Consider the following 57671-nt stretch of genomic DNA (forward strand, 5'->3'; position numbering starts at 1 on the left):
GGCACAATGGCGTGTGAATTTTTGGCACAATATGAGTGAAATGGGTGGCACAACGGCGAACGGTGTATCCACCACCTGTCTTTTTTTGATTGTAGAGGAATTACAATGCCTCACCTGTACTTTGTGATGTTTTGATTTTCTTCTTTTCAAAAACTTTATTCAATTCTCCATTGACCCAATACCCAACAACCACCGTATCAGCAGTAGTCAGTATACCCTTTCCATTTCGAAGGTCTTTTTTGAAGGAGCCATTAAATACATCACCATTGACATAGTGTATGGTACCTAATCCTCTTTTCTTACCTTTTTTGAATTCTCCAGTGTAGATATCTCCATTCTTATAGGTATAAACACCGTTTCCTTCTGCTTTACCATCGTTAAACTCACCTTGATAGTGGTCACCGTTGGTATAGTCAAATTGTCCTTTACCTAGAATAGCATCTTGATGAAAATGACCTTCATAGCGGTTGCCATTAGCCCATAACATCACACCTTCACCATGTAAAGCATTGGATTGGAAGTCGCCAAAATAAATTGTTCCGTCAGCCCAAGTTAGTTTTCCTTTTCCGTCAAAATTGCCTTGTAGAAACTCACCGTTATATACATTTTTGGCAAAAGTAAAAGTTCCTTTACCGTTAGGATAGCCATTGGTCCAATGACCTTCGTAAGTATCTTGATTTTTGTAAATCATTTTTCCATCTCCATTTTCACAGTCACCTGTGATACATTGGGCATTTAGATTTAACGAGATGGAAAGCAGTGCATTTATAACGAATAATGTTCGTAAGTATATCATCATAACCTATTTATAATGCACAATTATAACCATATTTTACAATATCTCTATATAATAATTGTAATTAATGAATATAATGTAATGATTTTCAAAGAATTACTGAAAAAGGAGGATATATTGAGAAATTCCAGCACAACCACCCAAAAGGGCACCAACAACAATCAGAATCCATTCATCTTCCTGAAAGGCAGGGCGTAAAAGTCCTTCAAAATCATCATAAGGAAGTTCTTCAATTTTTTTCTGAATATTGTTTTTAAGGTCAAAAACACGGTCTGCATAGGGGAATGCATCTCTCAGGCAAATATGAAATTCTGCCATAAAAGTAAAATGAGCGATGTTTTTAATGATGTTAAGGTGTTTGTCAGTGATCTCTTTATCAGCAAATTTGGAAACAAACTCATGCACTTCTTCATAAGCTTCATCTACCACTTGTCCGATTCTGTTTTTGAAAATGTCAGAAAGAATTTTCTTACCTGTATTTTGAAGTGCATACCTGAACAGTCTTTCGGTGGTTAAGATTTCAGAAGTGATCAATGTAGCATATTCTTCAGCCACAGTGACTTGTCTTTTTAGGAAAAGTCCTTGGAATCGCATGCCTAGAAAATAAATAGGCTCTTTGGGTTCAAAAATTAATTTAAGTGCAAGCCAGTTTGTAGCATAACCAACTAGAAGTCCAAAACAAGGGAGTAGCCACCAAGGGTTATAAAAGTAAGCCACAACCATCTGTACCAAACCAAATAGAAATCCGAAGTAAAGGCCTGATCTTTCAATAAACTTGAATTCATCTTTACCACACTTCATAAAAATGGTATTCAACAAAGCAGGGCGAGAAGCAACCGTGTCCAATGTTAGTTTTTTGAGATCAAGCATCTCTCTGATGTTGGCTCCCATATCAATAAGCACATTTTCAGTAGCTTTAGGAATTCTTTGTTCAATATTTTCATAGATTTTTCCTTTGATCACATCAGGTACTTTTTCCCATATATAAGGAATCTCTGACTGCATCACCAAATCAACCGTTTTCTTTGAAACCGCATTAATTGAATCTTTCATTTCAATGTTTACCACATCAGGATCCAGCATTGCAAACTGTTCCTCAATTTTAATCAATTTTGCGGTCAATAGATCCACTGATTTAGAAGCAATTTTGGTGGATTTGGCAGGGATAATACCTTGCCACCCAAAAGGTTTGACTCCCATAAACTTAATGGGGTAGAACATCATTTTGATTGCCGCCCAGTTTGTAAACCAACCTACAAAGCCACTAATAAAAGGGATGGAGATATATAGAAAAAAGTCGTTTAGTGTTAGATCCATATCACAAAAATAAAAAAAACTTTGAAAGATAGATTTTTATAAAGTCGGATTTCTATAAGTGAACAAAATTAAATATATTCAATAATTCAAATGAAGAATTATTCAGTCATTAATGATTAAAATCCAATTCTGACTGTAAAATTGAATAAACAAAGTAGAAAACAAACAGTTTATCAGATAGTTACTTTGAATTATTCTAAGAGACCAAACACATAAAAGTACCAATAAAACACTATGGAAAATAAAATATATGATTATATAGTAATAGGTTCCGGCTTCGGGGGAAGTGTCTCAGCCATGCGTTTGGCAGAGAAGGGATATAGTGTATTAGTGATTGAAAAAGGGAAGAGGCTTGAAGTAAAGAAGTTACCCAAAACTGATTGGAATATCAGACGTTTTTTGTGGGCACCAATTCTAAAGTGTTTTGGACCTCAAAGCCTTACTTTCTTTAAAGAAGTTTTTATTCTTGGAGGAGTTGGTGTTGGTGGAGGAAGCAATGTTTATGGTAACACCCATATGTATCCTCAAGATCACTTTTTTCAAAATAAAGCGTGGAGTCATTTGGATAAGGATTGGAAAGCAACATTGAAACCCTTTTATGATAAAGCAAAATTTATGTTGGGGACTATTCCTTTTAAGGACCTGCATGAAGAAGATTTTATTTTGAAAGAAATCGCCCAAGATATGGGGCAAGAAGCTTCATTTGGAGGAGTGAATGTTGGGGTATATTATGAAGGAGAAAATGGAGTAGATCCATATTTTAAAGGGTTGGGGCCAAAGCGTGATGCTTGTCAGAAATGTGCCGGTTGTATGCTGGGCTGTCAATTCAATTCTAAAAACACATTAGAGAAAAATTATTTATTCTTTGCAGAGAAATTTGGAGCTGAAATACTTCCAGAAACAAAAGTAACGGGTATTGAGAAAATCAATGAAGAGTATTTCGTAAGCGTTGAAAATAGTACGTCCATTTTTACAAAAAACAAAAGGACGCTCAAAGCAAAAGGAGTTGTGGTAAGTGCGGGGGTGATTGGTACTATGAAATTACTTTTGAAAGAAAAATACGAAACCGGCAAACTCAAAAAGATCTCTAATCGATTAGGTTTTAATATAAGAACAAACTCAGAGATGCTTTGTGGTATTTCCAATGCGGATAGAAAACTGAATAACAGTATCGCCATTAGTTCTTACTTTAATCCTGATGAGAACACACATATCGAAGTAGTGAAATACAATACGGATTCAGGTGCAATGGGCCGTATGTCCGCTTTAGCAACAGGCCCTGCCAGAACAGGTGTAAGGTTTGCGAAGTTGATCGGTAATATTGCCACAAAACCCATTCAGTTTTTGAAAAGTACTTTTAAGATCAGAAAATGGGGACGAAGCTCTTTGATTTTACTTGTGATGCAGTCTTTGGAAGAAAGTATGACCTTGAAATGGTCGAAAGGGCTGTTTGGAGGAAAACTAAAATTTGACCCCAAAAACAGTTTTGCCGTTCCTGCCTATATTGATGTTGGACAAAAAGTGATGCATCGTTATGCGGAAAAGGTAAGCGGTATACCATTAAATGCAGGTTCTGAAATTCTATTAAACACCCCCATGACTGCTCATATATTAGGTGGTTGTAATATGGGAAAAGATGCGGAAGAAGGAGTAGTCAATGAAAAATTTGAGGTACACAATTACCCCAATCTCTATGTTCTTGATGGCTCTATTATTCCTTGTAATTTGGGAGTGAACCCAAGTTTGACGATTACTTCTTTAAGCGAGTATGCAATGTCACATATTCCGGAGAAAGAAGGGAATAGAAATGTTTCTTTGGAGGAGCAGATGAGAGCTATTGTGAGTGCTAAAACACAGGATAGTACACAGATATTAAAATAAGCACCTCATTTTTGTTGAAATTATTATTACTCGTTAGCTATTAAATAACTTATATTTACATCAGCAAGGTAGTGTGTTTTTTAGTATCACTACCATTCGTAAACTATTGTTATTTGTAGACTTTATGCGTAATTTTTTACTTTTCACTGTTGTCATTTTTTTAGGCAATATAATTTCATCATTTGCTCAAGTTGAAGTTGGTTACGGTGTAGATGATCAAGGCTTTCCGCTTGACGGGTACTCTAACCCATTTAAACCTATCCATTCTAATACATTGAATTTGCCCAAACCAAAGAAATATCTTAAGGGTATACCAAGTGAATATATAAGAGGAAGTATTACTTCATTAGAAGGGAAACGTTACGAAGGCCATTTAATGATTGGAAAGAAAGAAGTACATTACAGAGATAAACCTAGTGTAGAGTTTTCAATTTTTTCCAGTAAAGAGATAAAACATATCAATGTTGCTCTAGATTCATTTATTGTGGTGGATAAAAAGATTGTGAATCATATCATAAAATACGATTCATTGGAGTTTGCAGAGTATCATCAAGTAGCTCAAAATGGGCATGTTATTCAAAAAATTTATGTGAAGACACCAACAAAAGATTGGGAAGAAATAGACTTGGAGAATGTAAACAGCAGAGAAAAAATATTAAATGCTTCTAGCTTCAGTGAGAATGAATTTAAAGATGTTATAAAAAGTAAAACCTGTAACGATTTCAGAATAGGAAAAGTAGTTTACCTTGATAATACAAAAGAAAACATCTATTACAAATACAATGAAGTATTGATGTATTCAAATAATTTGAAGAAATATCCATCACAACTAAAACCGAATAAGGTAAAGTATTTTGTGAGTGATACTGATTCTGTTATAAGTATTCATGGATATATCGAGGACCAAAAGAAGCTTTCTAAAAAGGTACTTGCCAAAATAAAATTCATCAATTCCGATGGAACAATAATAGCAGAGACAGTCTCTAAAAAAAATCCAGATTTGCTAGTTCTGCAGAAAGGTGAAAAGGATTGGAAGAAAATTTCAGAAAAGACATTTGAAAGAGAATATCTAAAAAATGATACAAAGAAATACTTCAGAACAGATAATGATAATTTAAATGTTTTGAGTGAAGTTTCAACCATTGATGAATTCTTCAATTATTTAGAATTAAGAAAAATCACAGATTCTAAGTTATCTGGTGAAAAACTTTATTTCAATAAATCATGGCTAAGGGTAGATCATGAAACAGCTTATATCGGAAAGGTGACAGATCTTACGAGTACAACTTATTCCATATCTTATTATGATCATGGAGATAAAGTTGCAGACGTGACTTATGAAAGAAATGCAACTCTTTTCGGTGTAAAAACAGGTCAATTAAAGTTGTATCAAAAAGGTCATCTTTTTTATGAGTCAACTTTTTCAAAGGAAAACAAACTGATAGATGTGAAGGTTTATTATCCAAATTCTCATCAAGAATTTTATTCATACACTATCACAAAAGAGGAAAATAAAGATGATGAGGAAGGTGATAAAAAAGTATATTTTCAGACTTTTTATAGAGAAGATGGAACGGAAGAGAAGTTGGTCAATAATACTATCAGTTTCAAAGACCCTCAGTCCGATGCGAATTATACTTTTTCGTTTATGGGGAAAACCTTTAAACAAGTAATAAGAAGCTCAAGTAATGAAGATGTTACCTATCTGTTTTCATCTAAGTTTAATGAATTGGAAAGCAATACTGCTAAAGAAAAATTAAAGAAAGCTTTAAAGAAAAAATTTTCTTTCGAAGGGCTAGAAGAATCATTACTTAAGCAGATTTCAGGATCACTTTATTTAACCTTTTCAGTCTCAGAAAAAGGAAAATTGGAAGACGTTAAATATAAAGGGAATGTCAATGAGGATTTTGATGAGGTATTTGAAAATAATTTGTCTTTATTATTGAAAATGAAATTGCCAGCCATATCAGAAGATGGTATAAAGAGACTGAAGACCGAATATCATTTTACATTAATATTTGAAGCTTGTCAATTGAACAGAAGTAAGACTTATCGACAGGTGCATATGGATAAAGGTCATGACGATTACTTATTATTCAATCATCAAATGATGAATAAAGAACGGACACGCCTGAAGAATCAAAGTATGATGAATCAAATGTATATGATGAATTCAACTTTCTAATATTGAAGTTCAAAATAAAAAAAAGAGGTAAAAGCCATTCAACTTTTACCTCTTTTTAGTTTTATAAAAAACGCTTCTTATAAACCATCAATTGCAGTTTCTAAAGCGATCTCCATCATATCTGTGAATGTATTTTGGCGATCTTCAGAACTTAATTCTTCACCTGTCACTAAGCTATCACTTACAGTAAGGATAGTTAAAGCATGAGCGTTGAATTGAGCGGCGATAGTGTAAAGTGCAGTTGTTTCCATTTCAACAGCTAAAACACCGTATTTAGCCCATTTTTTCCACTCATCAGCATCATCACCATAGAAAGTGTCTGATGATAAAACGTTTCCGTTGAATGGAGTGATGCCTTTTTCTTTTGCGATTTGATTGGCTTTTGCAATCATATCAAAGTCAGCGGCAGGAGAGTAGTCTTTACCACCGAAACGGTTTTGGTTGAAAGAAGAATCAGTAGAGGCAGACATCGCAAATACTAAATCTCTTGGCTTGATGTGCGGTTGCATTGAACCACAGCTACCTACACGGATTAATTTTCTAACACCAAATTCAGTCACTAATTCGTGAGCGTAGATACCGATAGAAGGGATACCCATACCTGAACCTTGAACTGAAATCTTATGACCTTTGTAAGTACCTGTGTAACCCAACATTCCACGAACGTTGTTGTATTGAACAGGGTTTTCTAAGTAGTTTTCAGCGATGAATTTTGCACGAAGCGGATCGCCAGGCATTAAAACTACTTCTGCTATATCTCCGGGTTTTGCACCAATATGAATACTCATTTTTTTCTAATTTTTTCGATTATAAAATCATTGAAGCGAAACTACCGTTTGCTGTAGTTTCTCCTAGTAAAACATCCTCAATTGTAGTTCCGATATCTGCGAAAGTAGAGCGGAAACCAATATTGACAGGTTTTACTTTTTTACCATAGATAAGAATTGGAATATGTTCTCTCGTATGATCTGTTCCTTTGAAAATAGGATCGTTACCATGATCTGCAGTGATGATCAATAAGTCGTTATCATTCATTGCTGCAGTGATTTCAGGTAATCGCTGATCAAAGTATTCCAAGGCGTCTCTATAGCCAATCAGATCTCTTCTGTGCCCGAAAAGCATATCAAAATCCACAAGGTTAGTGAAGATTAAACCTTCATTGTCTTGCTTAAGGAACTCGATTGTTTTATCAATTCCTTCTGCATTACTTTTTGTGTAAGTGTGTTCTGTAAAACCTTTACCTGCATAGATATCAAAGATTTTACCTACACCAATACTGTCTTTTCCGGCCGCTTTAATTCTTGTAAGCATGTTATCAGCAGGCTCCAAAGAATAATCATGACGGTTTGAAGTACGTTGGTAATCTCCATTGCTTCCTACAAAAGGTCTAGCAATAACACGTCCTACGCCCAATTGCTCACGAGCAATCTCACAGTATTTATAAAGGTCTTCCAAAGGAACAACCTCTTCATGTGCGGCAATTTGGAATACAGAATCTGCTGATGTATAAATAATCAGTTTTCCTGTAGCTACATGCTCATCACCCAATTCATTGATGATGGCAGTTCCTGAAGCCACTTTATTTCCGATAGTCCCTTTACCCGTTGCTTTTTCAAATGCTTCCATGATATCAGCAGGGAAACCATTGGGATAAGTAGGGAAAGGCTCTGTTAAAATCTGTCCTGCAATTTCCCAGTGACCTGTAGTGGTATCTTTTCCATGAGAAACTTCCTTGGCTTTTCCATAAGCAGCAGAAGTTGTTCCCATTGGAGGAAGACCATACAAAGGAGCAATGTTACCAAGTCCCATTTCATGCATATTTGGAATATCCAAACCAGCACTGTCAGCAATGTGACCTAACGTGTTTGCTCCTCTATCACCGTATTCGTCGGCATCGGCACTGAAACCAATACCTACACTATCTAAAACGATTAAGGCAACTCTTTTTACCATAGTAATAGTAGTTATTTTCTAGTAGCTGCCTTCGTCGGCAGTACCACCTGAGATAATTTTAATTCCGCTAGATGTACCCAAACGAGTTACACCCATGTCGATATATTTTTGAGCAGTTTCATAATCACGAACACCACCAGAAGCTTTCAATTGAGCTTTACCAGCTACAGCGTCTTTCATGATTTGAATGTCTTCGTAAGTTGCTCCACCTGTTCCAAAACCAGTAGAAGTTTTCACGAAGTCAGCGTTAGCATTGATAGAAAGTTTAGAAGCTTCAGCAATTTGCTCTTTTGATAAGTAACAAGTCTCAATGATTACTTTAAGAACTCTATCACCAACTACTTTCTTTAATTCGCTAATTTCATTTTGAACATACTCATGATCACCGTCCAACATTCTACCAACGTTGATGACCATATCTATTTCGTCAGCACCGTTTTCGATGGCTGTTTTTGTTTCAAAAATTTTAGATGCAGTATCCATTTGACCTAATGGAAAACCGACAACAGAACATACCGCCACATCAGAACCCTCAGTTTCTTTTTTAGCTAACGGTACATAACCAGAATTAACACAAACAGAGAAAAAGTTATGTTCCTTTGCTTCTTTACAAAGTTGAACAATTTGGGCATTAGTAGCGTTTGCCGCTAGCAATGTATGATCAATATATTTTGCAATACTCATAGGATTTTTTTTAGTGTTTATATGCAATTCAAGTACTAGGACAGTAGTAAACAGTAAATTCTATAAAATCATTTTTGTTCTAGTACCCAAACTTCGCAAGTTAATAATATGGTTCTATTATTTATGGTAGTTGAATTTATAATTCTGATTGTTTTATACTTATTAAGAATCTTAATTAATATAATCCAATAAGATGTATTCAAAAGTCAAAATTAAGTAGTTATACAATTAAAATCGAAAATTTTAATTGTATAACTACTTATTGAATATCAAGAATGATATTAGGCTTTTGAATTGATTCTGAAGAGAACTTATAAGCGCTTTCCAGCAACTCATTAGCCTCAGATAGTTTTTGATTCTCTTCTCTATAATAAAGTGTAGCTAGAGTATCTCCTTCGAAGACTTGATCACCAATTTTCTTATTTAAAACAATGCCTACAGCATGATCAATTTTGTCTTCTTTGGTTTCCCTTCCTGCTCCTAACATCATAGCGGCAATACCTACTTTCTCAGCCATAAGTTCAGAAATACATCCTGTCTCTTTCGCTTTTAATTCCAATTGATGAGGAGCTGAAAGGAATTTTTCTGGATTTTCAATATAAGAAGCATCGCCACCGCAGTCAGCCACAAAATCTCTTAATACATTGACTGCCTCGCCTGTTTTCAATTTAGCTTCAGCAAGTGCAATTCCTTCTTCTACTGTCTTTACATCACCTTTTTGAACTAATGCAATACCTGTAATAGTAGTGATTAATACTTCAAAATCTTTTGGCCCTTCACCTTTTAGAGATTGAACGGCTTCATAGATTTCAAGGCCATTTCCAACAGCATTTCCCAGAGGTTGTTCCATGCCACTAAGTACCACTTTCACAGTTCTGCCAAACATTTCGCCAATATTTTTCATAATATTAGCTAATTTTTGAGCGTCCTCAAGCGTTTTCATAAAAGCACCGTCACCGACTTTCACATCAAGGATAATACCGTCACTTCTCACTGCTAATTTTTTACTCATAATACTAGAAGCGATCAAAGGAAAACTGCTCACAGTACCAGTTACATCACGCAATGCATACAGTTTTTTATCCAAAGGCACAATGTTATCAGTTTGTCCCATAATACCGACACCTGTGTGTTCAATCGTCTTTACCATCGCTTCTTCGGAGTCAGGAAAGGTAAAACCAGGGATAGAATCAAATTTATCCAACGTACCTCCTGTGTGTCCCAAACCTTTACCAGACATTTTTGCAGTACCAATGCCGAAAGTAGCTAAAAGAGGAGCTAATGCAATAGAAGTTTTATCTCCAACACCACCTGTACTGTGTTTGTCGATAAGGAATTTTGTAACACCCTCTAAATCTATAAGTTGACCAGAGTCTCTCATAGTTTTGGTTAGGGTTTTAAGTTCTCCCTCAGAAAGGCCATTCAAATACACCGCCATCAAGAATGCGGACATTTGGTAATCAGTTACTTTCCCTTCCAAATAGTTAGATAGAAAATCCTGTAGTTCTTGATCAGATAAGAGAATTCCATCTCTTTTTTTAATGATGATATCTACTGCTCTCATGTAAATCTTATTTTGATATCAAACTTTATTTTGGTTAATTTTATAGTAATAAATTGATTCAACGTATATGACAAAGCCAATATTACTTTTTCACTTAATTGTATTTAATCTTACAATTTTAAGTTGTACACAAAATGAGAACCTTCAGGAAGAAAAAATAATTCACTTTGATAATAAGTTTGAAGATAAGCAAATTAGGGCAATTTATGATTTGAGAGATCAAAGAAATGCCGGTGAATTGATAAAATTACTTCCTCAAGCAGATAATTCATATAAAATAGAAATTCTAACAGCATTAGGCTCTGTTCAGGATACTTTAGCACTGGAGTCTTGCAAAGAGATTATTTTAGGTGAATATCCTTTGGAAGTGAAATTAGCGGCTGATTTTGCAATTGGACAAATCGGAGATCCAAGGTTAAATGATTTGCTGATTGATTTGATTATCAACTATCAAGATAAGAGTAGAGGACTGGAAATTCTCTTTGAAACACTGGGGGAATGTGCCGATGAAAGAGCGGTGATAGTGATGTCCCACTTCAATACCAACGATGATCAGGTAAAGAGGGGAATCGTGAAGGGCTTGTATAGAGCCTTGACAAGAAAAGGAATTCAGTCTTATGATGCGGCAGAGCAGGTGATGCGAATTTTTACTTCTACAAAAGATGTTGAAACCAGAGAGTGGTGCAGTGCATTTTTTACAAGAATGGACTCTAAACAAATGGTGGAGACTTTCAATTCTAATATTTTCAATCAGGCAAGAAGAGATTCTTCCGCTTTGGTAAGGGCTAATTTTACGCAAGCTATTGGTGTATTCTCTAAAGGAAACGGAAGTGCGACCGCTTTAAAGAAAATTTTACAACATGAAAAAGATCCAACTGTTTTAGTCAATGCAATTCTTGCCACTAAAAAAGTGAAATATAATGGAGTAGTGGAAGAAACAATTCCTTTTTTAAAACATGAAAATGCACGAGTATCATCATGTGCAGCAAAGGTGTTGTATGGGAAATTAGGATGGAAAAATTCTGCTGAGGTATATAAAATGATACCTAATATTGAAAATAAAAACACAAGGGCTTTGACACTTAAAGCGGTGTTGAATGAGAGAAATAAGCAGAAAAATATTTTTGAGTATACCAAAGGACTTTTCGAAAATAGTAATTCAGTATATGAAAGGTGCCTATTGTTAGATGCCATGAGCGAATCTTCTTTAGGAGAGAAACTGGTATATGAGACTTGGGTGAATGCTAAAGAAAAACCTTTGCAGACGAAGGCTATCGAATTACTTATGGGTAATTATGAAGGGAAAAAGCATCTCAAAAAAGCAGAGTCAGCTCAACTGAAGGAAGTTCTGACGGATGCTTTAAGAACAAAAGATGTCGGACAGCTGTATGCTATAAGTTTATTTATGCAACAAAATGTAGATAAGCTCAGTGCTTCTTTTCCTCCTGTAGCTCTCATCGATAGTGTGAAAAAGAGTTTACAGCTTCCATTACAAGTGGAAGGATATATTGAGCTAGAAAAAACGATTGCCAAAATTCAGGGTTATGAATACAAAGCATCAAGTATTCCAAAAAATAATGTTGGTGTTAACTGGAATGCTATTCAAAATATCAGACAAGATCAGGAAGCAGTTATTACAACCTCTAAAGGTGAAATTACTATTCAATTGAAAGTGGAAGAAGCACCGGCCACAGTAGCCATGTTTGTAGATTTGATTGAAAAGAAATTTTATGATAGTCTTTATTTCCATCGTGTTGTTCCAAATTTTGTTGTTCAAGGCGGTGATCCAAGAGGAGACGGTTTTGGTGGGTTGGAAACTACCATTCCATCAGAATTTACATTTTTAAAGTACAAAGTAGGTTCGTTGGGTATTGCATCAGCAGGTAAAGACACCGAATCATGTCAGTTTTTTATGACAGAAATGGCTACGCATCATTTGGATGGCAGATATACAATTTTTGCTGAAATTAAAAATGGCATAAATGTGATGAAAGCCTTAGAGTATGGAGATCAGATTGTTAAGGTAGAGTTGAAAAAAGATAATCTCGCAGAGGTACAATAAATTCCGTGAAAAATGATAAATTTACATAACGTGTATATATTCTATTAGATAATTTACAAGCAGATGATATTTAGGTTTACAAATTTTTTAATTCTACTAGCATGCAGTTTTATTTTTTTCAGCTGTAGTGTAGAGCAATTTGATGAGGAAAAACCCTTCTCTATCAAAATCTCTTCCTTCAGAGAATATGACGACGCTGAAAGAGCCTTTGAGAGAATTGAAGATCTTGGCATTAAACCGTATATGATCTCACATGTTAGTGGAGAGAACGGAAAGTGGTACCATATTATGGCAGGAGCAGAAAGATCGTTAGAAGATGTTCTGTCCTTGAAAATGACGATAGAAGATGACTTAAGGTTAACAGGCCTTGAAATTCAGAATTATAATAAAATCTCTAAACAGCTGTACCCTGTTGATGATGATGATGATTTGGAAAATTATCCTGTTACATGGCCTAGCTTGGATTTGATCTCGCAGTTGCCTTTTTCATCAAATCATATTCTTACAGATGTAAAATCTTTACATTACTATAAAGATATTAGCCACAGACAAAACAAAATAAGCAAGAATATTTCCTTTGATTTTCCTCGTGGCCTTTCGGTAAGAATGTTCAGTAAAAATGTGGAGGAAATTGCAGAAGCACGTTATTTTGATCCTGTATACAAAGAAGAAGTGGTCGTACACATTATCAAGCTTCATGAGAAAAATAACTTGGGTGAGGATGTCTCTAAAATGATTGCGGAGAAAATCATGAATTCCAAAAAATACAACGTAAAGAAAATGGATTTTCATGAAAGCAATAATAACTGGGGAATGAAAGGGTATGCCGTTACGATTGACCCTAAAGGCCTTAAATCTTACTTAGTGCAGGAAAGTGCATCAGGTCTATTGATCGCTTTATTTCAATCCACCAATAATGATATCAACCTTTTAAAAAGCTTAGCTTCCAGAATCGGTGATGATAAATCGATTGAAGATTATCATTCAATTGGAAGGATTTTAGGAGCATTACCTGATAATGTAGGTTCAACAGAACGTTTGGTAGCTTTTAATTTTGAAACCAAGAAAAGCTTGAGAGGTAAAACGGCTCTTTTAGAGGTAAAAGAAACGAATGCTGATTTCCTCTTTAATGATTCTGCAAAAGGAACAATTGTTTATCAATTTGAAAACTTTAATGATCAAGCGGTAACCGATCGAATTTTCAAAAAGAGATATTCCACTTATATCAATGATAGTAAGGTGGAAAAACTCTTAGTAGGAAGTCGTGATGCTTTTATTTATAAAATCAGAAGACGTAATCCTGAAACTAGACGTATTGCCTACATGGCAGAATCTATCATTTTCCAAAATGACCGTTTAATCGGCAAAGTTTCAAACTACCGAGATGGATTGTATTCTGATGCGGAATTAATCCATAAGCTTTCATCATTACGTTTGGGTGATGATTTTCAATTGAGTGAACCTAATAATGTTCTTTAAGAATGTTGAGATTTGAATATACCAAAAGGGAATTAAGATTTAATTTTCCTGCAAAAACATCAAGAGGATCTATTGCTACAAAGGATTGTTTCTTGGTGAAAGTCTTTCATAAAGAACAGCCTGAAGTAATCGGGTGGGGAGAGTGTAATATCCTGAAAGGATTAAGTATTGATGCTTTTGACGATTATGAAGAGCGTTTGCAATCGGTCTTAAACTTATGTAATACTTCATTGGTAACGCTTGAAAACCTCAGCGAATTTGTAGACCTAGAAAAATACCCAAGTATTTATTTTGGATTAGAGACTGCTTTGCTAGATCTTCAGAATGGAGGAAATAAAGTGATTTATCAAAATAGTTTTATTGAAGGTACTCCAATTCCTATCAACGGTTTAGTTTGGATGGGAGACAAGGCTTTTATGAAAGAGCAAATTGATAAAAAACTTCAGTTGGGTTTTGATTGTATCAAGATTAAAGTCGGAGCACTAAATTTCCAAGATGAATTGGACCTCCTAACCTACATAAGAAAGGAGTTTTCAGCTGATAAAATTACCTTGAGAGTTGATGCAAATGGAGCCTTCAAAGTAGAGGAGGCTTTAGAGAAATTAAAGCGTTTATCTGAGTTTGATTTACATTCCATTGAACAGCCAATTTGGGCAGGGCAAGTGGAAGAGATGAAAGCACTTTGTGAGAAGACACCAATCCCAATAGCCTTGGATGAAGAATTGATTGGTGTTAAAAAAGAGGCTCAGTTTGAGTTATTAAAAACCATACAGCCTCAGTATATTATTTTAAAACCAGCATTGGTTGGTGGATTAGAAGCGTCTAAGCAATGGATCAGCTACGCTGAACAGTTGGGTATTCCTTGGTGGATGACATCAGCTTTAGAAGCGAATATTGGACTGAATGCCATCGCACAGTTTACAGCAAATTATATCATAGATAAACCTCACGGCCTTGGAACAGGTCAGCTTTACCATAATAATTACCCATCACCGCTTACAGTGAGTGACGGAACTCTCTTTTATGATCATGAAAAAGAGTGGGAATTAGATTAAAAGAGTGACAGTCAGTTAAAAATCAATATATAGAATGACATTTTATTACATCAATAAGTAGTTCAACCGGTTTCTTCCTCCGGTTCTTTACCTTGCATTTATAAAAAATTATTTGCTTGCTCACTGCTATTCATAAATCTCTTTTACTCAGACTAGCAGTTACTTAACCATGTATTGAAATGTTTTATTCGAAATTGTTCCTGATGGTCTTATTGATTTTAGGAACGAAACCACTCATTGCACAAAGCTTTTCATCAGCAAAAGAACTTAAAAGGTATTATAAAGAAAACTGTAATCAGTTTCATAATCCAGAAGAGGGCTGGAATGACGCTTGGATTATATTGCCTGATGAAAGAGAATTTGTTACTGATCTGGAAGGCGAAGTAGTTGAGGCTAAGGTCTTTGTTGATCATGGTGAAATAAAGCATGTTTTTTATCAAGGAAACAGTTATCATGAGGGTGTTTATTCTACAGGTCCCATAAAAAAAGGGAAAGGAGCCTTTCAAAAAGTAATCCTCGATATTAATGATGATCTTACAGAAGTATTTACAGCCTACACACATGACGTTATTTTTAAAGTTGATAATTCCTCTACAGCATCTCCTCTAAAAATTGTCGATACAATAGGTGAAGCCACTTTTTTCTCTTCAGAAAATAAAATTGAAAAACATGGCTTTTATGTTTTTGTTGAAAATCATGAGACACAACATTATGATTTTATAGGATACCTCAACGATAGGTGTGATAACGCCAGCGCTTGTACTTCTGATAACAGCTTGAACTTTTTAATGAAAGAAGGTAATTATGAAATAATAGCAGTGAAAGACAAAATACAGGTAAACCGTCAGATGCCTATTCAGAAAATTTCTATAACTATTGATAGGGAATATTCTAAAATTGTGGAGTTATCTACCATAAAAAATAATTAGAGGGTGTAGAGCCTGTTAAGAGAAGGATGTTATTTGTATTGTGATTGTCATAATTCGAATAACATCCTTTCTTTTTTTGAAAAAGTCAAAATTTCAACAACTTCTTACAAGCGTAATATACCTACGAAACTTGATTCTTTGATTTATCTTGAAATAGTGACATTTGTAGAAACCTAATTTTACTCAAAATGTATTACTCAAGAATTTCACTACTCATAGCCCTTATCATAGGGGCCGTGCAATTAAATGCTCAAGATTTCACTTCAAAAAAAGAACTGAAAAAATACTACAAAGAAAATAGTGCAAACTTGCCAAGCCCAGAACAGGGATGGCATGAGGCGTGGGTCATTATGCCTTCAGAATCTGAGTTTGAAACAGATTTAGAAGGTGAGGTGGTCAATGCAAGTATCTTTATGAAAGATGGAGAAATTTTGAAAGTCTTTTATAAAGATTACCACTATGCACAAACCGTATATGCCAATGGTTCAGTGAAAAATGGCAAAGCTGTTTATCAGAAAGTTATTTTGGATATTAATAATAATGTGACAGAGGTATTTACGGCTTATAATCACACTGTAATTTTCAAGAAAAATAACAACAAAAAGACACCTTTAGTAGACAACGAAGAAGTGGGAAAAGTCTCATTTTACAGTTCGGCTAAGAAAGTTGAAAAGCAAGGCTTTTTCGTTTTTGTGAGAAATGAGAAAACAAGAACGTATGATTTTATGGGCTACTTAAATAAAAAATGTAGTGAGGTCAAAGAATGTAATGAAGAAAATGGATTACATTTCTACATCAAGTCTGGAAATTATGAGATGCTAGCCGTTCAGAATAAAATACAATTTAATCGTCATATGCCAATCAATACTTATAATGTGATGATAGAGGATGAAGGACAGAAAATGCAGGAGATTGTAGCGAAGAAATAATAAAATCAGAAGATAAAAAAAAGGAGCTATTTTTTATTTTGGAAATAGCTCCTTTTCTATTTTAGATGGAATGATTATTTGATTCCATGCATCATTTTTTCGATTTGCTTATGTAAAACAAACAGTAATGCACTTGTAGCACCTGTAATGATTACAAACAACATAAAGAAAGAATATAAAGTATCGATCTCATAGATACCCAAGAATGTTTTTGTTACACCTGGTTCAGGGATATATCTTGTGAAGAAGCCTGCCGCGTAGTTACCACCTACTGATGAAAGGAAGAATACCGCCATCATGATAGAAGCAAACTTAGCAGGAGCCAATTTGTTTACTACTGATAAACCTACTGGAGATAATGCTAACTCACCACAAGTATGTAAGAAATACATACCGATCAACCAGAACATAGAAACTTTTTCGTCTGCTGCTACACCATCAACACCCATAGCGATCACTAAGTAGCCAATTGCAACTAAACCTAGACCAAATACCATTTTCAAAGGAGAAGATGGTTCCATTTTCTTACTGCTTAAGAATTCCCAGATTTTAGCGAAAACCGGAGCGAAAATTACAATGAAGATAGGGTTGACAGATTGGAAATAAGAAGCTGGCATTAAGTAGCCAAAAATTTCTCTGTTAGTGTTTTTATCTGCAAAGATAGTTAAAGAAGCACCTGCTTGTTCGAAAGCAGCCCAGAATGCAATTACGAATGTTGTAATGATAAAGATAACTGCGATTCTATCTTTTTCAACTTTTGTTAAAGGCTCATCTTGACTTTTGATATCATTAGAAGAAGATGAATGACCTTTTACAGGCATACCAATTGGATTGCCTTCAGGGTCCACAATGTACTTGTCTTTTAAGAAATAAAAGATGATAGTACCGACTACCATACCAATACCTGCCGCTAAGAAACCGTATTTGAAATCAGCAGCAATACCCGTGTCACCTAAATAACCACAAACCAATGGAGCGATCAATGCACCAAGGTTGATACCCATATAGAAAATGGTAAAAGCGGAGTCAATTCTTTGGTCACCTTTTGGATAAAGTGAACCTACCATTGAGGAAATATTCGGTTTGAAGAAACCGTTACCAAAAATTAATAGCGCAAGTGCTGAGTACATGATTGGAATGGCAGTAGCTGTATTTTCATAGCTTGCAGCACTGAAGTACATCAAAAATTGAGCGATTGCCATCATAGTACCACCTACAATGATAGATCTTCTGTTACCCCAGAATCTATCAGCAATATAACCACCTAAAAGTGGAGTAGCATATACCAATGAAGTGTAAATACCATAAATGTTACCAGCATTCTCAGCTGATAATAGTAACGCTTTCGTCATGTAGAGGACGAAAATAGCTCTCATTCCATAGTAACTAAACCTTTCCCACATCTCAACTGTGAAAAGTAGATAAAGTCCTTTAGGGTGGCCTGTCGAAGTTGCCTTATTCACTATTATAAATTTTGGTTAGTAATAAAATTAAATTAGACGTAAAAAAATCTTCAATGGAAGTCGAAGTTTTAAAAACATATTAATCATTAAGTCTATTTTTTACGTTTAAATGTTTAATCCACAAATATGCAAAATATTCTAGAAAGAAAAAGTTGATATTTAGCATTAAAACACTCATTTTTTTGTGTTATCTTTCCAATAAGTATTAATTTTTTCATTTATAATAACATTATATAAATTAATGAGCTTAACTATTATCGTCGGATTTTTGGTTTTAGGGATTGCAGGATTTTTTACATTAATGTATTTTGTACCTGTAAACCTTTGGATCACAGCCATTTTCTCTGGAGTTAGAATTAGCTTAATCAGCTTGGTGACTATGAGAATTAGAAAAGTGCCTCCAAAGGTGATTGTAAATTCCCTAATTACTGCAACTAAAGCTGGTTTAGAATTAAGTACTGCAGATTTAGAAACACACTATTTAGCAGGTGGACACGTTCCTTCAGTGATCAAAGCATTAATTTCAGCCGACAAAGCCAATATCCCTTTATCATTCAAACAAGCTGCCGCTGTAGATTTAGCGGGTAGAGATGTATTTGAAGCGGTTCAGATTTCAGTGAACCCACAAGTGATCAATACACCAAATGTATCAGCCGTAGCACAAGACGGTATTCAATTGGTGGCTAAAGCCAGAGTTACTGTTCGTGCCAATATTTCTCAGTTGGTAGGTGGTGCAGGTGAAGAAACTATCTTAGCCAGAGTTGGTGAGGGTATTGTAACTTCAATCGGTTCATCATTATCACACAAAGAGGTATTAGAAAACCCTGACAAAATTTCAAGATTAGTATTGGAAAAAGGTCTGGATTCAGGTACTGCATTTGAAATTCTTTCCATTGATATTGCTGATGTTGACGTTGGAGATAACATCGGTGCGAAACTACAAATTGACCAAGCGGATGCTGACTTAAAAGTAGCAGAAGCGAAGGCGGAAGAAAGAAGAGCAATGGCCGTTGCGATTGAGCAAGAAATGAAAGCGAAAACACAACAGTCAAGAGCGAAGGTGATTGAAGCAGAAGCAGAGGTGCCATTGGCAATTGCTGAAGCATTTAGAAGTGGTAACCTTGGTATCATGGATTACTACAAGCTGAAAAATCTTCAAGCTGATACGACAATGAGAGACTCTATTGCTGAAGCAAGTAGAGACGATCAGATGCCTGAGAAAAAATCAGATGATGATGAGGAGGATGAATATTAATCTTTAATCCATCATTAATAAAATAATTAGGGCACAGAACTGAAATGGTTTTGTGCCTTTTTTGTATGCTTAAGTACAAATTCAAAATTATCTCATACTAATTCTATTTATTTTTGACTTTGTACTTAATTCCTCGAATTGTGGGGAGATTTATCATCAAGAAAAAATATTTAACACAGTTCCAACCGAACTACCTTAAGTAAGAACTACTTTCAAAACAACGTTTCCTTCATTCTTAAATCTACATCCATCATCCAAAAAAATATTGCTGTAAAAGAAAACCCCACAGCACTATATGTACTGTGAGGTTTCCTGTAAAAACTTATCAAACAACCTATATTTATTTCAATGGAATAAGGATAGGGTTTGAATAACAACCTGAAGGGTAATTCATATTTAAGAACGAACAGATTGTTGGTGCAATTTCAGTGATTGTATGAGGTGCGTGTGTCTCACCTGCTTTGATATCCCATCCGTAAAATAAAATAGGGACGTGCGTATCATATTTGTAAGGAGAGAAGTGTGTTGTACCTGTCGGGCCATAATCCACATAGTGTGATCTTAATACGCCAAATACATCTGGAGAAAATCTTGGGTTGAAGGCATTGTAGATTAAACCTTTGTACCCTTGAGAATATTCATTACGTTCCAAATCTTTACCTAGTAAAGCGTGAGCATACTGAGGCATTTCCATGAATGCTTCTGCAGTTGCTTTTTGTACTTCCTCTAAGTCAAGCCCTTTCTCTTTGATTAATTCTCTATTTAAGTAAAGCTGACCTGAGTAATTTGAAGCCACATACTTACCTTCTCCAAAACGAGCATTTAATGCTGCTTCAATGTGTTCTGTATCTTCTTTACTTTTGATATTTTTAGCCTCGAAATTCATTCTGTCACGCATAAATGCCGCATTTTGAGCACCAGCGTGATCAGCAGTAAGGAAAATTACATATTGACCTTTACCCACTTTTTCATCTAAATGCTTAATCAGATTTGCAATTTCTTGATCTAATTTGATATACATATCTTCTACTTCAATAGACTGAGGACCATAAGCATGACCAGCATAATCTGTAGAAGAATAACTTACTGCTAATAAATCAGTGAACTTATCCTGACCAATATTTTCATTGTCAATGATATTGATAGCCATCTCCGTCACGATGGTATTACCATAAGGTGTGCCTTTGATAATGTCGAATTTCTTACCCGATTTTGCTCTTACTCTGTCCGCTACAACTGCTTTTTTGATGCTGTATGGGAATGTAGGAGTACTTTTTCCAGGGAATAATGATTCATAAGGAGTGTCATCTTCTGTAGAAGCAGTATATTTTTCGATTGGTAATGAAAGCGTCCAATCTGATTTCATGTATTCATCAATAGGTCTCTTCTTTGCTTCATTCACAGCAGTAACCCATTCTGGCAATTGCTCTCTGTAAAAAGAAGAAGTGATCCAGTTACCGTTCTTTTCATCCAACCAGTAAGCAGCATCAGCTTTATGACCAGCAGGAAGAACCGCAGATCTATCTTTAATAGAAACAGCTACAACTTTAGATCTAAAATTACTTGCCCATTTCAATTCATCAGAAAGGTTAGTAACCGCTAATCGATAAGGAGATTTCTGACCATTCTTACTATCTGAACCTACAGTTTGGTATCTTTTATCGTCAACACAATACACTGTTTTACCCATTTCTCTATCCCAGAAATGATTGTTGACAATAGAGTGATAAGCAGGAGAAGTACCTGCATATACAGAAGCGTGTCCTGGGCCAGTAACAGTTGGAGCATAGTTGTATTGTCCATTTCTGACCGTATAACCATCATTGACTAATTTTTTGAAACCGTCTTCACCGAAATTATCCCAGTACCTTGAGATATAATCGTATTTCATCTGGTCTACAATAATTCCAATGACAGCTTTGGGTTTGTCCTCTGTAAATTGTGCGAATGTACTCAACGCACTCCCAACAGAAAGGACAGTAGTGACAAGTAATTTTTTAATGTTCATTTAATAGAATTCTTTAGAAATTATATTGGATTGTAGTCAACATGTCAGGTAGTATCAACATGTCATGTTAAATTCGTCTCAAAAAAGAGTACTATTTAAGGAATATAAAAATCTCAATTGTGAATTATCTTTAATTTATCCTTTGTTCAATTTCATTTATCAAATCCTTAACATTAATCTCTTTGATAGACTTAGAAATTTCTAATATTTTTTTAAGAAACTTCTGATGTGGTGTACTGTGAGAATTAAAAGGTTTATGATTCAAACCGCGGATCACTTTTTCCAGCTTTTGTCGAGTACTGTTGGTTTTTTCATCAATCAATGCATCATCAAAATAAGACCAAATGTAATCTTGAGCAAGGGTGGAGGGGTGAACAAGGTCATTGGTATAGAAACGATAATCTCTTAATTCGTCTAACATTATTTCATAGGCAGGGAAATAGAAACAGTTTTTGTATTGGGATGTAACCAAATGTGTGAAATACCTTAAGATGGATTTACTAAGACTATTATCCACTAACCCATTTCTGAAATGTCTTATCGGGGAGACTGTAAAAATGACTTTGCAGTTTTCTGGAAGTAAAGAATGAAGTGATTGGAAACTTTCCATCATTTGATTTACTTCCAGTAATTCTTGAGTAAATTGTGTGGAAGGAATTTTATGACAATTGGCTACTAATTGCTGACTTTCATTATACCTAAACACAAAAGAGGTCCCCAAAGTGATGATCAAAAAATCAACTTTCTTTAAAGTCTGAAAAGTGGATTGCTGAATACTTTGGATCTGATCCATAAGTTCTGCTTTGCTTGAAGCAGAAATATCTGAGTGAAAATTAAAATGTTTAAAGATTTCTTCATTTTCAATAATCAGGCTTTCATCAACACGGTTACCTTCAAAAGCATGGGTCAAATTCTCAAAAATACTGATAGGGTTGTAAAGTACTCCGTAAGGATTTATAGTAATATTGAACCTGTTTTCGAGCAGTCGCTTCCCAATATTTTGGGCGAAGCAAGAGCCGATACTTAAAATAGTACTATCAAAATTGATCTTTTCCTCAAAAATTAGAGGATTAATAGGGGTTCTGAACGTCTCATTATGCAACATTTTCACAATATACGCTTTTGTATCCGAAATAATTTTGTCTGATTAAAGACAAACCTTAGCTTTGTACTCGAATTTATTTGAAAGAATCATAAATCGCTTCAAACATTAAAATGAAGAAGTATACATACACAGAGAAAAAAGATACGCGCTCAGGATTTGGTGCGGGCTTACATGAGCTAGGAAAAACGAATGAGGATGTAGTAGCATTATGTGCTGACTTAACAGGTTCTCTAAAAATGGATGCATTCAAAAATGATTTCCCTGAGAGATTCTTTCAAATGGGTATCGCTGAGGCAAACATGATCAACGTAGCAGCAGGTATGACAATTGGTGGTAAAATTCCTTTCACAGGTACTTTCGCCAACTTCTCAACAAGCCGTGTTTACGATCAGATCCGTCAATCAATTGCTTACTCTGGAAAGAACGTAAAAATTGCCGCTTCTCACTCAGGTCTTACTTTAGGAGAAGATGGAGCAACTCACCAAGTTTTAGAAGACATTGGTATGATGAAAATGTTGCCTAACATGACTGTGATCAACACTTGTGATTACAATCAAACAAAAGCGGCAACAATCGCAGCAGCTAAACATGATGGTCCGGTTTACTTACGTTTCGGTCGTCCGTCTATCCCTGTTTTCATGCCGGAAGGTGAATTTGAAATCGGTAAAGCTGTTATGCTAAATGAAGGTACTGACGTTACAATCGTAGCAACAGGTCACTTAGTATGGGAAGCGATTCAAGCAGGTGAAAAATTAGCGGAAGAAGGTATTTCTGCTGAAATCATCAATATCCACACAATTAAGCCATTGGATGAAGAGGCAATCTTGAAGTCAGTAGGTAAAACAGGTTGTGTAGTAACTGCTGAAGAGCACCAAATTGCTGGTGGTTTAGGAGAAAGCGTTTCAGCTTGTCTTACTAGAAACCTATTAGCTCCACAAGAGTTTGTAGCAGTAAATGATACATTTGGTGAATCAGGTACTCCTGCACAGTTAATGGAAAAATATGGATTGACTGCTAATGATGTAGTTGCTGCCGCTAAGAAAGCAATTGCTAGAAAAGGTTAATCTTTTAAAAGAATAAAGGCAGATAGTTGGAGTTTCGCTCTATTCTATCTCTTCAAAGCCCAATATTAGTACTAATATTGGGCTTTTGTTTTGGAGTACTGTTATTTTATTTATTTTTAAGTACTCAATCAAAATCATTAGAATTTGATTGAGTAAATGATAAAGGTTGAACTACTTTTGTAGCACCTTGTCACTTTTATATATTTTAATTTTTTGATACTATCACTCTACATTCGAAAGTGTTGTGTCTTTAGGCTATACTAAATGAAAACTTTCTTTACTGTATTTTTATTTTTTACTTCAATATTATCGTTTTCATATCCCCAGACAGTGGACAAGATTCCTAAATTCGACAGTTTGCTAACTGTATTTGAAAGTAAGGAAACTTCGGACTCTGTGAGAATTGGGACTGCATTACAGTTGGCGTGGTTGTATCGTAATGTCTCGCCCGACAATGCTTATTTGTATGCGAAAATAGCAGAAGATCTTAGCAAACAGAATCAATTTGAAAAATTTGAAATCAGAGCAATCAGTTATGGAGGTATTGCTTTGAGAAATAGAGGCGAATATCAAAACGCGATGAACCTCTTTATGCAGGCACTTGAAAAATCCACTACAATTCAGTCGCTGGAAGATGAAGGGTACGCTCATATTAATATCGCGAGTGTCAATATCTATCAGAATAATTATAACGAAGCAATCATACACCTTGAATTAGCGGAAGTAATCAGTAAGCAGCTTAAGGATAAAAGAATGCTTGGGTATGTGCTGACTAATTATGGTAGGGTTTATTTCTCTACTGAGTTATTCAAAAAAGCAGTTGATAGTTTTAATGAGGCATTAGATTTAAGAAAAAGAGAAAATGACCTTTATGGTCAAATTGTGACTTACTCAGATATGGGTACTGTTTATGCCGAAACAGGACAGTACGAAGAAGCATTAAGGTATTTACAGCTTTCATTGGAACTCAATGAGAAAAATAATGAGGACGCTGATACAATGGTAGGGACTTTGATTGACATGGCCCGCATTTACAGAAATCAGGGCAATTATAATAAAGCAAAAGAACTGGCAGAAAAAGCGGCGAATATCTCTGTGAGAATAAGAGCGAAGCATATGGCTTTGAATGCTTTTTTAGAATTGAAAACTGTTGAAAGAGCCAAGGGTAGATATAAAAAAGCTTTGGAATACGATGATCTGATTGAAGCGTATAAAGATTCCATTTTTAATGAAGAGATACGTCTGAAATTGGCTGAGATCAATGTAAGATATTTGGTCGCACAAAGGGAGAAGGAAAACGAAATTTTAAAGAAAGACCAGAAAATCAATGAGATTATTATCGAGAGGCATACCATCATATTGTTTGGCTCTTTTGTATTGATTTTTGTGCTGTGTCTTTTTGTGTATTACTTATATAGAGAAAATAAGAACAAAAGAGTCATTAATCATACTTTGCATATTCAGAAATCTGAGTTGGAACTGCAATCTAAAGAGATCCACCGTATCAATGATTTACTTCAGGCAAAATCACAGGATATTATGGACAGTATTAATTATGCGAAGGGTATTCAGAAAGCTATTTTACCAAGCTGGGCTCATGTAAAAACATTCTTGCCGAACTCGTTTGTGTATTTCGAACCAAGGGATATTGTGTCTGGCGATTTCTATTGGTTTAAAAATATAGATAACTCAAAAGGAATTCTGATTGCAGCAGACTGTACTGGTCATGGCGTACCTGGAGGTTTTATGAGTATGGTAGGTGAGACTGCATTGGAATATATTGTAGATTCACAAAAAATATACTATCCCTCTCAGATCCTTGAAGAATTGCATGCACGCTTGTCTAGTATTTTAAGACAGAAAAAATCGGGGAATATGGATGGTATGGATGTGTCTGTTTGTTTGATAGACAACACAAACAATACTGTTCAGTACGCAGGTGCAGGGATGTCTATGACGATTGTAGATAATAATAAGCATCAAATTATAAAAGGAGCCTCAAGAGGTGTTGGCGGAGTATCTACATTCTCTACGTGCGAGACACATACGTTTGATTATACTCCTCAAAAAATGTTCTTTATTTACTCTGATGGATATGCTGATCAATTTGGAGGTCCAAAGGGTAAAAAACTGAAAAGCCCGAACTTCAGAAAAATATTAGAAGCTTGTTCAAGACTTCCAATAAAAGATCAGAAACAGTTTATGAAGACACAGTTCGAAAGCTGGAAACAGGATGAAGAACAAGTGGATGATGTGATGATCATTGGCTTTACAAAATAGATGAAGTCTATTGATTTGTAAACGATAGGCAATGTATGTCAATAATGATTAATACTGTAAAATGTTAAGAACAAAGGGTAGCGGATTACGTTTTTTTATTATGTAATATCACTTTACGAAAAGATAAATTAGACTCCTGCTACCATGAACATTCTTATCAAAAAAACAGTCCTATCAAAATTAAAAGATACATGTAGAATCTCTTTTGAATTTTTCATGCTGAAAGATGAAAAAGCATGGCTTCAACCATTATATAAAACAGAGAATTATGTTTGTTTAGATCAGGAGTCTGAAAGGCATTTAGAAAAAAGTGCTCAGTTATTCTCCAACTTTCTGAGTAAAGTATCTGATCAGGTAAGGTCAATGACTGAAGAAGAATTTTATGTACTCTTCGAAAGTATGTCTTCAATTTCTTCTGAAAAAGAGTTTATGGAAACATTGCAGGATGTTAGAACAAGCAATCGCGTAGCATAAGTACTAGGACAGGATAAAATATCCATTTTCTTTTTCCTAGTACTTGATAAATGCTTTCAAATCAAGATATAGAAAGGCGACCTCATAAAAAAAGGTCGCCTTGATTTTTATCAGGCAACCTTTAGGTTTAGAAAACATGCAATTTGAAAATTTATTGATATAGTTTAGAGGGGTTAATATCTATCTTTTGTTCTAGAAAACGATAGCGTACATTCATCAATGTACTTTTCATTTTTCTAAGAAAATCTGTCCAAGCGCTATCTACTTCTGTAAGATATTCCTGAGGATTATCTTGAGCGGTATGTTGGAAAGAGTAACCGGCTTCAATTAAGAGCTGGTCTGCACTGAATTTTTTATTAAAATTCTTCTGAATAAAATTATCTTTATCCTTGAATAGCTGACTTAAAGCTAGAAGTGCAAATTTGTTTGTTGGAAAACTCATGTAGTTTACCAATTCACTTAATGTAAACGGCATTTTTGTTGTTTCAGGAACTACCGTAACTTTACCAAGTTGGATTTCCTTCTTTAGAATTAAATGCTTCATGGTCTTAGGTTTAAAAGTGAAATACGTTTTAGTATTAAACGTTGTTTATTGTATATAGGATTCATAAAATACGTATTATTTTACGTTTTTTAATGAAAAACACCCTTATTTTAGCCAAAAATTGAATTACGTCATATGGAATTAAAAAAAATCAATGTATTTCCAATTAAATCATTGGACGCAGTGGTGCTTGATGAAGTGGAAATTTCTGAAGGAGCAACATTAAAATGGGATAGAAGATGGGGCATCCATAGAAAAAGTGATGATAGAACGGTAAATGGGAAGAAATATCCTTCCATTCATCAATTAAGAGCAAATTATGATTTAGATACTTTAAAAGTGGAGCTTTCAAGTGATAAAGTGGGCACAACTTCTTTTGTGTTGGAAGGGGATTACTCTCAGCTGAACCAATACTTGTCAGATTATTTTGAAGAAGAAGTTTATGTATTAGAAAATGCTTCTACAGGTTTTCCAGATCATAGTGGAGGAAATGTAGGAGCATCATTGGTGTCATTACAAACACTACAAAAAGTTGGGGAGTGGTTCGACCTTCCTGTTGAGGAGGTAGAGCGAAGAATGCGTATGAACTTTATTGTAGATAACGAAACCGCTTTTGGAGAAGATGATCTTATGGGACCAACTAAAAGCGAACCTAGATCTTTCTATATCAATGAGGTGGAACTAAGAGGTTATAAGCCTTGTGAGAGATGTCCTGTGCCGACCAGAGATTCTTACACAGGAGAAGCGAATAAAGGATTCCAGAAAGCATTTTTGAATAAAAGGAAAGAACTACAGCCACAACTTTTGGAGAATAAAATCTATGCTCATGCTTATATGTGTGGTATTGTATTGAATATCCCTGAGACTTCTATTGGGAAGGTGGTGAAAAGTGAGATGCCAATTACTTTTTAATCGAAAATTTCACGTTTATTCACAAAAAAATAGATGCGATAAAGGGCCTTTTGGACACTATTGTAAATAGTTGAATACTAAACGAATCCTTTTTAATTAAGATTGTAAATTGCTGATAACAAAGTTTTAAAGTGTCATTTCAACGAAAAGGAGATGTCAAAAGTCCTATTTTGTTATTCAATAAAAATGTAAATTGTATCAATTACTTCACCGTGGTACTTTATTTGTTTCCTTTGGTAAAGTAATAACTATTACATATAAAAAATCATTAAAAAGAAATAAATATGAAAGTTGCTATCTTCGGAACAAAATCATACGATAAAGAATTTTTTAAATTAGAAGGAGTAAATACTACACATGAGTTAGTGTTTTTTGAATCACGATTAAGAGTGAAGACAGCACCACTAGCAAGAGGTTTTGATGCAGTTTGTGTGTTTGTGAATGACGTAGTAGATACAGAAACAGTTAAAATGTTAGGGGAATTCGGCATTAAAGTTATTGCCTTACGTTGTGCTGGTTTTAATAACGTAGATTTGATTGAAGCAGAGAAGCAGGGTATTGAAGTATTAAGAGTGCCAGCTTATTCTCCTTATGCTGTTGCAGAACATACTTTAGCATTGATTCTTACATTAAATAGAAAAACACACAAAGCCTACAACCGTGTTCGTGAAGGTAATTTCTCATTAGATAGATTAACTGGTTTTGATATTTACGGAAAAACTGTAGGTGTGATTGGTACTGGTAAAATCGGTCAGATTTTCGCTAGAATCATGAAAGGAATGGGTTGTAAGGTTGTTGGTTTTGATTTATATCCTAACAAAGAATTTGAAAAAGAGGGCGTATTAAAATATGTGACTTTGAATGAGCTGTTAGAAAGTTCTGACATTATTTCATTGCACTGTCCATTGACACCTCAAACGCACCATATCATTAATGATCATTCAATCTGGAGAATGAAGAAAGGTGCAATGTTGATTAATACATCAAGAGGTCGTTTGATTGATACAGAATCTGCTATCCGTGCTTTATCAAAAGGTCACTTAGGTTACCTTGGTATTGATGTTTATGAGCAAGAAGAAAAATTATTCTTCAGAGACTTATCAGAGACATTAATCAGAGATGAAAAAATGTTGAATTTAATGTCATTCCCTAACGTATTAGTAACAGGTCACCAAGCCTTTTTCACTGATACAGCATTAACACAAATTGCTAGAGTAACATTAGGTAACTTAACGGCATTTGAAAAGGGTGAAGAGTTAGTAAATAGAGTTGGTTCTGAAGCAATAAAAGGTTAAATTGTAGTAAGAACTAAAATTGAAGGTATCAATAGTTTAATATTGATACCTTTATTTTTATAAGTACAAATTCAAAATTTGATTTAGTACTTAAAGCAGATTAATTTTTCGAAAAGTGAAATAAAAGTTAATCTTTAAACTAATTATTACTGAAAACGTAATATTATTTGTTAGAAAACTATAATAATATTGTAAACCATGAAAAGAAGACAAGCAACAACACTTGTAACTGCTATTGCCGCTGGTGCTGCGATTACTACAGGGATCGTAATTAAGACAAGAAAATACATGCAAAAGAAAAGACTAGATGAGGGAGATTACTTGTACCCATATCTGTCTTTTATTAAGAAAAAAATTGAGTCTGGTAAGAAGTCGATTATTATCACTCCAGAAGATTCTCCATTTAAATTCATCACTCTTTCAGTAAAAAATGCAGGAAAGAAAAAGTTGGTTTTAGCCGATTATGAAGGAACTGCTTTAGGAAGAGGACGTAAAGACCTTTTAAAATATAAAAATGGTAAGCTTACTTTCATTAAGCCTATCATTGAATATGCAATGTAAAAATTTGATTGTATCACAAAGAAGTCATTCTCTAAAGAAAGGGAATGACTTTTTTTATGTAAAATTCAAAAAAATGAAATAATTGTTTAAACAAATTTTACTTGAATTCAGTTACTACTCTGAACATTTTAAAATTTGGCTTATGCAGACTATAGACAAGAATAGTGTAAAGTATTTATCAGAACAGCTTCAGATTGTAAAGGAAAAATATGAGTCGCAAAAGCAGATGACGGAAATGACGATTAGTTATCTTCAGGATACAAATGCAAAATTAACTGAAGCTAAAAATGAGATAGATAGCGTAAACAAAAGAGTACAGCAAAGCATCAATTATGCTCAAAGGATTCAAAGAAAAATTCTTCCTTCTGACCACAAAGTTGAACGCTTGTTCCCATCGTCTTTTTTGATTTATAAACCAAAAGATGTAGTCAGCGGTGATTTTTATTTTGTGGATGAAGATGACACATACAAGTACCTAGCTGTGATAGACTGTACAGGTCATGGAGTACCTGGTGCATTTTTGACATTAATCGTCAACTCACTTTTAGAATCTATTTTAAAGGAAAATAAAGGCAACAGAGCCGATATAATATTAAAAAAACTAGATGAAAAGTTGTATCACTACCTGAACAAAAATGAAGGGACTAAGCGTATTCAGGACGGTCTAGATATTACTTTTTGTATGATAGAAAAAGCATCCAACACTATTATTTTTTCTTCAACCCATCAACGTTTTTATCATTTATCAAATAAAGAGGTTGAAGAGTATAAAGGTGCCCCTTATTCAATTGGAGAGTTTTCAAAACGACAGGAGAAACTGACCAACGTACAATTACAGTATCAAAAAGGTGATCTTCTCTATTTGTCCACAGATGGAATTCTGGATCAATTTGGTGGGGTAAATAATGAAAAATTCAAGAGAAAGAATTTTAAAAATCTATTAACTAAAATAGCAGATTATCCGCTTGAAAAACAAAAGAAAATCATAGAACTAACCTTCGAGAAATGGAAGTCAGATAAGGTACAAACGGATGATATTTTGGTAATGGGTATTATGCTTTAAAGCTTGTTTTAAAAAACTTTTTTAAGTGGAAATTTATCTAAAACATGCTCTTAAACTTTTAATTTAATAATTATGGTAACTTCATCGAATGAATTAAACACTACAAAAAACAATCTCTTTGACTGTCTGTACAAAGATGACTACACAAAAGTCTATTTCATCCAAGAGAAAAACATATTGGTATGTGAGGCTTTACAAGATTACATTCCGATTGAGGATTTTAAGAAGGTCTTCAATTTTATCACCCTCAATTTTTCACTTTTTGATAAAGTAGAAAAGTTTCTCTTTGATAAACAAAGCCTGAGGGTATTTCACCAACCGTCGATGGAGTGGTATTTTGTTTTCTGGAAAAAGGAAATGTACCAAAAGTACAATTTAGTAAATCATGTGAAGATCCTTCCTCAAAACATACCATGGTTTGAAGCATCTGTAAAAGCGGGCAGGGCACAAATTGAAGAAAAATACAAAGACCTTGTGGTCGATAAGTTGAATATTGAATATGTGAACTCCATTGATGAGCTCCTTTCATAGCCACTTTTTTCAAATAAAAAGAAGATCCTTTTTCATATAAAGCATTAATCCTTACCTTTCATGAGGTACTATTTGCTATTTATGAAAAAGGATTTTTTTAATTATTGTAATGCTATCAGCAATGAGATTGAAGCTGAAGCATTAGATAAGTTGTTCAATTGTTTTCATCGCCGTTCATTAATGAAAGACGATTACTTTTCAAAAAAAGGAGAATATGCTCAAAAAGTAGGTTTTTTATTGAATGGAGTAATTCGAGCTTTCTATCTCAATGAGCAAGGGAAGGAATACAATAAACAGTTTTTTGTAGGACCTTCTTTAATTGGTGCTTATACGTCTTTGCTTACCAAAACACCTAATCTTATCCCACAGCAAGCACTGACCGATTGTGAAATTCTAGAGGCCGATTATCAACAAATCGAAAAATTATATTCTCAGCATCACTCTTTGGAGCGTTTAGGACGTAAAATATCGGAACATTATTTTTTAGAGAAAGAAAAAAAAGAACTAGAAATGGGTTTACTAGAAGGTGAGGAGCGTTATACTATTTTTCAGAAAGATTTCCCGAACCTTGAACAGCAAATACCACAGTTCCATATCGCTTCTTATTTAGGGATTTCTGCCACTCAATTAAGTCGTATTCGTAAAGGGATATTGAAAAGTGGAGTAGATTAAAATTACATATGTAAATTTATTGATTTTATTTCTCGGCCACTTTTGTAGTACACTAAAATGAAAGTACTATGAAAACAACAATATTAATATCTCTTTTCGTATTGGGTTTAGCATTCTCAAACTGTTCTATACAACCCAACAAATGGACACCTGTAGCTTCGGAAATAGAAGTTGATGGTTTAGACACAAGCAATTATCTTACACATTCAAAACAAGTTTCTCTTTTAGGATTTTCAGGAGCCGAAGATTTTGCCATGGACAAAGAAGGTAATTTGTACTGTGGGACTCATAATAGTCATGAAGATTTTACTGGAGGAGCCATTTTAAAAATTGATACCTCGCTAAATGTTGAGGCCTTTATCAAAACGGAGAAATGGGTGACGGGTATGCATTTCAATGCTGATAATGAATTGATTATTTTGATGAATGGTGTAGGTTTGTTGAAAGTGAATGAGGATAAGTCTTTCGATACGTTATTGACCCAAACTCCAGATGGAAAAGCACTATTGATGGGATCAGGTCTTGATATCAGTTCAGAGGGTAAGATTTATTTTAATAACCTTTCTTCAGAAATGACGACTTCCACCAAAACAATCAATCGTTTAATTCTGGAAATGAAACCCGATGGAGGTGTTTATTGCTTTGATCCGAAAACCCATAAGACTGAAATTATTTCCCCAGGAAATTACTTTGGAAATGGATTGGTATTAAGTGAAGATGAAAATTCAATATTAGTTTCAGAGACTTCTAAATACCGTATTCTTAGGTATTGGGTGAGCGGAAAAAAGAAAGGTCAGTATGAAGTGTTTATGGATAATCTTCCAGGTTTCCCTAATAATTTAAAAAGAAGCTCGAATGGTAATTATTGGTTGGGTTTTACTACAAAACGCAGTCAGCAGTTGGATGATATTCACCCTAAGCCTTGGATGAAAAAGATGGTTTTTGCAATGCCAGATTTTATGAAACCGAAAGCAGATAAATATGCCATGGTGATGGAGATCTCAGAAAGTGGCGAGATCTTAAGGGTATTTACAGACCAAAATGGTGAGGTAGTAAAAGAGGCAGGGGCGGTCTTAGAAAGTAATGGAAAACTTTATCTAGGAGGTGATATTGTAAGTGAAGTGGCGGTTTTTGATTTGTAGTTTAACAAATGTTTATTTTGATAAGTAAATAATAATTTTGAAATTCGAATATGCTTAAATCCGTTAAGAACATATTATTATCTATGATATTGATTTTAGGCACTATTGGAATTGTGGGTAATGCTCACATTTGCAATGGTGTTTTAAAAGCAATCAATATGCAACCTTCCCACGAATGCTGTGCGAAGGGTATGGATAGTAAAATGAAATCGGATTGTTGTGAGAACAATATGCATCATGTGAAAGTAGAAAGTCATTTTGATCAAGTTATTGATATCGTAGAAGTACCGTCTTTTACTTATCAGGAAATGATGAAAAACCTTTGGGAATCTGCTTTTACATTTATCCTTCCTACAAACACAGAGGCGGAATTAGTAAAACAATCGCCTAATTTTTGTGTATTAAAATCTCCTCCTAATCACAGGACCGTTCCTATCAATATTTCTAATCAAATCATTTTAGTTTAAAGAACATTTTTCAGTTTTAATTAATTGCAAAAATGTATTACATTAATAGTGAGGCCATTTTATGACCTTTCTTTAAACGATATAAAAAATGATCAATAAATTAGTTCGTTTCTTTCTCTATAATAGAGTAGTGACGATAGTAGCTTTATTGTTGGTGGTTTTATGGGGATTAATGCACAGTCCTTTTAAAACTACCCTCAATAAGTATATACCTTATGAACCTGTAGCTGTAGATGCTATTCCAGATATAGGAGATAATCAACAAATAGTTTTTACAAATTGGCTTGGCCGATCACCTCAAGATATCGAAGATCAGGTAACTTACCCCTTAACCACAAGTTTATTAGGAATACCGGGCGTGAAAAGCATCCGTAGTAATTCCATGTTCGGCTTTTCTACCATCAACATTATCTTTAAAGATGATGTGGAGTTTTATTTCGGTAGAACTAGAATCCTGGAGAAAATAAACAGTTTGCCTCCCAATACACTTCCAGAAGGAGTTCAACCCACATTAGGGCCTGATGCCACAGCTGTTGGGCAAGTATATTGGTATACTCTAGAAGGAAGAGATGAAAGTGGAAATCCAACAGGGGGATGGAATTTAGAGGAATTGAGATCTACTCAAGACTTTTTGGTAAAATATGCACTTATGTCTGCTGATGGTGTGTCAGAAGTGGCGTCAGTAGGAGGCTTTGTGAAAGAATACCAAATTGATGTTGACCCGAATGCTTTGAAGGCTTACAATGTGACCTTACAGCAAGTGATGAATGCAGTAAGGAACTCAAATTTGGATGTTGGTGCGAGAACGATTGAGGTCAATAATGCAGAGTATTTTGTGAGAGGAATTGGCTATATCAAAAGTATTGCTGATTTGGAGGAATCAGTAGTGAAAGTGAATAAGAACATCCCGATCCGAATCAAAGATGTTGCAAAAGTGGTAGAAGGGCCTGCAGTAAGAAGAGGTATTCTTGATAAAGAAGGAGCCGAAGTAGTAGGTGGTGTAGTGACTGCTCGTTTTGGAGCGAACCCTATGCTTGTTGTTGATAATGTAAAAGATAAAATCAGTGATATTCAAGCAGGTTTACCTCAGAAAATTTTAGAAGATGGCACACTGAGTAAAGTAACTATTGTTCCTTTCTACGATCGCTCTGTTTTGATCAAGGAAACGTTGGGTACACTCAATGAAGCATTGACACAAGAGATTTTAATTACAGTCATTGTCGTTTTGATAATGGTTTGGAATCTTAGAGCTTCCATGTTGATTTCTAGTTTGCTTCCAATTGCCGTTTTGATGGTTTTTGTGGTGATGAAATATATGGGTATTGTGGCCAATATTGTTTCACTGAGCGGAATTGCCATTGCAATAGGAACCATGGTTGACATTGGTATTGTAATGTCTGAAAACCTGATCAAACATTTAGAGCATAGAAAAGGTAGAGTCCTTATTAATGTCATTTATGACGCTACTGAAGAAGTATCAGGAGCTATTGTGACAGCGGTAGCCACTACAGTAGTCAGCTTCATTCCAGTATTTACATTACAAGCTTCAGAAGGGAAATTATTCTCCCCATTGGCTTATACCAAAACCTTTGCTTTGTGTGCATCAGTTGTGGTAGCTCTCGTTTTTTTACCTTCCTTCGCTTATTATTTCTTTAAATCAGAGCAAAAGAAAAAGGCCTCCATCATCTTTAAAATCCTTTCGGTGATTGTTGGTGTTGCCCTTTTATTTTTCAAAACAAGCTTAGGTTTAGGTGTACTCATTATTACACTTTATTCCATTTTTGAAAAACAACTGAAACAATATCTTTCTGATAAATTATATGACCGATTAAGAAGTGGAATTGTAGCCACTGTTATTGCTTATCTTTTGGCTATGGATTGGTTGCCTCTTGGTGCACAAGAAAGCGATTTCAAGAACTTTATTTTTGTAGCAGGTTTAATCGTTTTGGTTTTAGGAGGTTTCCAGTTATTTATTTTGATGTACCCTAAGATTCTTGAAAAATGCTTAGACCATAAAATCACTTTTCTTTCCATCGTATTCTTCGTTGTCTTTGCAGGAGTTTCAGCATGGGTAGGCTTTGCTAATTTATTTTCACCTGTTCAATCCCTGATGACTAAAGTTGGGGTTGATATGACGGATTCACGAGCATACAAAAATATGAATCGTGCCTTTCCTGGTATTGGGTCCGAGTTTATGCCTTCCTTATCAGAAGGAAGTTTCTTGTTGATGCCCACCACTATGCCTAATGCAGGAATTTCTGAAGTGAAGAAGAATCTTCAGTTGATGGATATGGCCGTAAAAAGCATTCCTGAAATTGAATCTGTTGTGGGAAAAGCGGGTAGAACCGAATCTCCATTAGATCCTGCACCCTTATCCATGTATGAAAATATCATCAATTACAAGAGTGAATATAAAGTAGATGAAAATGGGAATCGATTACGCTTTAAAGTTAATGCAGATGATGATTACGTAAAAGGTGAAAATGGTGATTTAATTGAAGATCCAAATGGACAGTATTTTAGACAGTGGAGAGACAATATCCATTCTCCTGATGATATTTGGCAAGAAATTGTAAAAGCCACTCAATTACCTGGTTTGACTTCAGCTCCTAAGTTGCAACCAATTGAGACTCGTCTGATTATGACACAAACAGGTATGAGAGCTCCAATGGGTATCAAAGTTTTCGGACCTGATTTAGCCACCATTGAAAGTTTTGGAGTTCAATTAGAGCAAATACTAAAGGAAGTTCCTTCGGTAAAAAAAGAAGCCGTTTTTGCAGATCGTATAGTAGGTAAACCGTATTTGGAAATAGAAATTGACCGTCAGAAAATAGCACGATATGGATTGAATGTAAAAGATATGCAGATGCTATTGGAAATGGTGATTGGAGGTATGCCATTGACCTATACAGTAGAAGGTCGTGAGCGTTTTCCAGTTCGATTAAGATACGCTCGTGAATACAGAGACAATCCTGATGTCCTGAAAAAGTTTCTAGTGAATGTGCCTTTGGGAATTCAAGTTCCTTTGGAAGAGTTGGCAGATATTAAATATACGGCAGGGCCTCAAAGCATTAAAAGTGAAGACACATTTTTAACCGGATATGTGCTATTAGACAAACTTCCAGAGTACTCTGAAGTTCAAGTTGTAGAAGAAGCTACGGATTATATTGAGTCAAACATTAAAAATGGTAGTTTGATTGTCCCTAAAGGTGTGAGCTATAAGTTTTCGGGAAATTATGAAAACCAAATCAGAGCCTCACAGCGACTTTCTATCGTAATGCCCGTTTGTTTGTTGTTGATTTTCTTTATTCTCTATCTTCAATTCAAATCGGTTAAAACTACTTTCATGGTGTTTTCAGGTATTGCAGTAGCATTCAGTGGCGGGTTTTTAATGCTTTGGATGTACAGCAAACCTACATTCCTCGACTTCTCTATTTTAGGAACTAACATGAGAACGCTTTTCGATATAGGAACAGTGAATTTAAGTGTAGCGGTTTGGGTAGGTTTTATTGCCTTATTTGGAATTGCAACCGATGATGGTGTTTTAATAGCCACTTATCTCGATCAATCTTTCTCAAAACACTCTCCCAAAACAGTGGAAGAAATCAGAAAAGCGGTATTAGAAGGAGGGATGAGAAGAATCAGACCAAGTTTAATGACCACGGCTACAACGCTTCTAGCATTTATACCGATCCTCACTTCTACAGGTAGAGGAGCAGATATAATGAAACCAATGGCGATTCCTGGTTTTGGTGGTATGACAGTAGCATTACTCACCCTATTTGTAGTACCTACTTTATACTGTGCTGTAAAAGAAGGAGCACTTACGTCTATCAAAAAAGAAGCTTAATGTTATGGAACTTTTAGAGAAAAGAATAATGAGAAATATAATCACACTCCTTTTGCTTTTGTTCTCTGTCGCAGTAAAGGCACAGAACCCTTTTCTAGATTCCTATATTGAAACTGCATTGGAAAATAATTTTGGAGTTCAATCAAAAGCCCAAAATATACAAGCAGTTGCTTCTGAAAAAGAAATGATAAAAGGGGAAGCCACTTCAAACTTAGATCTAATGTATGGTTATGGCGTAGCACCCATTGAGACAAGAAATGGTCCTATCGACCATAAGTTGTCTGCAGGAGTGATGTTGCCTTGGTTTGGTACTAGATCAAAAAAATATGATGTGGTTAATTTTAAGGTAGAAAAAGCACAACAGCAGAAACAACAAACTGAAAATACAGTAAAATACACCGTTAGAGCTTTATATTTTCAGATGCTTCAAAATAAAAAAGATTTGTTTTCAGCAAGACGTAATTTTGAGATTTTGAAAACCTTTGAATCCATCGCTTTGACCCAATATGAAAATGCGAAAGGTTCTCTAGTGGATGTGCTGAGAGTACAAATGCAGATTGAAGAAGCGGAAAATAAGATTAATGATTTGACAGCAGATAGTACTTTATTCCATCAGCAGTTTGCATTGGTCTTAAATCATCAAGTTGATGCCATTGAACTTTCAGAACAGTTTAATTTTCAATCTGACTCTACCGCTTTCTTAGAGCAAAACCCTAAGCTTTTAGAATTGGATGCAACACAGAAAGTAGTGAATGCTGAGATTCAATCAGTCACAAAAGAAGCATCACCAAAAATTAAAGTTGCTTTGGAATACAGTATGATTGGCAATACACAAATGCAATCTGATAATTCTGGTAATAATGCGGTTATGCCTATGATAGGTCTTTCAATTCCTGTGTTCAATTCAAAAAAATACAATGGAAAGAAAGAACAATTGGCATTAAATAATCAAACGCTTCAATTACAAAAGCAGGAATTACAAAATGTACTTCAGACGGAGTTTTTGAAAGCCGAAAATCAAAAAAGTGATGCTGAAAGAGCCATTCGCTTAATGGATCAACAGATTTCAAAAGTAGATCAGGCCATTAAAATACAGAGGGAAGTATATACTGTAGGGAATAATAGTCAGGGTTCTGCTTTTATAGAATTACTCCGCTTGCAGATGCAACGATTAGATTTTCAGTTTGAAATCCATAAAGCAGAACAAAGTAAGCATACTGCTTTAGCAAAAATAGATTTCCTAAGAGGAGTCTAATTTCTAAGTCAAAACCTTATTAAGGTACTAAAGAATAAATAAAATGAATCAATATATAAAATCATATAGTTCACTTGTTCTTGTATTCATTATAGGATTAATGAGTGGATGGCTCTTTTTTAGTGGAGGTGAAGAACACAGTGATCACTCAGGGCATAATCATCAAACAAAAGAAGAAGTTTGGACTTGCTCTATGCACCCACAAATCAGACAAAATGAGCCTGGGGATTGCCCAATCTGTGGCATGGATTTAATTCCAGCTTCTACCTCTGATGCAGGTCAAGATTTATCTCATATCTCATTATCAAAATCAGCCGTTGCGTTAGCGAATATTCAGACAACAGAAGTCATACAATCTTCACCAGAAAAAGAGTTGACATTGCAAGGGAAATTGGCTGTAGATGAAAGAAGAACGTATTCTCAAGCTTCCCATATTTCAGGTCGAATTGAAAAAAGCTATGTCAATTATATAGGAGAGAAAGTACGCAAAGGACAAAAATTAGCGACTATTTATTCTCCTCAATTAGTCACTGCTCAACGTGAATATTTTGAAGCTAAAAAAGTAAAGGAAAGCAATCCTCAGTTACTTCGTGCCGCCAAAGAAAAATTGAGGTTATGGAAATTGACAGACAAGCAGATCAGTGATATTGATCAGTCTGGAAAAGTAATGACAGAGTTTGTGATCCGAGCGGATATTTCAGGAGTCATTACAAAACTCAATGTTGTAGAAGGAGATCATGTGATGGAAGGACAGATCATGTATGACTTGGCTGATTTATCTCGTCTTTGGGTGAAATTTGATGCATATGAAAGTGATTTGTCTTGGGTAAAAGAAGGTGATAAAGTAACGTTTTCAGTTTCTTCTTATCCAGGAGATAAATTTTCTACTACTATTAATTTTATTGACCCCTTCATTAATCCACAAACCAGAGTCGCGTCTATCAGAGGTAACGTTATTAATTCAAAAGGAAAACTGAAACCAGAAATGTTTGTGTCTGGAAGTTTAAATGCCACCTTACCTATAAAAGAAGACGTAATTGTAGTGCCAAAATCGGCAGTTTTATGGACAGGACCAAGATCTATTGTTTATGTGAAAGTAGCAGGACAGGAAGAGCCAACTTTTGAGATGCGTGAAGTTACGCTTGGAACAAACTTAGCCAATGCCTATGTAGTTACAGAAGGTATAAAAGTGGGAGAGGAAGTCGTCACTCAAGGTGCGTATACGGTAGATGCTGCCGCACAGCTTAAAGGCAAGCCAAGCATGATTGCACCAAAGAAAGGAATGCAGGATCAACATGCGATGAAAATGCCTGAAGATGATCATTCAAAATTTGATAAAGGGGTATCATCAAAATTCAGATCAGAATTACATCAAGCTTTTCAAAGCTATATTCTAATGAAAGATGCTTTAGTAGCTAGTGATGATCAAAAAGCGAAAGAATTATTGAATGATTTTTCTGAAAAACTTAATGCGGTCAATATGAAAGGCCTTAAAGGTGATGCTCATATGTATTGGATGATGAAATCTAAAGCATTAAAAAGTGACGTTTCAGAAATGATTAAAGCAGATAACATTGATACTAGAAGAAGATATTTAGTAACAGTCTCAAAATATTTGGCAGAAATGATAACACGCTTAGGATTACCTGCTGATAAAAAAGTGTATTTGCTTTATTGTCCTATGGCAAACCATGATCAAGGTGCTTCATGGTTATCTACCACAAAAGAGGTGTTAAATCCTTATTATGGTGATATGATGCTGAGGTGTGGAGAGATGAAAAAAGAAATACAATAATTATTTTCTTGATAGGCAGATAATTAATGTCGTCTTAAACGGTATTAATTATTTGCTGTTTTTTTCGCATGATTATTCTATTTAGTTTTGTAAGTAATGTGTATTACAACATTATTTAAACTATATTCATGCAGACTTTAAATCAACAACCGACTTCTACTACTCAACAGACTGCTTACTATGAATCTGACAATCTACCGAAAGAAGCATTTCTGTATCAGAGACAAGGTCCATGGCCACAACCCTCTCCAAGAAATCCTAAAGGTGAGGCACCTGCCGTTTTAAGGTTGCCTAGGAAAGAAAAAGAGGCTTGGAAAAAGAAAATTGGTCGTAGGTATTTCAAAAACATGTGGACTTATTGGCCAAAAGCGTTGTCCTATGCTTATAAACACAGAGGTCTCCACAAAATTAAAGATGAAGAATTTAATCATTACCTTGGTTCGGGGGTGTTCAGTAAGTTTTTGATAAAAGGGTTAAGTGATCAAAAGAAAGAGATCTTCAAAGAATTTCTTCCTGATGATTTTGATAGTAAAGAATACTATGTCATCGATTTTTCTTTGATGTCATATACCAAACCTTTTGAAGGAATTTATGCAACGGGTACTATTGTGGTATTCGAAAAAGTCAACGGTGAATTAATAGCTAAACTTATTTATGTTGATCAGTATAAGGATAAGAAAATAGTGCGGCCTATTGATGGAGAATTATGGGAGCTTGCCAAAGTTTATGCAATGCAAGGTGCAGCGTATAAATTGATTCTTTCAGAACATGCGCTATTACATTTTCCTTTCGATTGTATAAATGCTATTAGTAAGTCCACTCTACCCATTAATACTATAGTATTGCAACTACTTTTGCCCCATTTTGAACACACATTGGTGCTCAATAAAGTAGTGTTGAATTCTACTGCTTCACCAGTTGAAAACGATCAGAAATTTCCTTATTCTGGCTTTTTAGGAGATGGTGACGGACAAAGGTCATTGGTGGCTTGTGCTTATAGTGGTATTGAAGGAAATGACAGTTACAATGGCTATCATTATTCAAAGGAGATCGAGAAGTTTGATTCTCCCTATTATTCTTTCCTGCTGGAATACTATAATGTCATCAAGAAATTTGTAACCGAAGTAGTCAATGTGATTAGTGAGGAAGAACTTAATTTAATTAAGGATTGGGCCAAACATATCAATCAGTGGCTTCCAACTTTTACACCTTCGGATGAAATTTTATTGAAAGATAATTTAATTGAGGAACTGACAATGATCATTTGGGATGTGTCTGTGGCACATTCAGCGGATCATTATAGTTTTGCCCAAGTTCCAAGTTATTTGGTGCCGCTAAGAGTAAGGGTTAACCCTGAAGATGCCGAGAAAGGTAATATTGATTGGGAGAATGGCATGAACATTAAAGATATGTTCAGGTATAGAATGGAGCGAGAGATGTTCTTTAAACCTACGAATGTCTCTAATTTATTCAATACAGAATATAATTTTGATCTCGTCAATTATTCTGATGGCACAAAGAAATATTTGAAAGACCTCAATGCAATTTTCTTAAGGGAATTAGAAGAGGTGGAAGAGCGATTGAAACAAAAGAATATACCAATCTTTATTCCTCTCAAGGAAATGGCTCGATCGATTCAATACTAATAAATTATTTAAAGTCAGTAGCTCTAAAGAGGTACTGACTTTTTTAAGAAAAATCTTATACACTCTTCCCAAAATTCTATACAAACTTAAACCATAAGGACCCCTATATTTGTAGTATACTAATCAACAAAAAGATGAAAGAGCTAACATTAGATACTACTTTAGGTTGTAAAGCTTGTGAAGCCAAAGTCCAACCTCTTTTAGATAAAGACCCCAGAGTTATTGACTGGGAAGTAATAGATGGTAATATTTTGAGAGTAGTCACCGAAGGAGCCTGTCAGAAATGCGTGAATAAAATAATTGGTGAGGCAGGGTATGAGGTGAAAGAACAAATCAATGCCAAGGAGGTAGACCCTAAGGATTTCGCCCATAAAATTACACATGAAATTCCTGTAATAGAATATGACGTGCCAGAGTTTTCATCAGAGGATGCTGGTAAATATTATTGCCCCATGATGTGTGAGGGAGAGGATAAACTTTACGAAAGTGCAGGCGATTGTCCTGTTTGTGGTATGCCATTGGAGAAAATTCCAGAACCAAAACCTGCAGTTCAGTATGCTTGCCCAAATCACCCTGATGAGCTATACGATGAACCTGGAGATTGTCCAATTTGTGGCACAGCTCTCGAACCTGTGATTCCTGAAGAGGAAGAAGAAAAAAATGAGGCTTATGAGGATATGAAAAAAAGATTTCAACTCAGCCTTTTATTTACAATTCCTGTAGTTTGTATTGCTATGCTGGGGCATATTTTCCCACCTATTCATCATGCAATGTTAAACCTGATGTCTCAAACAGCATGGAACTGGGTGCAATTTCTACTCACCATTCCAATGGTCTTTTACACAGGGTCGATTATTTTGAAACGTGCTTGGTCGTCATTGGTAACACGGAACCTAAACATGTGGACGCTTATAGGTATAGGAACGGTCGTTGCTTTTTCATTTAGTGTTTTCGCCTTACTCTTTCCTGATATTTTCCCAGATCAATTTAAAGAAAATGGAGCGGTTCATGTTTACTTTGAAGCAACAAGCAGTATTCTACTTCTCGTAATGATTGGTCAGCTGATGGAACTGCGAGCGCATGCACAAACTAATTCAGCACTAAAAGCACTTTTGAAATGGGCACCTTCAACCGCCACAGTCATTAGAAATGGTAAAGATCTGAAAGTGGCCATTGAACATATTGTCAAGGGAGATATAATAAGAATCAAACCTGGAGAGAAAATACCTGTAGACGGCGTGATTACAGAAGGAAGCGGAACAGTAGATCAATCCATGATTACAGGAGAACCTATACCTGTTGATGTGGCAATAAACGATAAAGTGACAAGTGGATCTATTAATACCAACGGTTCTTTTCTACTAAAAGCTGAAAAAGTCGGAGGGGAGACGTTATTGTCTAAGGTGATTGGTATGGTGAATGATGCAAGCCGTTCAAGAGCTCCTATTCAAAAAATTGCAGACCAAATTTCTACTTATTTTGTGCCGATAGTGGTAAGTGTAGCTATTCTTACATTCATCGTTTGGATGTTCTTTTACAATGGAGAAAACGCTTCTACCTATGCTTTAGTGAATGCCGTTGCAGTACTTTTAATTGCCTGCCCATGTGCTCTTGGTCTTGCCACGCCAATGTCGATTATGGTTGGAACCGGAAAAGGAGCACAATACGGAATTCTTATTAAAGATGCAGAAGCGTTGCAAGGTTTTAGCAAGGTAGATATCCTGATGATTGACAAAACCGGTACACTTACAGAAGGTAAGCCAACCGTGAAAGAGGTGATCAGTTTTGATGATTCTTCGACCTCAGAAATTATCTCTTATGCAGCAAGTCTAGATCAAAATAGTGACCATCCTCTAGCAAAAGCAATTGTTAAAAAAGTAAAAGAGGAAAAGCTTGCAATACATGCTATCAACGATTATCAATATCTGATTGGTAAAGGTGGTACAGCGGTTATTAATGAAAACAAAATTGCTGTTGGAAATCATAAACTAGTTGCTTTGGAACCTTCTCATCAAGAAAAAATCAACTCTTTTCAAAAAGATGGGGCAACTATAGTATATGTTAGCAAAAATGAAAAGCTAATTGGCGGAATTGTTATTACAGATCCAATTAAAACAGAGGCTGTTCAACAAGTAAAAGCTTTGCAGGAAGAGGGAATCAAAGTGATGATGTTGACGGGTGATAATGAAGCTACTGCTAATTATGTGGCTGAAAAAGTTGGCGTTGACTCTTTTAAAGCGGATTGTCTCCCAGAGGATAAGTTGAAGTATGTCAAAGAGTACCAAGAAAGAGGATTTCATGTAGCAATGGCAGGGGATGGAATTAATGATGCTCCAGCTTTAACCCAAGCAAATATTGGAATTGCCATGGGTGACGGAACAGATATTGCTATCCAAAGTGCTGAAATTACTCTATTGAAAGGAAATCTCAACAATTTGGTAAAGGCTAGAAAGTTGAGTGAAAAGGTAATGGTTAATATAAAACAGAATCTAATATTCGCTTTCTTCTATAATGTCTTAGGAGTACCAGTAGCGGCAGGGGTATTATTCCCTTTCTTTGGTATATTATTGAGTCCAATGTTGGCAACATTAGCAATGAGCTTTAGTTCAGTCTCGGTGATCACAAATGCACTGAGATTAAAAAGGCTAAAACTGTAAAGATTTTAAACCCTTTTGTGACGCCTATTCTTCAATTGGGAGGATAGGCGTTTTTTTATGTCTTATCCCAAAGTAAATAAAACTCAATAAACATAAAGTGAAATAGTAATATTTAAAGTTGTTTACCGTGTTGTTTTATTGCTCTAATCTTGTCCTTTTTGTTATATAACAAGGTGTACAGTTTGATTGGTATTTTTTCTTTATTTTTTTATTGATGTTTTTTTTATATGTATAAATAGCTATAACAATATGTATAAGTGTATTTTTAAGTATTTTTTATTGTTTTTATTGTTGTTGTTGTTTTGTTTTTATTGTGGGTGAAAAATCACTTTTTTTGATGAAAAATGGAAGAAAATGAATCTAATTTTAAACGAAGCTAGTATACTTGAAATGTGACAACAGAATGAAAGGTTGAATCAATTCTGATTTCTGTTGATGTATTAATGAGAGAAAGATTATATACTAAAAACAAAACCAGATAGAGTTATCAAGCTTAGCTAAAACTAAAACTTAATCCATTATCATTTTAATTTATCTACTACTAACATAGAAACTATCATTTTATCTATTTCTAAGATCTCGAAGGGTAGGTAACTATTCTTCGAGAATTAGAAACAGTGATGTAGAAGTATTAATGATTGAGAGAAAGATAGACTATAAACATTATATTTTTGCACTGCACTGAAACACGAATACTTATAGAAAGGGAGAGTAAAATCTCCTTTTCAACACGGTATAGAGCAAGGAACCTTTAACAACTTGGCAAGAAACAAAACCAATGATAAGCTGATCACTAAAACTGTACTAACACCTATATATTTTCTCATGTATCTGATCAGAGTGTGATACTTTGATTAGATACATGCTACTTTCCTGATTAAACTTAATCATTAGCCTAAATACCCTAGAAGAGTCATCTTCTAGGGTATTTTATATTTGTTAGAATTTATTAAATAATAAGTGATTGTTTTACAGATCTTTCAATTATATCTTACATTTATCATAATTACTACCGCGAAGACTAATAAATATTAATAAATACTACACGATGTTTAGATTACTACTTATAACAATTACATTCTTTCATTTATCAATATTGACAGCTTTTTCCCAGCAAATATCAGGAGAAGTTATAGATGAAGAATCAAAAGAGTCATTACCATTTGTGAACGTGTCCTGTAAACAGGCTGATGCGACTATTGCAATAGTAAGCACCGATTTTGATGGGAAATTTATACTTGAAGTAAAAGAAAAGGGAGACTATGAGCTACAGTTTCATTACACAGGTTATAAAGTAAACAGTAGGGTGATTACTGTTAATGATGATTTGGATATATCATTAGGTCAAATATTATTGAAGTCAACTGTTACAGAATTGGAAGGTGTGACTGTTACAGCCGAAAAAGAATCGGTAAACATGACAGCCGATGGAATGAGTTTTAACGTCGAAGAAGGGAGTGGTGCTAATATGGAAGATATTGTTTCCGGAATGCCTTCCATTTCAATGGACGAAAATGGTGAAGTCACCTCAAATGGTGAACAAGTTGTGATTCTTGTCAATGGAGAAGAGTCAAGTTTGGATAATCCTTTAGAGGATATTCCTATGCAACTAATTGAAAGAGTAGAACTATTGAACAACCCACCTGCAGAGTACACTTCTGCGACAACAGCCATCAATATTGTTTTAAAGGAAAATGTGAAGTTGGGTAATAATGCAAGACTTTATTTGGAAGGAGGAATGCCAACTCAAATGAAAGGAGGTTTCAATATTTCTAGATCAGGAGATAAGTGGTCTTCAACCCTCAATATGCGTTATATTCAAAATGAACTTCCTTATGAAGCCTCTTCTACACGTTTGAATTATGGATCAAATAAACGTGAGAATGAAAGTGAGTATACTCAAGGATTGAAATTATTTACTGCCAATTGGTCTTCATCTTACGCATTTTCTCCTAATGATAAGTTAAGATTTAATTTAAGTTACTCTAAAAGAGAGAATACAACTGATAGTGAAGAGCAAGAGTTGGTAGAAAATGTCGATACGGATAATATTAATCCTAGAATTAACTATCGTACTGCTTCCAACTCAAGGATCACTAATAAGATTCAAGCTCAATTGAATTATGATAAACACTTTATGACGGAAGGGCGTAAGTTATTGACTACAATTCGTTTTTCTATGGATGATTATGATCAATTGAATGCCAATCAAACGAATACTTATTATATCGATTCGGATCAAACGAGTTATAATGATGAAAGATTGACTGAAAGAGATCGACCAAGTAAGAATTTATTTGCCAACTTAAAATACGTTCATCCATTTAATCCAAGTAGTGTACTAACAACTGGATTTAGAAATACAACAAAAGTACAGACGAACACGGAGCGTTTTTATAATAGAGATGAGGATGGAGAAGAAACAAATAGAGGTTTAGGTTATCAAACCACGGATTATTTAAACCAAAAGTTTACAGCCTATTTCCAATATAAATATAAGTTTATCAATGATTTGACATTGAACGTTGGAGGTATTGCTGAAAATTCAATCATTACCTCCGATATCGTAAATTTAGAAGATAGCTTTACCACTCAAAATAACTTCTGGGTATTTAACCCGAATGCGAGTTTGAATAAGAAATTCAATGAAAATTGGATGGGTAGAATTGCTTATTCTTTCAGGATGAACACACCTCCAGAATGGATGCTCAACCCAACCATCAATGATAGTAATCCTCTATTTATTAGTTCAGGTAACCCGAACTTGACACTTCAGAAAAAACAAAAGTTAGTATTGGATGTTACTAATCATCAGGATAACTTCTCTACACGTGGGGGTATATTTTTCAGAAGTACTACAGACGGTGTAGAAAGAATTTTTGAAAATAAAGGTGATACGATTTATTCAACTTTTGATAACATTATGGATAAGTATACAGTTGGAACAAATGTATATCTTCAATATCAGTTATCGAAAAAGCATCGTATCATTGTTTCAGGAGACCTTTACCGTGATATGTATAATGTTAGAACAGGTGATTATCCATTGGCTCAAACTATGTTTAATGGTAAAATGACTTATAAAGCTAATATCTTGAATGGTTTTAGATTAAGATTGACAGGTTATTATTTATCACAAACTATCCGCTATAATGGTACAATGACACCCGCTTCTGGTGTCGATGCATCCATATCTAAGACTGTTTCAGAAGGAAAAGGACGGATTTGGGTGACCGCAGTTGATCTTTTCTCCACAAGAAAAATACATAGAACCAATATTTCACGTACATTTGAATCCACAAGTGTTGTAGATTTACCTGCAACCGTTAAGTTAGGATTCTCATGGTCGTTTTTCTCCGTATGATAAATAAGTTATTAGTTCCATTTACTTTATTCATTACATTTTTTATCCTGCCTGAAACAAAAGGCTATAGTCAGAATCATAAAGGTGAAATACATCTTTATGATTCTGCGTATAGTAAGGTTTTGGATTTAAGGCAAATCCCTTATTGGGTTGATCTTACTCAAGAAATATCCTATGAAGAACTATTGGATCTGAATCCTGAATTCGCCACTTCTCCTACACACAGTAAAGACAAATTTAATGTAGAGGGTAATTACTGGTTGCAACTAAATGTGACGATCGATTCTTTTAGTTCTTACGAATGGCTGATCGAGTTTTATGATCAGACGATCGACGACATGATTGTGTACCTTCCTACGGTAGAAGGTGATGTGGAAAAAATATTTATGGGTGATAGTTATGATTTTGATAAAAGAGATATCAAACATACAAACTATGTCATTCCTTTAGCAGATAACATAGATTATAATAAGCCACTTTATATCAGAGTTCAATCTGCTCATAAAGTAGATCTCTTATTAAACTTCACCAACGGAGATGAGTTTATAAAAGAATCTACCCTCAAATATTTATTTTTTGGTTTGTACTATGGCGCCTTCGCCTTGATGGCAGTCTATAGTCTAATGCTTTTCGCCAACATAAAGGAGAAGAAATACATTTTTTATGTGATTCACTTACTCTTTATCATGCTTTATTCCTCATCAAGAGATGGAATGGGCTTTCAGTTTATTTGGCCTGATGCACCTTGGGTGAATTCATTTTCAACCCTTCTTTTCATCTTTGGGATGACGATGTCATTAGTGTTTTTTATCAAAGAGATTCTTTCGGATGAAAAAGAGAACTCATTGTATTCAAAACCAATGAATATTCTGATGTTTTCATTGACAGGGATTTTCTTTATAATTCTATTATTTTTCAGTACTCAGGAAGGTGGTTTGCTACTACTTACTACTATCCTTACCTTGCTGTACTTCGTAATAAAAGCCTATAGAGAATACAAGAAAATATCGCCTTATTTTATCTTGGGCTTATTTGTATTTTTCTCAGGGTTCTTTATTTGGTTATTAAAATGGTATGCTATTGTTCCTTTTAATACATACACTATGTATAGCCTTAGAATATCTATTTTACTTGAAATGCTACTGTTTTCATATGGACTTTATGATAGTTTGAGGTTGTTGAAAGAGAGGGAGAGAATTGCACAGAAAGAAGTAATACAGCATCAGGAAGAGAAGGAGGAAATGCAAAATAAGGTCATTGAAGAGCAGAAGAAAACAATGATTTTAAGTGAAAAAGTCAATAATGAATTAGAAGAAAAAGTACAGGAAAGAACAGCTTCCCTTCAAAAAAGAGAATCAGAACTGCGTTCGCTAAACAAGGAGTTACAAGATAAATCTGAAAAACTTGATAAATTAAATCGTATCCTTGACGTCAATAATTATAATTTGAAAGGTGAAATTAAGCAGGAAAGGGAAAGAAGGTTTACCAATAAAAGGTTGAGTCATAAGGAATTTGAAGAATTATTTCCTGACCAATTGTCTTGTTTGAGGTATCTTGAAAAGCAAAAATGGGAGAGTGGTTTTACTTGTAAGCAATGTGGTAATCATACCTATTCTGAAGGTACAAAGCAGTTTGCAAAACGTTGTACTAAGTGTGGTTATAATGAATCGGTAACCAGTAATACGATCTTCCACAGCTTGAAATTTGAATTGACAAAAGCATTTTACCTTTCGTATATCATTTCCAATTTTGATAATGAATTTAGTATTCAACAATTGTCAGATGAAATAGGTATGTCAAGAAATACGGTATCAAAGTTTAGAGCAAAAACCTTGAAAGCGAAAAACAAAGAATCGAAATTATTGTTGCCAACGTTTACTCCTAATGATTAAAACCTTTTTTATTCGTTCAGAACAAAGTCAAATCTTATAGTTTGGGTTTCATCCCACAACTCAGTTTGTGTTAAGTTTGATGCACCATAATTAGGAGTGAGTTCTAATACGCCATTCACTAAAAAGTTGAAGGAATAGTGTTTGCCTTTTTCGAAATCAGATTTTTTAAATGCAACTCTATAATGTTTGTCTTCGACTTCTTCCATCAAAATTCTATGACCATTTTCCTTTTTAAGGAAAGAAGCATACAAATACATATTTCTAGTTTTATACTGCATGGATTCAGATCTTTGATAATAAGTGAGTAAATCGTGATCATCTAATTTCCATTCAAAAATAACCTTATCATTCTGAACAGAATAGCCCATGATATTATTTTTGAAGTTGGTCTTGTATGTAAAATTATAGTGGCGCATTCCCTTAAAATGCCCCAATTTATTTCTTGCTTCAAAAGGAGGGTTCACCCAGTTATAATCATTAATGATAAATTTAAACTCCCCCCAATTATTGATGTTTTCGTCAATTGGCATCGAATAATAATAATGTTCTCCCTTTTTTTCCATTTGGAAATATTCTGTCCAAGCATTAAAACTCCCAGCAACTTGCACCTTCCCAATTAAATCAGGATCATAAGATTCTTGTACACCATAATTATTATTACTTAAAGAATATTCCTCAGGAGAAAAAATAAAGGTGATGCTATCATCAGTGATGGTATACCCCATTTGTTCTTTGGTTTCTATTATATATACTAGCCATGAGATATACATTCGCCTTAAATCCTTATCTACAAAAACAGGGACATGGGCGTTGAGAGAATTATAGAAGTTAGGTGTAGCAAGATATTTTTTATTTGCTATAAAACTAAAGTCACCACTGGTGGGTAGAATTTTCTTTTTGGGGAGTTTGAGTTGCCATGAATCGGATTGAGGTTGATATTCCATTCTGTATTCTTGTCCAATTTTATAGTCATTGAAAGTACCAATTAAATGAAGGTCTTCAATGGTCACATTGGATTTTTTGACAAGGTAATTTTCCCAATTGTTGAATGCTGGAGTATAAGGAGAAGTGAAAAAATCAGTATCAGAAATGTCTAAAAAATTAATGATATCCGAAGACTTAATATTAAAAACAATACTGTCGTTCACTTCATAATAACCTATTAGTTCTTTTTCAGTTCTATCGATTAAAAAACTAATAGGCGTATGCGTACAACTTAAAAGTGTTATGATCAGTGTTATATGGATGAGGATGTTTTTCATTTAGAATTTTTGAGGATGAATTTACCCTGAGTCAAGGTCTCGAAAATATCGTTTTTATTCGTTCTACTGATACTAATCAATGTATCCGCAATCACTACACTATTTCCTTCAATGGCCTCTACAAAATGAATATTGATAATAAATGACTTTTGAACCTTTAGGAAATAGGATGGAAGGTTTTCTTGTACTTCTTTTAAAGTAAGTAGCGTCAAGAAATTCCCTTTTGTAGTAACAATGTTGATATAGTTATTTTGCGATTCTATGTATTTGATGTCTTTGCACCATATTTTCTTTATTTGAAGATCGACTTTCACGAAAATAACATCATCCAACTTTTCCTTCTGAGTAGTATTGAAAGCCTCTTTCGCTTTTAAACAACTTTTATAAAAACGATCAAATGAGATGGGTTTCAAAAGATAATCCAGCGTATTAACTTCATAACTTTGAATAGCGAATTCAGAATAGGCCGTTGTGAAAATCACCATAGGCGGATTTTTCATTGACCTCACCCAATCAATACCAGAGAGATAAGGCATGTTGATATCACAAAAACATAGATCAATAGGTTGTTCATCTAATATTTGTTGTGCTTCCATCGCACTTTCACAGACTGCTATTGTTTCTAAAAAGGGCACTTGAGAAACATAATGGGCCATTCCGTCACGAGCCAACTCCTCATCATCTACAATAAGGCAACGGATTTTAGAATTCGATTTTTGCATAATATACACTGTTAATTAAAGAGGTAGAGAACTTGTATTTTTCCCCGTAAATAAGAGTAAGTCGTTTTTTGATATTTGAAAGACCAATACCACTATATTTTTTGTCTTCTTCTAATTCAATATGACTATTGTCTGTAGAATTGACAATTTCAAAACTAACAAGGTTGCTTCTCTGTTTCAAAAAAATGGAAATATAGTTCTCTTGATCGTCTTTTTGAGAAACATATTTCATTGCATTCTCCACCAACGGTAAAAATAAAAGAGGAGGAATTGGGTAAACAGTGTCTTCACAATCGAATTCTGTAGAGATTTTCACTTTCTTTCCCTTTCTGTATCCTTGTACTTTACAAAGATGCGTTAGATAATCTATTTCCTTTTGAATGGGTACAAAATCATGATCACATTCATACAACTGATACCGTAGCATCTCACTCAGTTTAAGTAATAAATCCTGAGCACCTTTCGGGTCTTTTAGAATCAGCCAGAAAATTGTATTAATAGTATTGAAAAGGAAATGAGGACTAATTTGAGCTTTTAGAAAACTTAATTCAGCCTTCGTTTTTTCAAGTTTAAGATTTTGCTGTTCATTATATTGTTTTAAATATTCAAATACAATTTCAATACAAATACCTACAAAGTAGGGGATCAATACAGCTTGCAAGTTGTATATATTTAAAAAAGGTCCTCTATATTCCTCAATAAAATAGCTCCATCTATAGACCCAAGAGATTTTGCTATACGCGTACATCATTAATATGAAACCTAAAAAGGGGATGAAAGCAAGAATGCTACTTTTTTTTATCAATACATACTTTGAAGCTTTTGCAAAAAATAGAGCACCAAAACATTTGAGTGAGGTAGTACCCAAACCCAGTATGATTAAATAGTTTAATCCTAACCACTGATGATCTGATTCTGTATTGTAGTCAGAAAAGAACTCAATGATGAAAAAAACTAAATAATAAAAAGCTATAGTAAAAAAATAGGAACTTCTTAAAGGCATTTGTATATAATTAAGAAAGAGTGTTCTAAAACCGATTAAGATTTTAGAACACTCTTTTGATCAAGAAAAAATCTTATTTTCAATTTAGAAATTACAATTACTATATTCAATAGTTTTCAAGTAATAATCTTTATTCATGTCAATATCCGACAAGTAAAAAGAAACGGATCCCATCAGTTGATTAGTCTCGAAATCTTTGAATACAACTGAATAATTTCCACTTGCCTTTTTATCATAGGTAAAATCAATAATGCCATTTTTAGCAACAACAACTTGATTGTGAGCATTCCCTTGGGAGTCTATTATCTCCACATTTGCCATGATTTCCTTGTCACAAATAGGACCATTGGGAACAAGAGAAACATTGATAAAATGTTGAGAAACTATAGGGTCTATTTGAGGCAATTGATTTACTTCAAATGTTTCAGGGAATAATTCATCATTTGTTGTGCTGCATGAAAATAATGAAGATAAGAAAAGAGATACTAAAATTAATTTGACACTTAAGTTCATAATAGTTGAGGTTTTGATTAATGATATACCAAAGGTCTACCTATTTGAACTGATTGAGAATTTTATTTGGTGAAATGCAAGGATGAAAGGGTGAAATGCATTTAACAACAACCGGTTTAGATAATCTATTGGGTTGTTTTAGATAATGACAAGATGAAATGTCATATAATTGATATTGAAACAGGGAATCAAAAAAGCCTCTCGAATTAAATTACTATCGAGAGGCTTTTTTGATTGCTGAGATCAGAGATTAATAACTCCAATCACCATTTTCAACTTCCAAAATTGCTTGAACTACTAAGTCGATCATTGCAACTACGTCCGTAGGGTGAGCCATTTCAGTAGTTTGGTGCAAATAGCGCATTGGAATACTTAAAGCACCTGCAATAGAACCGTTCTTCGGCATTCTTTGGATATTTGCCGTATCCGTTCCTCCAAAAGGAAGTACTTCTGGTTGAGCTGGAATTTCTTTCTCTTTTGCTACATTTTCAAGGTGTTCTACCATTCTTCTATCGCAAATAGTTCCGCCGTCAAAATGTTTAATGCCAGCACCTTTGCCCATAGAAGTAACATAGTCTTGAGGAGCAAGGCCAGGAATATCGTTAGCAACCGTTACGTCTAATGCAATACCAAAGTCAGGAGAAACGCCATGACCTGCTACTTGAGCACCTCTTAGACCAACTTCCTCTTGAACAGTAAATACACCATAAACATCAACTGGAGTATCCTGGTCTTTTAACGCTTTCATGATTTCAACAAGTGCATAAACACATACTCTGTCATCTAATGACTTGCCGTTGATGAGGTCGCCCACCATATCCAATTCCTGCCATCTTGTGATAGAATCACCTACTTTCACATGTTTTTCTACTTCTTCTTTCGAAAGACCGCAATCAATAAAGTATTCTTCGTTTGTAACTACTTTCGCTCTTTCGGCAGCACTCATAGAGTGAATTGGCTTACAGCCCATAACACCCAAAAGATCCTTTTTGCCGTGTACTTTAACTCTTAAAGAAGTCAGTGTTTTCGGGTCAAAACCACCTAAAGTTTGAAAACGGATATAGCCATTATCATCAATGTGTTTTACCATAAAACCGATTTCATCCATATGAGCTGCCAACATAAATTTCTTAGCATTCTCGGCTTTCGATTTCTTGATTGTGATAAGGTTACCCATATTGTCAACGTAAAACTCATCAACAATATCTTTTAATGTATCAATAAGAAGGTGTCTCACTTGTTTTTCAAAACCTGGAGCACCGGCAGTTTCGCTTATTTTTTTTAATAAGGGAAGGTCAATTCTTTCTAAACTCATAATTGTACTAATATATTTTCAGAGACCAAGGCAGAAATGATTTTCTGTTCTCTGCCATTGATTATGATTTCTATAGATTTGTCAAACTCAATTTTTTCAATCACCTCAAGTTCAGTTCCAATACCAATACCTACCTTATCAAGGTACTGCAATAAACTGCTGTTTCCATCTTTAACGGACACTACAGTAACTTTATTTTTGATAGGAATTTTGGATAGTTTAGTGGCTTTCAGATTGCTGAACTCACCATTTTTATCTGGAATCGGGTCGCCATGAGGGTCGTGCTTAGGGTAGCCCAAAAATTGATCTAAACGTTCAATCATTCTTAGGGATTGTATATGCTCTAATTGTTCAGCAACTTCATGCACTTCATCCCAATTGAAATTTAATTTTTCCAATAAAAAGACTTCCCACAATCGGTGCTTTCGTATCACAAGCAACGCCGCTTTGTTTCCTTCTTCAGTAAGGGTAGTACCTTTGTATTTCTGATAATGGATAACGCCCTTGCTATTAAGCTTTTTGATCATATCAGTCACCGATGCTGCTTTTGTATGAAGTTTATCAGCAATGGCATTGGTACTGACAGGGGTATCTTTCTCGGATAAATGATAGATGGTTTTTAAATAGTTCTCTTCTGAATGACTAAACATGTATAGGTGTTATATATGCTACTATAATTGTGAATTGCAAATAAATAGTTAGACCACTAAATTCATAATTTTGAAACCACTATTTATTGTTTTTATCAAAGAAAAAATAGCATTATCTAAACTTAAGATAAAGCTATCTCGTTTAATAATATTATGTATCGTCTAGTTAAAAAAGAAAACTATTGTATACTAGATTTTTGTAGACTATTGATAATTAAAACAACAGAAAAATGGGATTTGAAACGAGTGCAATTAAAAGCTTAGAAAACAACAGAAGAGAAATCAGACAAGTGACTACAGGACGATTTCTATCAAAAGACATGGGAATGACTCTACAAAAGAAGCCACTTCAGTTTAAAGAAGCATCTGCAGAAGAGAAAAAGAAATTCAAAAGGAAATTGTGGTTTTACAAATTTCAAGAGAAAGCTTTAGGTATAGGATTTTGGGTGATAGGCATAAGTGCTGTATTAGCCTTATCTTATTGGTTATTCTTTCTGCTGTAAATGTTCAACAGTTTTTGCTCTTCGGTTTTCCAAAGAGCATTTTTATTGATCCCATTTTTGTAAGCTTCAAAAACCTTTATTCTGTCTATTAATTCTTGAATGTTACAGGAATTGAAATCCATAAAAACCCCAGCTTGATAGGGGGTAGTTATTCTTTCCCAAAACGGATTATTTTGAATAAGCATTGGAATTCCCATTGCCATGCATTCATACATTTTTGTGGGAATGCAATGCTGTGTAGAAGGATTTGAAGGATAAGGCAATGCCACAAAGTCAGCTTCTTGCATTGCTTTGATGATAGTAAGGTGCGGAACGAATGCTGTTATGCCTACTGTTTCAATGGAATACTTTTCAGCATATTTTTCAATTCGTTTTATGACATCTTCTTCATATGCTTTTCCAATTATTTTGAATTTAATGTTTAGTTGGGACTTGCAACTGCCTATATTGGCAACAAAATTTAAAAATTCCATTACTCCAAAAGCCTTTGACAGTGTTCCGCAAAAAATAATATGTACTGTTTCACTTTTAACCTTTTCAATTTTCGGTAAAATAGGAACATATTTATTTTCAAGAACTATGGTTTTATCCTTTGGAAGTGATTTTTCCTCTAAATAAGTCTTTTCAGCAGAAAAAATATAGTCGATAAATGGGAATGAGAGTTTTTCGATGGCATTGGCCCCAAATGCTAGTAGATATTTAAAAGTATTGGAATAATAAGATTGAGCAGTGAAGTTGAGGGGATAATTTTCTAAAATATCGTAATAAATACCCGCGTTTTTGTTGGTGATTTTATACCAAACTAAAAAAGGAAGAAGCTCAATAGTATGAATTATAACACTTTCAGGTTGTTCTTTCTTTAATAGAGCATGAAAAAGTCTACCCACATTGCTGCGGGTAGACTTTTCATTGATATCATAAGGTTCAAAACGAACGTTTTTTTCTAATTTATAAAGGGAAGCATCATTGCTTTGAGTACCAAAAATGATGACTTCTGTGTCCTCTAATTTAGCTAAAGATTTTCCAAACTTCTCATAAACTCTAGTGTCATCCACTGGCTTTAAAACGGAAGCTAAGACAATCTTGCGCATCAATTACTTTACGATAGGTGAAAGAAATTTCATTGTGTCTACATTATCTGCATAAGTAGCAACGCCAGGGAATTGTGCTTGACCGAAATCTTCAGAATCGGCTAACCACTTTCCATCTGTAACAATACATTGGATTTTATCTTCAGCAGCACTCAGTTTTCCTTTCAATTCTAAACCGTTTTCATAGGTCTCATAGTAAAGAACAGAAATAGGAGAGACCATCTCTTCAGATTCCACTACAATCAGTCCGCCATTGTCTAAGTGTTCTACTTTATTGACCAAGTAGATTGACTTATTGTAATCGTAATTGTTAGCGTACTTGTGGTTGATGATCGTTTCTTTTGCTCTTGGCTCTAACGCTTTTAATAATTTCGTTAGATCATAATCTTTAGGAGCGTATACCTTGCTGATGTTTCTACAGCCTAAACCATAGTACAAGAAAATATCATCAGCGAGTTTTTCTAAAGTCTCATCGTCCTCATC

The 57671-nt window shown here is 34.6% G+C and carries 45 protein-coding genes (1 of these 45 running past the window's edge); 27 read left to right on the forward strand and 18 right to left on the reverse strand.

Translation table 11 applies throughout. From position 1 onward, the window contains the following. Positions 1–100: 100 nt before the first annotated feature. A complete protein-coding gene (locus HHU12_RS17590; RefSeq protein WP_169658051.1) occupies positions 101–799 on the reverse strand; it encodes an MORN repeat-containing protein in 699 nt (232 codons plus the stop codon). A 93-nt stretch (positions 800–892) separates the two neighbouring features. Next, positions 893–2113 carry a DUF445 domain-containing protein gene (locus HHU12_RS17595; RefSeq protein WP_169658052.1) on the reverse strand — a complete coding sequence of 407 codons (1221 nt, stop codon included), beginning with the start codon at positions 2111–2113 and terminating at the stop codon, positions 893–895. A gap of 234 nt (positions 2114–2347) precedes the next feature. Here HHU12_RS17595 and HHU12_RS17600 point away from each other — a divergent pair, with 234 nt between their 5' ends. Together HHU12_RS17600 and HHU12_RS17605 are read left to right on the forward strand one after the other, a co-directional pair. Next, positions 2348–3994 (forward strand): GMC oxidoreductase, encoded by a 1647-nt coding sequence (locus HHU12_RS17600; RefSeq protein WP_169658053.1) that lies wholly within the window; start codon positions 2348–2350, stop codon positions 3992–3994. 124 nt (positions 3995–4118) lie between these two features. Further along, entirely contained in the window at positions 4119–6179 is a 2061-nt protein-coding gene (locus HHU12_RS17605; protein WP_169658054.1) for a hypothetical protein, read from the forward strand. Positions 6180–6256: 77 nt separating this feature from the next. Here HHU12_RS17605 and deoD read toward each other — a convergent pair whose 3' ends face one another. The 4 genes from deoD to HHU12_RS17625 all read right to left on the reverse strand — a co-directional run bounded on the left by deoD (position 6257) and on the right by HHU12_RS17625 (position 10380). Further along, on the reverse strand, positions 6257–6967 hold the full coding sequence (deoD, locus tag HHU12_RS17610; protein WP_169658055.1) for a purine-nucleoside phosphorylase: 711 nt from the start codon (positions 6965–6967) through the stop codon (positions 6257–6259). Positions 6968–6986: 19 nt separating this feature from the next. Beyond that, entirely contained in the window at positions 6987–8132 is a 1146-nt protein-coding gene (locus HHU12_RS17615; protein ID WP_169658056.1) for a phosphopentomutase, read from the reverse strand. A gap of 18 nt (positions 8133–8150) precedes the next feature. Next, on the reverse strand, positions 8151–8816 hold the full coding sequence (gene deoC / locus HHU12_RS17620; protein WP_169658057.1) for a deoxyribose-phosphate aldolase: 666 nt from the start codon (positions 8814–8816) through the stop codon (positions 8151–8153). Between the two features lie 259 nt (positions 8817–9075). After that, complete coding sequence (locus HHU12_RS17625) at positions 9076–10380, reverse strand: thymidine phosphorylase (protein WP_169658058.1); 1305 nt, start codon at positions 10378–10380, stop codon at positions 9076–9078. A 67-nt stretch (positions 10381–10447) separates the two neighbouring features. On the opposite strand from HHU12_RS17625, the gene HHU12_RS35050 reads away from it, so the two are divergent. The 5 genes from HHU12_RS35050 to HHU12_RS17650 all read left to right on the forward strand — a co-directional run bounded on the left by HHU12_RS35050 (position 10448) and on the right by HHU12_RS17650 (position 16834). Next, a complete protein-coding gene (locus HHU12_RS35050; protein WP_205959917.1) occupies positions 10448–12442 on the forward strand; it encodes a peptidylprolyl isomerase in 1995 nt (664 codons plus the stop codon). A 63-nt stretch (positions 12443–12505) separates the two neighbouring features. Then, positions 12506–13921 carry an SPOR domain-containing protein gene (locus HHU12_RS17635; protein WP_169658059.1) on the forward strand — a complete coding sequence of 472 codons (1416 nt, stop codon included), beginning with the start codon at positions 12506–12508 and terminating at the stop codon, positions 13919–13921. Positions 13922–13923: 2 nt separating this feature from the next. Further along, positions 13924–14976, forward strand: a complete 1053-nt coding sequence (locus tag HHU12_RS17640; protein WP_169658060.1) for an o-succinylbenzoate synthase — start codon at positions 13924–13926, stop codon at positions 14974–14976. 179 nt (positions 14977–15155) lie between these two features. Then, positions 15156–15905 carry a hypothetical protein gene (locus HHU12_RS17645; protein ID WP_169658061.1) on the forward strand — a complete coding sequence of 250 codons (750 nt, stop codon included), beginning with the start codon at positions 15156–15158 and terminating at the stop codon, positions 15903–15905. A gap of 188 nt (positions 15906–16093) precedes the next feature. Further along, positions 16094–16834, forward strand: a complete 741-nt coding sequence (locus HHU12_RS17650) for a hypothetical protein (protein ID WP_169658062.1) — start codon at positions 16094–16096, stop codon at positions 16832–16834. A gap of 74 nt (positions 16835–16908) precedes the next feature. On the opposite strand, the gene HHU12_RS17655 is transcribed toward HHU12_RS17650, so the two are convergent. Then, positions 16909–18297 (reverse strand): peptide MFS transporter, encoded by a 1389-nt coding sequence (locus tag HHU12_RS17655; RefSeq protein ID WP_169658063.1) that lies wholly within the window; start codon positions 18295–18297, stop codon positions 16909–16911. Between the two features lie 241 nt (positions 18298–18538). On the opposite strand from HHU12_RS17655, the gene floA reads away from it, so the two are divergent. Beyond that, positions 18539–19552 carry a flotillin-like protein FloA gene (floA, locus tag HHU12_RS17660; RefSeq protein ID WP_169658064.1) on the forward strand — a complete coding sequence of 338 codons (1014 nt, stop codon included), beginning with the start codon at positions 18539–18541 and terminating at the stop codon, positions 19550–19552. A 340-nt stretch (positions 19553–19892) separates the two neighbouring features. Here floA and pafA read toward each other — a convergent pair whose 3' ends face one another. Further along, the gene (gene pafA / locus HHU12_RS17665) at positions 19893–21560 is read right to left on the reverse strand and encodes an alkaline phosphatase PafA (RefSeq protein ID WP_169658065.1); all 1668 of its coding nucleotides are present in this window, start codon (positions 21558–21560) and stop codon (positions 19893–19895) included. Between the two features lie 130 nt (positions 21561–21690). Continuing rightward, positions 21691–22665: a GSCFA domain-containing protein gene (locus HHU12_RS17670; RefSeq protein WP_169658066.1), complete on the reverse strand. Its 975-nt coding sequence runs from the start codon at positions 22663–22665 to the stop codon at positions 21691–21693. Between the two features lie 110 nt (positions 22666–22775). Between HHU12_RS17670 and HHU12_RS17675 the strand changes: the two genes are divergently transcribed. The 3 genes from HHU12_RS17675 (at position 22776) to HHU12_RS17685 (ending at position 26483) form a co-directional block, all read left to right on the forward strand. Next, positions 22776–23729 carry a transketolase family protein gene (locus tag HHU12_RS17675; RefSeq protein WP_169658067.1) on the forward strand — a complete coding sequence of 318 codons (954 nt, stop codon included), beginning with the start codon at positions 22776–22778 and terminating at the stop codon, positions 23727–23729. Positions 23730–24059: 330 nt separating this feature from the next. Continuing rightward, positions 24060–26009: a tetratricopeptide repeat protein gene (locus tag HHU12_RS17680; RefSeq protein ID WP_169658068.1), complete on the forward strand. Its 1950-nt coding sequence runs from the start codon at positions 24060–24062 to the stop codon at positions 26007–26009. 144 nt (positions 26010–26153) lie between these two features. Beyond that, the gene (locus HHU12_RS17685; protein ID WP_169658069.1) at positions 26154–26483 is read left to right on the forward strand and encodes a hypothetical protein; all 330 of its coding nucleotides are present in this window, start codon (positions 26154–26156) and stop codon (positions 26481–26483) included. Between the two features lie 151 nt (positions 26484–26634). Here HHU12_RS17685 and HHU12_RS17690 read toward each other — a convergent pair whose 3' ends face one another. Continuing rightward, complete coding sequence (locus HHU12_RS17690) at positions 26635–27027, reverse strand: hypothetical protein (protein ID WP_169658070.1); 393 nt, start codon at positions 27025–27027, stop codon at positions 26635–26637. 135 nt (positions 27028–27162) lie between these two features. On the opposite strand from HHU12_RS17690, the gene HHU12_RS17695 reads away from it, so the two are divergent. From HHU12_RS17695 to HHU12_RS17765, 15 genes are all read left to right on the forward strand, one after another. After that, entirely contained in the window at positions 27163–27939 is a 777-nt protein-coding gene (locus HHU12_RS17695) for an MOSC domain-containing protein (RefSeq protein WP_169658071.1), read from the forward strand. Between the two features lie 284 nt (positions 27940–28223). Next, a complete protein-coding gene (locus HHU12_RS17700; RefSeq protein ID WP_169658072.1) occupies positions 28224–29234 on the forward strand; it encodes a 2-hydroxyacid dehydrogenase in 1011 nt (336 codons plus the stop codon). A 198-nt stretch (positions 29235–29432) separates the two neighbouring features. Further along, entirely contained in the window at positions 29433–29795 is a 363-nt protein-coding gene (locus HHU12_RS17705; protein WP_169658073.1) for a hypothetical protein, read from the forward strand. A gap of 142 nt (positions 29796–29937) precedes the next feature. Then, the gene (locus tag HHU12_RS17710; RefSeq protein WP_169658074.1) at positions 29938–30858 is read left to right on the forward strand and encodes a PP2C family protein-serine/threonine phosphatase; all 921 of its coding nucleotides are present in this window, start codon (positions 29938–29940) and stop codon (positions 30856–30858) included. A gap of 72 nt (positions 30859–30930) precedes the next feature. Continuing rightward, positions 30931–31389 carry a hypothetical protein gene (locus HHU12_RS17715; protein ID WP_169658075.1) on the forward strand — a complete coding sequence of 153 codons (459 nt, stop codon included), beginning with the start codon at positions 30931–30933 and terminating at the stop codon, positions 31387–31389. Between the two features lie 81 nt (positions 31390–31470). Then, entirely contained in the window at positions 31471–32061 is a 591-nt protein-coding gene (locus HHU12_RS17720; RefSeq protein WP_169658076.1) for a Crp/Fnr family transcriptional regulator, read from the forward strand. 68 nt (positions 32062–32129) lie between these two features. After that, positions 32130–33203, forward strand: coding sequence for an SMP-30/gluconolactonase/LRE family protein (locus tag HHU12_RS17725; RefSeq protein ID WP_169658077.1), 1074 nt, complete (start codon positions 32130–32132; stop codon positions 33201–33203). Between the two features lie 50 nt (positions 33204–33253). Further along, a complete protein-coding gene (locus HHU12_RS17730) occupies positions 33254–33670 on the forward strand; it encodes an HYC_CC_PP family protein (protein WP_449401695.1) in 417 nt (138 codons plus the stop codon). 88 nt (positions 33671–33758) lie between these two features. Further along, the gene (locus tag HHU12_RS17735; RefSeq protein WP_169658079.1) at positions 33759–37520 is read left to right on the forward strand and encodes an efflux RND transporter permease subunit; all 3762 of its coding nucleotides are present in this window, start codon (positions 33759–33761) and stop codon (positions 37518–37520) included. 28 nt (positions 37521–37548) lie between these two features. Beyond that, entirely contained in the window at positions 37549–38775 is a 1227-nt protein-coding gene (locus tag HHU12_RS17740) for a TolC family protein (RefSeq protein ID WP_169658080.1), read from the forward strand. A gap of 43 nt (positions 38776–38818) precedes the next feature. Beyond that, on the forward strand, positions 38819–40570 hold the full coding sequence (locus tag HHU12_RS17745; RefSeq protein ID WP_169658081.1) for an efflux RND transporter periplasmic adaptor subunit: 1752 nt from the start codon (positions 38819–38821) through the stop codon (positions 40568–40570). Positions 40571–40698: 128 nt separating this feature from the next. Beyond that, positions 40699–42216: a hypothetical protein gene (locus tag HHU12_RS17750; protein WP_169658082.1), complete on the forward strand. Its 1518-nt coding sequence runs from the start codon at positions 40699–40701 to the stop codon at positions 42214–42216. Positions 42217–42350: 134 nt separating this feature from the next. Further along, positions 42351–44873 (forward strand): copper-transporting P-type ATPase, encoded by a 2523-nt coding sequence (locus tag HHU12_RS17755; RefSeq protein WP_169658083.1) that lies wholly within the window; start codon positions 42351–42353, stop codon positions 44871–44873. A 1048-nt stretch (positions 44874–45921) separates the two neighbouring features. Further along, positions 45922–48237 carry an outer membrane beta-barrel protein gene (locus tag HHU12_RS17760; protein WP_169658084.1) on the forward strand — a complete coding sequence of 772 codons (2316 nt, stop codon included), beginning with the start codon at positions 45922–45924 and terminating at the stop codon, positions 48235–48237. Then, entirely contained in the window at positions 48234–50129 is a 1896-nt protein-coding gene (locus HHU12_RS17765; protein WP_169658085.1) for a 7TM diverse intracellular signaling domain-containing protein, read from the forward strand. Before HHU12_RS17760 ends, HHU12_RS17765 begins: the two co-directional genes overlap by 4 nt. Positions 50130–50137: 8 nt before the next feature. Here the strand turns inward: HHU12_RS17765 and HHU12_RS17770 are convergent, their stop codons facing one another. From HHU12_RS17770 to HHU12_RS17795, 6 genes are all read right to left on the reverse strand, one after another. Then, the gene (locus HHU12_RS17770) at positions 50138–51391 is read right to left on the reverse strand and encodes a hypothetical protein (RefSeq protein WP_169658086.1); all 1254 of its coding nucleotides are present in this window, start codon (positions 51389–51391) and stop codon (positions 50138–50140) included. Further along, the gene (locus HHU12_RS17775; RefSeq protein WP_169658087.1) at positions 51388–52113 is read right to left on the reverse strand and encodes a LytR/AlgR family response regulator transcription factor; all 726 of its coding nucleotides are present in this window, start codon (positions 52111–52113) and stop codon (positions 51388–51390) included. Before HHU12_RS17775 ends, HHU12_RS17770 begins: the two co-directional genes overlap by 4 nt. After that, complete coding sequence (locus tag HHU12_RS17780) at positions 52094–52864, reverse strand: sensor histidine kinase (RefSeq protein WP_169658088.1); 771 nt, start codon at positions 52862–52864, stop codon at positions 52094–52096. Before HHU12_RS17780 ends, HHU12_RS17775 begins: the two co-directional genes overlap by 20 nt. Before the next feature lie 336 nt (positions 52865–53200). Then, on the reverse strand, positions 53201–53629 hold the full coding sequence (locus tag HHU12_RS17785; protein WP_169658089.1) for a hypothetical protein: 429 nt from the start codon (positions 53627–53629) through the stop codon (positions 53201–53203). Between the two features lie 250 nt (positions 53630–53879). Then, positions 53880–54944 carry a M42 family metallopeptidase gene (locus HHU12_RS17790; RefSeq protein WP_169658090.1) on the reverse strand — a complete coding sequence of 355 codons (1065 nt, stop codon included), beginning with the start codon at positions 54942–54944 and terminating at the stop codon, positions 53880–53882. Then, on the reverse strand, positions 54941–55594 hold the full coding sequence (locus HHU12_RS17795) for a metal-dependent transcriptional regulator (RefSeq protein ID WP_169658091.1): 654 nt from the start codon (positions 55592–55594) through the stop codon (positions 54941–54943). Before HHU12_RS17795 ends, HHU12_RS17790 begins: the two co-directional genes overlap by 4 nt. A 230-nt stretch (positions 55595–55824) precedes the next feature. Between HHU12_RS17795 and HHU12_RS17800 the strand changes: the two genes are divergently transcribed. Further along, complete coding sequence (locus tag HHU12_RS17800; RefSeq protein WP_169658092.1) at positions 55825–56097, forward strand: hypothetical protein; 273 nt, start codon at positions 55825–55827, stop codon at positions 56095–56097. Here the strand turns inward: HHU12_RS17800 and HHU12_RS17805 are convergent. Next, a complete protein-coding gene (locus tag HHU12_RS17805; RefSeq protein WP_169658093.1) occupies positions 56073–57188 on the reverse strand; it encodes a glycosyltransferase in 1116 nt (371 codons plus the stop codon). The genes HHU12_RS17800 and HHU12_RS17805 overlap by 25 nt on opposite strands. Before the next feature lie 3 nt (positions 57189–57191). Then, positions 57192–57671: the 3' portion of an acyl-CoA reductase gene (locus tag HHU12_RS17810; protein WP_169658094.1), read on the reverse strand. 546 nt of this gene lie beyond the right edge of the window; 480 of the gene's 1026 nt are visible here — the last part of the coding sequence; its start codon lies off the right edge, out of view; its stop codon occupies positions 57192–57194.

Source organism: Flammeovirga aprica JL-4, assembly GCF_012844305.1.
In the GTDB taxonomy this organism is placed as follows: Bacteria; Bacteroidota; Bacteroidia; order Cytophagales; family Flammeovirgaceae; genus Flammeovirga; species Flammeovirga aprica.

Coding starts and splice junctions, on each gene's coding strand:
- HHU12_RS17590 (WP_169658051.1), bottom strand. CDS start 799: ATGATGATATACTTACGAACATTATTCGTTATAAATGCACTGCTTTCC.
- HHU12_RS17595 (WP_169658052.1), bottom strand. CDS start 2,113: ATGGATCTAACACTAAACGACTTTTTTCTATATATCTCCATCCCTTTT.
- HHU12_RS17600 (WP_169658053.1), top strand. CDS start 2,348: ATGGAAAATAAAATATATGATTATATAGTAATAGGTTCCGGCTTCGGG.
- HHU12_RS17605 (WP_169658054.1), top strand. CDS start 4,119: ATGCGTAATTTTTTACTTTTCACTGTTGTCATTTTTTTAGGCAATATA.
- deoD (WP_169658055.1), bottom strand. CDS start 6,967: ATGAGTATTCATATTGGTGCAAAACCCGGAGATATAGCAGAAGTAGTT.
- HHU12_RS17615 (WP_169658056.1), bottom strand. CDS start 8,132: ATGGTAAAAAGAGTTGCCTTAATCGTTTTAGATAGTGTAGGTATTGGT.
- deoC (WP_169658057.1), bottom strand. CDS start 8,816: ATGAGTATTGCAAAATATATTGATCATACATTGCTAGCGGCAAACGCT.
- HHU12_RS17625 (WP_169658058.1), bottom strand. CDS start 10,380: ATGAGAGCAGTAGATATCATCATTAAAAAAAGAGATGGAATTCTCTTA.
- HHU12_RS35050 (WP_205959917.1), top strand. CDS start 10,448: ATGACAAAGCCAATATTACTTTTTCACTTAATTGTATTTAATCTTACA.
- HHU12_RS17635 (WP_169658059.1), top strand. CDS start 12,506: ATGATATTTAGGTTTACAAATTTTTTAATTCTACTAGCATGCAGTTTT.
- HHU12_RS17640 (WP_169658060.1), top strand. CDS start 13,924: ATGTTGAGATTTGAATATACCAAAAGGGAATTAAGATTTAATTTTCCT.
- HHU12_RS17645 (WP_169658061.1), top strand. CDS start 15,156: ATGTTTTATTCGAAATTGTTCCTGATGGTCTTATTGATTTTAGGAACG.
- HHU12_RS17650 (WP_169658062.1), top strand. CDS start 16,094: ATGTATTACTCAAGAATTTCACTACTCATAGCCCTTATCATAGGGGCC.
- floA (WP_169658064.1), top strand. CDS start 18,539: ATGAGCTTAACTATTATCGTCGGATTTTTGGTTTTAGGGATTGCAGGA.
- pafA (WP_169658065.1), bottom strand. CDS start 21,560: ATGAACATTAAAAAATTACTTGTCACTACTGTCCTTTCTGTTGGGAGT.
- HHU12_RS17670 (WP_169658066.1), bottom strand. CDS start 22,665: ATGTTGCATAATGAGACGTTCAGAACCCCTATTAATCCTCTAATTTTT.
- HHU12_RS17675 (WP_169658067.1), top strand. CDS start 22,776: ATGAAGAAGTATACATACACAGAGAAAAAAGATACGCGCTCAGGATTT.
- HHU12_RS17685 (WP_169658069.1), top strand. CDS start 26,154: ATGAACATTCTTATCAAAAAAACAGTCCTATCAAAATTAAAAGATACA.
- HHU12_RS17690 (WP_169658070.1), bottom strand. CDS start 27,027: ATGAAGCATTTAATTCTAAAGAAGGAAATCCAACTTGGTAAAGTTACG.
- HHU12_RS17695 (WP_169658071.1), top strand. CDS start 27,163: ATGGAATTAAAAAAAATCAATGTATTTCCAATTAAATCATTGGACGCA.
- HHU12_RS17700 (WP_169658072.1), top strand. CDS start 28,224: ATGAAAGTTGCTATCTTCGGAACAAAATCATACGATAAAGAATTTTTT.
- HHU12_RS17705 (WP_169658073.1), top strand. CDS start 29,433: ATGAAAAGAAGACAAGCAACAACACTTGTAACTGCTATTGCCGCTGGT.
- HHU12_RS17710 (WP_169658074.1), top strand. CDS start 29,938: ATGCAGACTATAGACAAGAATAGTGTAAAGTATTTATCAGAACAGCTT.
- HHU12_RS17715 (WP_169658075.1), top strand. CDS start 30,931: ATGGTAACTTCATCGAATGAATTAAACACTACAAAAAACAATCTCTTT.
- HHU12_RS17720 (WP_169658076.1), top strand. CDS start 31,471: ATGAAAAAGGATTTTTTTAATTATTGTAATGCTATCAGCAATGAGATT.
- HHU12_RS17725 (WP_169658077.1), top strand. CDS start 32,130: ATGAAAACAACAATATTAATATCTCTTTTCGTATTGGGTTTAGCATTC.
- HHU12_RS17730 (WP_449401695.1), top strand. CDS start 33,254: ATGCTTAAATCCGTTAAGAACATATTATTATCTATGATATTGATTTTA.
- HHU12_RS17735 (WP_169658079.1), top strand. CDS start 33,759: ATGATCAATAAATTAGTTCGTTTCTTTCTCTATAATAGAGTAGTGACG.
- HHU12_RS17740 (WP_169658080.1), top strand. CDS start 37,549: ATGAGAAATATAATCACACTCCTTTTGCTTTTGTTCTCTGTCGCAGTA.
- HHU12_RS17745 (WP_169658081.1), top strand. CDS start 38,819: ATGAATCAATATATAAAATCATATAGTTCACTTGTTCTTGTATTCATT.
- HHU12_RS17750 (WP_169658082.1), top strand. CDS start 40,699: ATGCAGACTTTAAATCAACAACCGACTTCTACTACTCAACAGACTGCT.
- HHU12_RS17755 (WP_169658083.1), top strand. CDS start 42,351: ATGAAAGAGCTAACATTAGATACTACTTTAGGTTGTAAAGCTTGTGAA.
- HHU12_RS17760 (WP_169658084.1), top strand. CDS start 45,922: ATGTTTAGATTACTACTTATAACAATTACATTCTTTCATTTATCAATA.
- HHU12_RS17765 (WP_169658085.1), top strand. CDS start 48,234: ATGATAAATAAGTTATTAGTTCCATTTACTTTATTCATTACATTTTTT.
- HHU12_RS17770 (WP_169658086.1), bottom strand. CDS start 51,391: ATGAAAAACATCCTCATCCATATAACACTGATCATAACACTTTTAAGT.
- HHU12_RS17775 (WP_169658087.1), bottom strand. CDS start 52,113: ATGCAAAAATCGAATTCTAAAATCCGTTGCCTTATTGTAGATGATGAG.
- HHU12_RS17780 (WP_169658088.1), bottom strand. CDS start 52,864: ATGATGTACGCGTATAGCAAAATCTCTTGGGTCTATAGATGGAGCTAT.
- HHU12_RS17785 (WP_169658089.1), bottom strand. CDS start 53,629: ATGAACTTAAGTGTCAAATTAATTTTAGTATCTCTTTTCTTATCTTCA.
- HHU12_RS17790 (WP_169658090.1), bottom strand. CDS start 54,944: ATGAGTTTAGAAAGAATTGACCTTCCCTTATTAAAAAAAATAAGCGAA.
- HHU12_RS17795 (WP_169658091.1), bottom strand. CDS start 55,594: ATGTTTAGTCATTCAGAAGAGAACTATTTAAAAACCATCTATCATTTA.
- HHU12_RS17800 (WP_169658092.1), top strand. CDS start 55,825: ATGGGATTTGAAACGAGTGCAATTAAAAGCTTAGAAAACAACAGAAGA.
- HHU12_RS17805 (WP_169658093.1), bottom strand. CDS start 57,188: ATGCGCAAGATTGTCTTAGCTTCCGTTTTAAAGCCAGTGGATGACACT.